The sequence below is a fragment of the Streptomyces sp. NPDC002754 genome, assembly GCF_053592315.1.
This window is the reverse complement of record NZ_JBSFVM010000002.1, coordinates 392,100-449,288: the sequence shown is the minus strand read 5'-3', so window position 1 is coordinate 449,288 and position 57,189 is coordinate 392,100. Positions and strand designations below refer to the sequence as shown.

Below are 57,189 nucleotides of genomic sequence, written 5' to 3'. Positions count from 1 at the left end.
CCGGTCGTCGCCACCCCGCAGGGCCGCGCCCACTTCTTCGTGGCACCGGGAGCCGCGGCCGAACTCCCCACGCTGCTCTACCGGATGGGCTGGGACGACGCGGCCCTCGACCTGCACGCGCTGGGCGCCGGCGCGTACGTCACGGCCCCGCCGTCGGACCGCGGGGGGCTCGGCCCGACGTCCTGGCTGCGGCCGCCGTCCCTGGACACCGCGAGCCAACCCCCGCAGGCGAGGCTCCTGTTGGGAACGCTGGCCTACGTGGCGCACCGCTCGCCCTGCGCATAACAAAGGCGGGGAACCACGACCGGCAACAACCGGACCGCAGTTCCCCGCCAAGCACGAAGAGCGCCTCCGCTAGTCTCCGATAAGCGCATCCACGAACGCCTCCGGCTCGAACGGCGCCAGGTCGTCGGGGCCCTCGCCGAGACCCACGAGCTTGACCGGCACGCCCAGCTCGCGCTGCACGGCCACGACGATGCCGCCCTTGGCCGTACCGTCCAGCTTGGTCAGCACGATGCCCGTGATGTCGACGACCTCGGCGAACACGCGGGCCTGGACCAGACCGTTCTGCCCGGTCGTCGCGTCGAGGACGAGCAGCACCTCGTCGAGCGGAGCGTGCTTCTCCACGACCCGCTTGACCTTGCCGAGCTCGTCCATGAGGCCGGTCTTGGTGTGCAGCCGGCCCGCGGTGTCGATCAGGACGACGTCGGCGCCCTCCTCGATGCCCTCCTTGACGGAGTCGAAGGCGATGGACGCCGGGTCGCCGCCCTCGGGGCCGCGCACGGTGCGCGCACCGACCCGCTCGCCCCACGTCTGCAGCTGGTCGGCGGCGGCCGCACGGAACGTGTCCGCGGCGCCGAGCAGCACGTTCTTGCCGTCGGCGACGAGCACGCGCGCGAGCTTGCCGGTGGTGGTGGTCTTGCCGGTGCCGTTGACACCGACGACCATCACGATGCCGGGAGTGGTCCCCTCGGTGGCGAAACCCTCGGTCTTCACGGTGCGGTCGAACTCGGGGACGAGCAGCTTGAGGAGCTCCTCGCGCAGCAGCGCGCGCAGCTCGTCCGGCGTGCGGGTGCCGAGCACCTTGACGCGCTCACGCAGGTTCTCGACGAGCTCCTGGGTGGGCTGCACGCCGACGTCGGCGGTGAGCAGCGTGTCCTCGATCTCCTCCCACGTGTCCTCGTCGAGGTGCTCGCGGGACAGGAGGGTGAGCAGGCCCTGGCCCAGCGCGTTCTGCGACCGGGAAAGGCGGGCGCGCAGCCGCACGAGACGGCCCGCGGCGGGCTCCGGTACCTCGACCTCGGGAGCGGCGGGCTCCGCGGCGGCCGGGGCCTCGGGTTCCTCCTCTACGGCCGGCTCGGCGGTGGGGAGGTCGACCTCTTCGATCGTGCGCCGCGCTTCGTCGCGCGGCGTCTCGGCCTCTTCGCCGACGTGCGGCTCGGTGGGCGGGGCGGTGGTGATGTCGGGCGCCGACGGCGGGGACGGGGGCAGCTGCTTCTTCTTGCGGCTGCCGATCACGAGCCCGCCGAGCGCACCGATCACGACCACGGCGATGACTACAGCAAGGATGACGGTTTCCATAACTCGTCCAGTATCAGCCATGGGCCCCGCCCAAGCCGTGTTCGTACCTTCACCCAAAGGACAAAGGGCTCCGACGGGTTCGACTCGGACTAAAGTACGATGGCAGTCGCCGCATCAACGCGCGTAGAGTCCAACGCGATCAGGACACCACGCCGGATCGCGACAGCACTCCACAAGGGCCCTGCGGGCCCGTCACCCCCCACCGGCTCGCTGTCCCCCACGGCCGAGCCGAGCGAGAGGCACGGAACCCCACCGCATGAGCAAGACCGCCGAAGCCGAAGGCGCGCTGGAGACACGCGGCATCGAGCCCGTCCCCGACGCCGAGCGCACCGCCAAGACCCGCGAGCTCTTCCCCACCTGGGTCGCCGCCAACATCAGCGTGCTTCTTCTCACGATGGGCGCGAGCCTCGTCGTGAGCTACAAGCTCAACTTCTGGCAGGCCATCGTCGTGGCCATCGCGGCGCCCATCGTGTCGTACGGCCTCGTGGGCCTGATCGGCATCGCGGGCAAGCGTGGTGGGGCTCCCGGTATGGCGCTGTCCCGCGCGGTGTTCGGTCAGCGCGGGAATCTGCTGCCCGGTTCGCTGATCTGGGTCGCGCGCTGGGGCTGGGAGACGATCAACGCGGTGACCGGCGCGTACGCCGTGCTCACCGTCCTGGACATCCTGTTCGGCATCAAGCAGAACAACTTCCTGGTGATCGTCACCCTCCTGGTGTTCGTGTGCGTCACGTTCGCGATCTCGGGCCTCGGCATCAACGTCGTACAGAAGTGCAATAAGTACGCGACGTACTTCTTCGGCGTCTTCTCGGTCCTGGTGCTGATCTACCTGGTCATCAACACCGACTGGTCCGAGGTCTTCGGGCAGCGCGCCGGGCAGACGTCGCTGATGGTCGCGGGCATCGGCATGATCGCCGCCGGTGGCGTCAGCTGGATCCCGTCCTCCCCCGACTTCACCCGTTACCTGCCGCGCACCGCCTCCACCAGGGGGATCATCGGGAACTCGATCGGCGGCGCGGGCATCGTCGTGCTGCCGATGGTTCTGATGGGGGCCGTGATGGCGGTCTCCACCCCGGACCTGGCCTCGGCCCAGGACCCGGTCTCCTTCCTCGGCGAGATCCTGCCGATGTGGATCGCGGTGCCGTACCTGCTGATCGCGCTGGTCGGCATGCTGCTGATCAACGCCATGTCGATGTACTCCGCCGGGTTCACCGCGCAGACCCTCGGCTTCAAGGTGCCGCGGCACTGGGCCGTCTCCATCAACGCGGTGATCTCGCTGGTCTTCGGCGCCATCCTGATGCTGGTCGCGACGAGCTTCATGAGCTCGTTCATCTCCTTCCTCTCGCTGCTCGCCGTGGCCTTCTCCGCCTGGGTCGGCGTCTTCGGCGCGGACATGTTCACGCGCAAGCACTACGACGCGGCGGCCCTGATCGACACCACCCGCACCAGCGCGTACTGGTACAAGGGCGGCTTCTCCCCCGCCGCGTGCGTCGCCTGGGCGGTCGGCCTGGTCGTCGGCCTGCTGTTCACGTCGTCGACCTGGTTCTCGGGGCCGCTCGCCTCGAACAACTTCATCGGTGAGTACGGCCTCGGCTGGATCGTCACGATCGTCGTCTCCGGCCTGCTGTACCTGGCGCTGCCCAAGCCGGCCGACACCACCGGGGCCCCGGCCGAGGCCGACGCGGCCGAAGCCATGGCCTCCTGACGCTCCGTCAGCTAACGTCCCCCTCCACACATCCGGCTGCACGCCTCGCGGAGGGGGACTTTTCCATGCCCGTGTCCGTCGTACGGTTCAACCTCGTCGACCCCGCCGGCACACCCGAAACACTCGCCGCCCGCTACCAGGCGGCCGTCGAGATGGCCCGCTACGCCGACGAGCAGGGCATCGACACGGTGCAGACCGAGGAGCACCACGGCGTCGCCAACAACTGGCTGCCCTCGCCCTTCACCTTCGCGGGCGCGGTCCTCGGCGCCACGAAGCGCATCGCGGTCACCGTCTCCGCGATCATCGGCCCGCTGCACGACCCGCTCCGCCTCGCCGAGGACATCGCCGTGCTCGACCTGGTCAGCGGCGGCCGCCTGGTGACAGTCTCCGGGATCGGCTACCGGCCCGAGGAGTACGCCCAGTTCGACGTGGAGTGGAAGCGCCGCGGAAAGCTCCAGGACGAGCTGCTCGAAACGCTGCTCAAGGCCTGGACCGGCGAGGAGTTCAGTTACCGGGGCCGCCGGGTCCGGGTCACCCCGCGCCCGTTCACCCAGCCGCACCCGCTGCTCCTGGTCGGCGGCTCCTCGCAGGCGGCCGCACGCCGGGCGGCCAGGCTCGGCCTCCCGTTCTTCCCGAGCGCACATCTGCCGGAGATCGAGGCGTACTACAAGGAACGCCTCGAGGAGTACGGGACCGAGGGCTGGACCATGATGCCCGGGAAGGTGACCCCGCTCCTGCACCTCTCCGACGACCCGGACCGCACCTGGGCCGAGCACGGCGAACACTTCCTGCACGAGGCGCAGACGTACGCGTCCTGGCAGTCGGGGGACATCAAGTCCGCGGTGAAATCCGGGGCATCGACGGTCGACGAGCTGCGGGCCGAGGGCGTCTACCGGGTGCTCACGCCCGACGAGTGCGTGGCGCAGGGGCTCGACAACTACATCCTGCATCCGCTCTCCGGCGGCATGCCCCTGGACGAGGGCCGCCGCAGCCTGCAGCTGTACTGCGAAAACGTACTGCCCCGGCTCAAGGACCAGTGATCGGGTCGATGAGCCGGGGCAGTGACGTCAGCGGGGAGATGGCAGCGGGGACTTGACCCATCTCCCCGGGTCCCGGGGAGGGAGGCGTGACGGTCAGACCGTCTCCGCCTCCTCCAGTGTCTTGCCCTTGTACTCCTTCACGAACTTCAGGGTGAAGGGGATGGAGAGGGCCGCGAACACGGTGTAGATGACGTACGTACCGCCCAGGTTCCAGTCGGACAGGGACGGGAACGTCGCGGTGATGAGGTAGTTCGCGATCCAGTTGAACATCGACGCGACGCCGATGGCGGTGGCACGGATCTTCGGCGGGAACATCTCGCCGACCATGACCCAGAGGATGACGCCCCAGCTCATCGCGAAGAAGAAGACGAACCAGTGGGCGGCGATCAGGGCGACCCAGCCCTGCGCGGTCGGCAGCTGGCCGTTGACCAGGTCGGAGGAGAACGCCCAGGCCTCGCAGCCCAGACCGATGACCATGCCGACGGAGCCGATGAGCGCGAGCGGCCTGCGGCCGACCCGGTCGATCAGGAGCATCGCCACGACGGTGCCGATGATGTTGATGATCGACGTCGTGAACGAGTAGAAGAACGAGTCCGTCGGGTCGACGCCGACCGACTGCCACAGAGTCGAGGAGTAGTAGAACGCGACGTTGATGCCGACGAACTGCTGGAAGACCGCGAGGCCGATACCGACCCACACGATCGGCTTGAAGATGAAGCTGCCCTTCAGGTCCCTGAAGGTCGACAGGCGCTCGTTCTTCATGCCGTGCTCGATCTCGGCGATGCGGGCCTCGGCGTCGGCGCCGTCGCCCTCGACCTGCCGGACGACCTTGCGGGCCTCTTCGGACCGTCCCTTGGCCAGCAGGTAGCGCGGCGACTCCGGGATCATGAAGGTGAACACGCCGTAGAGCGCGGCCGGGATCACCATGATCCCGAGCATCACCTGCCAGGCCTCCAGGCCGAGCAGCTCACCACGCTGGTCGCCGCCCGCGGCGTTCAGCAGACCGTAGTTGACCAGCTGCGAGACGGCGATGCCGAGCACGATGGCGGCCTGCTGGAAGGAGCCGAGCCGGCCTCGATAGGCCGGCGGCGCGACCTCGGCGATGTACGTCGGGCCGAGCACCGAGGCCATGCCGATGGCGAAACCGCCGATGATGCGCCACAGCATCAGATCCCACAGCGCGAACGGCATGGACGAGCCGAGGGCGCTGATGATGAAGAGCACGGACGCGATCTGCATGCACCGCACGCGACCGATCCGGTCGGCGATCCGTCCGGCGGTCGCCGCGCCGACGGCCGAGCCGAGCAGCGCGATGGCGATGACCTGGGCGAGGGTCCCGGAGCCGATGTCCCACCGGTCACGGATGGCTTCGACGGCTCCGTTGACGACTGAGCTGTCATAGCCGAAGAGGAAGCCACCCATGGCGGCACCTGCCGCGATCAAGGTGACACGTCGGAGATTGCCGGGCTGTTCCTGCCTGGCTCCCGTTGTCGGTGCCGCACTGCTGGTCACATGTACTCCTCGGGCCACCGGCCTCGCTGCCGGGGGTGGGGGCGAGCCCTTCAGATCCGATTCCAGTGGCGCACACGTTCACGCCACCCACCACCTGAAGGTAAAAGCAACGTTGCAGAGACTATGCCTTCATGTTTTGAAGTCAATACTTCGGGTCCTGTGAATTTCAGGCATGGGAGTGTCGCAACATGTTCAAGACTTGAACACTGCTAGGGGGTCCAGGGCGACGGTCTAGCTCAGCCGCTGGCTGATGACCTTCGACACACCGTCGCCCTGCATGGAGACGCCGTACAGCGCGTCGGCGACCTCCATCGTGCGCTTCTGGTGCGTGATCACGATGAGCTGCGAGGCCTCCTGCAGCTCCCGCATGATGCCGATGAGGCGCTGCAGGTTGGTGTCGTCGAGCGCCGCCTCCACCTCGTCCATCACATAGAACGGGCTCGGCCGCGCCTTGAAGATGGCGACGAGCAGCGCCACCGCGGTCAGGGACCGCTCACCGCCCGAGAGCAGGCTCAGCCGCTTGACCTTCTTGCCCGGCGGGCGGGCCTCGACATCGACACCCGTCGTGAGCATGTTCTCGGGGTCGGTCAGGACGAGCCGCCCCTCACCGCCGGGGAACAGCCGGCTGAAGACGCCCTCGAACTCGCGCGCCGTGTCCCGGTAGGCCTCGGTGAAGACCTGCTCGACACGCTCGTCGACCTCCTTCACCACTTGAAGCAGGTCGGCGCGCGTCTTCCGAAGGTCCTCCAGCTGCTCGCTGAGGAACTTGTGGCGCTCCTCGAGCGCCGCGAACTCCTCGAGCGCAAGCGGGTTGACCTTGCCGAGCTGCTGGTACGCGCGGTCCGCGGACTTGAGCCGCTTCTCCTGCTCCGAACGAACGAACGGGCGGGGGCTGTTACGCGGGTGCTGCGGGTCCTCCGGCAGCTCCTCGCCCTCGGCGGGGAGCGAGGGCGGTACGAGCTGGTCGGGACCGTAGTCCGCGACAAGTCCGGCCGGTTCGACACCGAGTTCCTCCAGCGCCTTGGTCTCCAGCTGCTCGATCCGCAGCCGCTTCTCGGCGCCGAGTACCTCGCCCTTGTGGACCGAATCCGTCAGCTTGTCGAGTTCTTCCTTGAGATCGCGGCCGCGGGCCCGCTCGGTGCCGAGCTCCTGCTCCCGCGCCGCCTTCGCCCGCTCGGCGAGGGTCCGCTCCTCGTCGGCCCGGGTGATGGACACCTCGACGTGCGCGAGCAGCTGCCGGGTGCCGGAGGCGACGGCCTCGGCGACGGCGGCCTCGTACTGGCGGCGGGCGCGCTGTCGCTCGGCACGCGCGCGTGCGTCGCGCTCGGCGCGGGCGGCCCGGTCGAGCGAGTCGGCGCGGCCCGCGAGGCCCTTGACGCGCTCCTCGTGGGTACGTACCTGGAGGCGCGCCTCCATCTCCGTCTGCCGCGCGTTGGCCCCGTCCGCGGAGAGGCGGTCGCGCACGGAGGTGTCGGGTTCCTCGTCGGCGGGCAGTTCCTCGGCCACCGCGAGGCGCTCCGCCAGCTCCTCGGCGTCCGCCGCGGCCTGCTCCAGCGCGTCCTGCGCCTTGGCCGCCGCGGCGGCGCTGCGCTCGGCCTCGCCCGCGGCGCCGCGGGCCTGTCCGGCGAGTGCGCCGAGCTGCTGGGCGCGGCCGGAGCGCTCGCGCTCCATGACCCGCTGCTGCTGCCCCAACTCCTCGACGAGTGCGGCGCACTCGGTGCGGCGTTCGGCCGCGGTGTGCTGTGCCTCGGCCCAGCGTTCGCACTGGGCGGCCAGCTCCTCCAGTTCGGCGGCGGCCTCGTCGACGGATGCCTGCACTTCCAGGAGGCTCGGTGCGCCGGCCGAGCCGCCGTGTGCGAAGTGTGCCCCGAGCAGGTCCCCTTCGGCGGTCACCGCGGTCAGCTCGGGCCTGGCGTACACCAGGTCCTCGGCGTCCTCCAGGGTTCCTACGACCACGGTGTCGCGCAGCAGGCGTCGTACTGCGGACAGCAACTCGGCGGGGCCGCGGACGAGTTCGGCGGCGTCGGGGTGCGGGCCCCGAGGGCCGGTGTGCGCGGCACCGCTGGGGCTCTGCCCCAGACCCCGCGCCTCAATCGCCGGCGGGGCTTGATTTGTGCGGCCCGCAACGGAGCCCTCAAGGGAAGCGCCCAGCACCGAAGAGGCTTGGTTTGTGCGGCCTGTAGCGGAGGGGTCAGGGGGAGCACCCTGAAGGGAAGCGGCTTGGTTGGTGGAGACCGTAGCGGAAGCGTCCAGCGGCGGAGAGGTGGGGGAGGCGGGGCCGGTGGGGTCGGAGCCCGGGTCGGATGTCAGGAGCAGGGACGCCCGGCCGGCGTCCTGTTTTCGGAGGAGGCGGATGGCGTTGGCGGCGGCTGTGGGGGTGGTTACCGCGATCGCGTCGGCGGCCGCGCCGAAGGCCGCCGCCAACGGGACCTCGTAGCCCGGCGCCACCGACAGCAGCTCCGCGGCCGGGCCGAGTAGCCCGGTCAGCCGGTCCTTCGCGTCGAGGAGCGCACCCGTGCCGTCCTTGCGCCGCAGTCCGAGCGCGAGCGCCTCGTGGCGGGCCGCGAGGGCCGCGCGCCCCCGCTCCCCGGACGTGGCGGCCTCCCGCGCGGCAGTGAGCGCGGCCTCCGCCTCCGCGAGTGCGGCCCTGGCCTCCTCGTACCGCGTGGACAGCTCCTCGTCACCGGCGTCGAGCCCGTCGACCTCGGCCTGCAGCTGCTCGTACTCCTCCTGCGCGGTGACCGCCCGCTGCCGCGCCTCGTCCCGGGACGCCGCGAGCCGATCGATCTCGGACTGCGCGGCGGCGGCCCGCGAACGCGCGGCGTTGGCCTGCCCCTGAAGGCGGGCGAGACCCTCCCGCCGGTCGGCGATGGCCCGTGCGACATCCTTGAGCCGGCGCTCCTCGGCCACCAACTCCCGTTCCATATCGGCCCGGTGGGAGACCGTCTCGTCGAGCGCGATCTGCGCCGCTTCGAGGGCGGCCTCCAGCTCGGCCTCCTGCTCGCGCACCCGCGCGGCCTCGCGCTCCAGCTCCTCGGGCTCACGCCCGCGCCGCTCCTCGGTGGGCGCCGACGTGGCGCTCTTGACCCGCGCGTCGGCCAGCGACACCGTCCCGCGCACCCGCTCGGCCAGCTGCGACAGCTCGTACCAGGACTGCTGCGCCCGCTGCAGCCGGGGCGTCAACTGCCGGACCGCGTCCTCCAGGTGCCCCTCCCGCAGCAGCGCCTTCTTCAGCTCCTCCTCGGCCGCGCTCCTGCGCCGCTTCAGTTCCGCCTCGTCGGCGACCTCGGCGCTGAGCGCTCCCCGCAGCCGTACGAGGTCGTCCGCGAGCAACCGCAGCCGCGCGTCGCGCAGGTCGGCCTGGATCACGGCGGCCCGCCGCGCGACGGCGGCCTGTCTGCCCAGCGGCTTCAGCTGCCGCCTCAGCTCCTCGGTCAGGTCCTGTACGCGCGAGAGGTTGGCCTGCATCGCGTCCAGCTTCCGCAGCGCCTTCTCCTTGCGCTTACGGTGCTTGAGGACGCCCGCGGCCTCCTCGATGAACGCCCTGCGGCCCATGGGGTCGGCGTGCAGCACGCCGTCGAGCTGGCCCTGACCGACGATGACGTGCATCTCGCGGCCGATGCCGGAGTCCGACAACAGCTCCTGGATGTCGAGAAGTCGACAGGTGTCGCCGTTGAGCTGGTACTCGCTGCCGCCGTTGCGGAACATGATCCGCGTGATGGTGACCTCGGCGTACTCGATGGGCAGCGCGCCGTCGGAGTTGTCGATGGTGAGCGAGACCTCGGCGCGGCCGAGCGGCGGCCGCCCGGTGGTGCCGGCGAAGATGACGTCCTCCATCTTGCCGCCGCGCAGCGACTTGGCGCCCTGCTCCCCCATGACCCAGCTCAGGGCGTCCACGACATTGGACTTGCCCGAGCCGTTCGGACCCACGACACAGGTGATGCCCGGCTCGAACCGCAACGTGGTGGCCGAGGCGAACGATTTGAACCCGCGCAGGGTCAGGGCCTTGAGGTGCACGCCGTCGGACTCTACCCGGCACCCCTGTCTCACTCCATGAACCCACGGTTTCACCCGGGAACATGCAGGGCACATCAGACGTAGAGAACGTCAGGGGAAACGGTGCGCGGGGGCGCCTGGGAGCAGGGTCGAGAGAGAAAAGGGACGCCGAAGCGTCCCTTGGATGGCTCTGTCGAGCGGCTGTTTACGGGCGGCGCCCGACCACCCAGATCGCTGGGAGTGGTCAGGTGAGCGCAGGCTCCGCCTGGGGTACGTCGATACCCTCGATGAGAGAGTCGTGAGAAGCGGCAGCCGCGAGCGTGTCGTTCTCGGCCTGAATACGGCCGAGCTCGGATTCGAGATCCTGGACGCGCTGCTGGAGCCGTCGCATCTCGGCGAGAAGTCGCGGGTCGCTGCCGCCGACGTAACCGAGAAGCGCCTTTGCCATGATGGATGGTCCTCCACAATGCGTGACCGACCGAAGCGGTGTGGGTCGTGAGGGAATCGCACCCGCGGTGCTTGGCACTTCTTGTATTGCTGCCGTTCTCACATGCCAAACAGCTAAGGTGCGCGGGGACTTCCAGAGTCTCACCAAAAAGTTTGACGGTCAACACGATCACGCCCCGTATTGGCGGGCAAACCGGGGGCTTCGCGCCGCAGAACCTGCGGTACGGCCTCACGTTCGGGGCCCGGGGGCGTAGAGATCATCCGTTCCCGCGGAGCCTGCCACGAGTCCCCGTTCTTGGCAACCACCAGGGCGTTTCTGCCGCACGCAGGTGCCCGCGGCACTTCCCGCACCCCCTCCCCCGGGCCCACCTGCCGTAACGACTCAGCGAATGGCAAACCCGTCGTAGCCGCCACGGGGGGTGTCCCAGATCTCAGTCACACCATCGACCCGGCCGGGTGTGTCGTCGCCATGGAGCCAGTCGAGCAGTTGCTGACATCCGTCGCTCGGCCCCTCGGCGACCACCTGGACACGCCCGTCCTCCAGATTGAGAGCAAAACCACTCAGGCCGCCGATCTCCAGCGCACGTGCACGGGTGAACCACCGAAAACCCACACGTTGGACGCGCCCCCGCACCCAGGCGGTGATCCGTACTTCTTCGTTCATGGGTGCACGCTAACCGGCCAAAAGCACTCGGAGCACTTCGCCCACTGGGGAGTTGGGGTAGCGTCCCCGACCATCGCGCCTCACTCGTACGAGTGAGAAGCACGCACAACAGTGACGACCCCGCGAAGATCCAGAGGACGAGGAAGGCAAGGACATGGGACGCCACCGACGCTCCGCCGCCGGCCGCCCGCACGCGAGCGACTTTGCGCAGGGCTACGCGGAGTACCCGCCGCACCCCACGCCTCCCGCCCAGCCCGGCACCTCCCACCACCGCAAGAGGCGCGACGGCGTCCCACTGCGCACCAGTCTGCTCGGCGCCTCGGCCGCGGTCGCGATGGGCGCGGTCGCGGTGACCACGGGCCTGATACCGGGGGGCGGCGGCTTCAAGTTCGGCGGCGACAGCGGCAGCAGGGTGCAGGCCGCGGACTCCCCCGACGTCACGGCGCAGGGCGGCACGAGCGGTGCGGTCGACGACCGGGCGCCGTCCGCCGCGAGCCGCGACACCGAGCGGGCCACGCCGTCCGCGACGCCGTCCCGCTCCGCCTCCAGCGCCGCGCCGCGGTCCTCCGAACCGTCGAAGCGCACGCAGCCGTCCCGGTCCGCGGACGACAGCGGTACGAGGACGAAGAGCGCGAGCCCATCGACGTCCGCCCCCGCTGCGCCGGCGCGGACGAAGGCGCCCTCCTCAGCGGGTGGCGGCTCGGCGACCTCGTCGGAGAAGGCGGCATCGACCCAGGTCCTCGCCCTCGTCAACCAGGAGCGCTCCAAGGTGGGTTGCTCCCCGGTGACGGCGGACAGCGGACTCGCCTCACTCGCCACCGCGTTCAGCGACGACATGGCCGCGCGGGACTTCTTCGACCACACGGACCCGGACGGGGCGACGCCCTGGGACCGCGCCAAGAAGGCGGGCATCACGGACCTCGGCGGCGAGAACATCGCGCGTGGCCAGGCCAACGCCCAGTCGGTCATGGACTCCTGGATGAACAGCCCCGGCCACAAGGCGAACATCCTGAACTGCGACTTCAAGACCTTGGGCGTCGGCGTGCACTTCGGCTCGGGCGGGCCGTGGTGGACGCAGGACTTCGGCTACTGACGCATCGCGAACCGCTTACGCGATCGTGCGCGGCGGGCGCTGACAGCGCGGGCAGTAGTAACTGGACCGATTCATCCACGCGCGCCGGCGCATGGGCGTCGAACAGCGCCGGCACGGCAGCCCCTCGCGCCCGTACGCGTCGAGCGACCGGTCGAAGTATCCCGACTCCCCGTTCACATTCACGTACAGGGAGTCGAAGCTCGTCCCGCCGACGCTCAGCGCCTCGTTCATCACATCCCTTACGTGGCCCAGGAGTTCGGCCGTGCGGGGGCGGGTGAACGTGCCCGTGGGGCGCTCGTAGTGCAGCTTCGCGCGCCACAGTGCCTCGTCGGCGTAGATGTTGCCGACGCCGCTGATGAGGGACTGGTCGAGCAGGGCCCGCTTGATGGTGCTGCGCTTCGCGCGCAGCGCGGTGTGGAACGCGGCGTCGTCGAAGAGCGCGTCGAGGGGGTCGCGGGCGATGTGCGCGATGACGTCCGGGAGGCCGTTGTCGTCGGTTTCGTGCAGCGAGAGGCCGCCGAAGGTGCGCTGGTCGACGAAGCGCAGCTCAGTGTCGCCCGCCGCGGTAGCGGCCGATGTCTGCGTGTCGGCGAAGCGGATGCGGATGCGCAGGTGCTTCTCGTCCGGGGCGTCGTGCGGCTGCACCAGGAGCTGGCCGCTCATGCCGAGGTGGGCGAGGACGGAGGTGTGCGAGTCCTCCAGGGGCAGCCACAGGTACTTGCCGCGGCGGCTCGGCTCGCCGATCGTCCGCCCCTTGAGCCGGGCCGCGAAGTCCTCGCCGCCCGCGATGTGCCGGCGCACGGAGCGCGGGTGCAGCACCTCGGCCTCCGCGACGGTCCGATGCGCCACCCACCGCTCGAGACCGCGCCGGACGACCTCCACTTCGGGCAACTCTGGCACGGGGGTCCTCCGGACGGGAGCGGGTGGGCTGGGCCCGGGGAGCGTATCGCGCACGCCCCCGGGTCCTGCCGGACGGGCCTGCTCAATCGCCGCAGGGGCTATAAATAGCCCCGCCGGCGATTGAGGCGCGGGGGCCGGGGCGGAGCCCCGGGGGCGGGGGGAAATGCGAAGCCCGCCCCTACCGGGTGGGCCGGTTAAGGGCGGGCTCAGGAAGCGGAGCGGTTACGCTCCGGGGGCCGTATCGACCACCGCAGCCGCAGCCTCGGCCCGCTCGTCCGCCGCAGCGCGAATCGCACGCCACGCGGACTCAGCGGCCTGCTGCTCCGCTTCCTTCTTGCTGCGGCCGGTGCCGGTGCCGTACGAGACGCCTCCGACGCGGGCGGCAGCAGTGAAGGTCTTCTCGTGATCCGGGCCGGTTTCGGAGACCAGGTACTCGGGCACGCCGAGCCCCTCCGTCGCCGTCAGCTCCTGGAGACTGGTCTTCCAGTCCAGGCCGGCACCGAGATTCGAGGACTTCTCGATGAGCGGGTCGAACAACCGGTGGACGAGTTCGCCCGCCGCGTCCAGACCCTGGTCCAGGTACACCGCACCGATCACCGCTTCAAGGGTGTCGGCGAGAATCGACGCCTTGTCCCGGCCACCCGTGCCCTCTTCGCCCCGGCCAAGCCGGATGAAGGAGCCCAGGTCCAGCCCACGGCTGACCCCCGCAAGTGCACGCGAATTGACCACCGCGGCCCGCAACTTGGCCAGTTGGCCTTCAGGCAGGTCGGGGTGGGTTCGGTAGAGAGTGTCGGTGACCACGAGGCCGAGGACCGAGTCGCCCAGAAACTCCAGGCGCTCGTTCGTCGGCAGGCCACCGTTCTCGTACGCGTACGAACGGTGCGTCAGCGCACGCACCAGAAGGGCGGACTCGAGCTTGTACCCGAGCCGCCCTTCCAGAAGCGTGTGGGACGAGGCTGTCGTGTCCACCTTTTTCTTGGCGTCATCCGCCTTCTTGGGGCTCGACACTGTGCCTCTCACCAGCCGCTCAGACCTCGAGGACCTGGCGCTTGTTATAGGTGCCGCAAGCCGGGCACGCGATGTGCTGCAGCTTGGGCTCCTGGCAACGCTCGCACGAAACCAGGGTGGGGACCGCAGCCTTCCACTGCGACCGGCGGTGGCGCGTGTTGCTGCGCGACATCTTCCGCTTCGGAACAGCCACGGCTACTTCTCCTGCTTCTCGTCGACGCCCGCTTGCGCTTCGGCGCCGCTCATCTCGTCCTTCTCGCCGTCCTGGATGGTGCCAGCGAGTCCCTGCAAAGCCGCCCAACGGATGTCGACGGCGTCATGGTGGTGGCCCGGCTCGTCCGAAAGCCGCACTCCGCACTCGGAGCACAGACCTTCACAGTCTTCCTGGCACACCGGCTGCATCGGCAGTGCGAGCACCACCGCATCACGCAGCACCGGCTCGAGGTCGAACAAGCCGTCCTCGAGAAAGAGCGTGTCCTCGTCGTCCTCGGCGTCGTCGGCCGGTTCCGCCTTTGCGCGGCCCCGGTCGTCGGCGTCAGGGTACGAGAACATCTCCTGGAAGTCCGCGTCGACCTCTTGGACGACCGGCTCCAGACACCTTACGCACTCCCCCTTGGCCGATGCACGGGCGGTGCCTGTGACAAGCACACCTTCCATGACCGACTCCAGGCGGAGGTCGAGCTCCACCGGGGCGCCTTCCGGCACCTCGATGACTCCCAGGAGGCCGAACTCCTTGGGAGCGTCGATCGTGCGGGACAGCCGCTGCATGGCACCAGGACGCCGACCCAGCTCGTGCGTATCGAACACGAACGGGTTGCGGTGGTCGAGGTGGGTGTTCAGGGCTGGTCCTGCTTTCGTTCTTCGAAGCTCATGTGGGGTGCCGCCCCGAAATATCCGGGCAGCTCGGAACGCACGTGCTACGCGCGACCGAAGAACCAGAGTACTGGACCTTTGGCTCACGGCCCAATCTGCCCCTTGAACCCGGTACGGGACCGGCTCAGCGCCCCTGCTCGTACTGGCGCATCTGTTCCAGGCTGATCATGCTCGTGTCGAACAGACTCGTCTCGTCGAGCGCGCTGTCCTGGGCCTGCGGCTGGAGCTGCTGGGGATCCTGCTGGTGCTGTTGGTACGCGTACGGGTCCTGCTGCTGGTGCTGTTGCTGCTGATACGCGTACGGGTCCTGCTGGTACGCCGCGTACGGGTCCTGCTGGTAGGTGCCGTAGGCGTCCTGCTGGACGTAGGGCTGCTGCTGGTAGCCGCCGTACGGGTCCTGGCCCTGCTGCGCGTACGCGGGCGCGGGCTCGGGGGCCTGGGACGGGATCTGGGGGGCCTGCGGGGGCTGCGGCTGCTGCGGGGGCTGGGCCGCGGCCGACTGCTGGGCCTGGGCGCCACCGATGTCGGCGAGGCCCGCCAGGTAGTCGGCGTCGCTGGTGTGCGGCTGCCCCTCGCCGTCCAGGGTCAGCGTGCCGAGGTCGTCGCTGGCGATGCGGCCGTGCAGCTTCTGGCGGCCCTTGCCGACGGCGTCGAGCGTCTTGGCGAGCACCGCCTCGAAGGCGCCGAGCTTGGTGTCCACGTACGCGTCGGCGTCCTGGCGCAACGTCTCCGGGTCGTGGCTGCGCTCGGGGGCGTCCTCGTCCTCGTAGCCCGCCTCGTCGACGCCCGGTCCGGTGCCGAGCAGCTTTTCGCGGCCGCGGCCGACCGAGCCGAGCGTCTTGTTGAGGACGACCTCGAAGTTGGCCAGCTTGGAGTCGACGTAGTCGTCGGCCTCCGCGCGGACCTCCTCGGCCTCCTGGCGGGCCTCGGCGAGGATGCGGTCGGCCTCCGCCTGGGCGCGGTGGGCGATCTCCGTGTCGGCGATCAGGGTGCCGCGCTCGGCGTGCGCGCCCTCGATGATCCGCTCGGCCTCGGCATGGGCCTGCTCGACCATCTGCTCGCGGCCGCCGATGAGCTCCTGGGCCTGGGCGAGGGAGCCGGGCAGCGCCTGGCGCACCTCTTCGAGCATCGCCAGCAGGTCGGCGCGGTTGATCACGCACGAGGCCGACATGGGCATCGAGCGCGCGCCGCCGACCGTGCCGACGATGTCGTCGAGCTTCTTCTGCACGTCCACCGTGTGCTCGCCACTCTCTCGTCTAGACGCCGGAATCGGCTGGGGTGTTGGAGACGGACGAGACGACTGTAAGCCCAACGTGCGGGTGCGCGTCACTTCTTGGGAAGGCGCTCCGTCAATGCCTCGTGGACCTGCGCCGGAACCAGGTGCGAGACGTCGCCGCCCCAGGCCGCGACCTCCTTGACCAGGGAGGACGACAGGAAGCTGTACGTCGGGTTGGTGGGGACGAAGAGGGTCTCCACGCCGGACAGGCCGTTGTTCATCTGGGCCATCTGCAGCTCGTAGTCGAAGTCGCTGACGGCGCGCAGGCCCTTGACGATGGCCGGGATGTCGCGCTGCTTGCAGAAGTCGACGAGGAGACCGTGGAAGGCCTCCACCTCGACGTTGCCGAATTCGGCGGTGACCTCGCGGATCAGGTCGATCCGCTCGTCGACCGTGAACAGGCCCTGCTTCGACTGGTTGATCATCACTGCGACGTGCACGACGTCGTAGAGCTTGGAGGCTCTCGCGATGATGTCGACATGGCCGTTGGTGATGGGGTCGAACGACCCCGGACAGACTGCGCGGCGCACGGGAAGTCCCTCGCTCTCCGGTCCGGTCATCGTGCGTCGTCGCACGTGAGGGTGGTGTTCAAGGCGGCGCGACCGTACCAAAACGTGCCCTCGCCGTAGCGACGGGACCTCAGGTCATCGAAGCCGTCGGGCCACCGGAATTCGCCGCCTCTGGTGCTGCGTTCCACGGTGACGAGTGCTTCGTCCGCGAGCCAGCCCCGCGTGCGGAGTGTGAGCAGAATCTCGCGAAGATCGTCGTCGGAGACGGCGTACGGGGGGTCGAGAAAGACCAGGTCGTAGGGGGCGGTTGGGGGCGGGCCCGCGAGGATTTGTGCCGCTTTTCCGGTACGTGCCTCTGCTCCTGGCAGGCCGACGGCGCGGATGTTCTCGCGGATCGTGCGGGCGGCGCGGGCGTCGGCCTCGACGAGGAGTGCGTGGGTGGCGCCGCGGGAGAGTGCCTCCAGGGCGACGGCGCCGGAGCCGGCGTACAGGTCGGCGACGCGGGTGCCGGCGAGGCTGCCGCCGAGGAGGGCCTGCCAGGTGGAGAAGAGGGCCTCGCGTGCCCGGTCAGAGGTGGGGCGGGTGCCGGTGCCTGGCGGCACGGTGAGGCGGCGTCCGCCGGCGGTTCCGGCGATCACGCGGGTCATCGCGCTGGTACGTCCTTGTCCTTGGGCGGATATCGGTGCGGCCCCAGTTTGTCAGCCACGCCCCCGGTACCGCCTGTCGGCACCCGTCCCCCTACGCCACGGGGCTCCGCCCCGGCCCCCGCGCCTCAATCGCCGGCGGGGCTCCAAAAGATCGGGGCTCTGCCCCGCACCCCGCTGCTCAATCGCCGCAGGGGCTTGAGCAGGCCTTTCAAACCGGTGCGGCGGCATGGGCACTTCGAGCCCCTGCGGCGATTGAGCAGCGGGGTCTGGGGCGGGGCCCCGGGAGGGTGGCGTTGGGTCAGCCCTTGTCGAGGTACTGTTCGCGGTCCTCGTCGAGCAGCGCGTCCAGGGCGATGCGCAGGGCCGGGAGGCGGTCGAGGGCCGGGTCGGCTGTGACCACCTTCGTGGCCTCCTCCCGCGCCGCCGCAATGACCTCCTCGTCCTCGATCACGGCCAGCATGCGGAGCGAGGAGCGGACACCGGACTGGGCCTGGCCGAGCACATCGCCCTCACGGCGCTGTTCCAGGTCGATCCGGGAGAGCTCGAAACCGTCGAGCGTGGCGGCGACCGAGCCCAGGCGGGCCCGCGCGGGGGCGGCCTCCGGCATCTCGGTGACCAGGAGGCACAGGCCCGGCGCCGAGCCACGGCCGACACGGCCACGCAGCTGGTGGAGCTGCGAGACGCCGAACCGGTCGGCGTCCATGATCACCATCGCCGTCGCGTTCGGCACGTTCACCCCGACCTCGATGACGGTCGTCGCCACCAGGACATCCGTCTCCCCCGCGGCGAAGCGGCGCATCACGGCGTCCTTGTCGTCGGGCTGCATGCGGCCGTGCAGGACCTCGACCTTGAGGCCCTGGAGCGGTCCGCGCGCCAGCTCCTCCGCGACGTCGAGCACGGCGAGCGGCGGCCGCTTCTCCGCCTCGTCCTCGGCGGACTTCTTGGCCTTGCCCTTCTTCTCGTCCTCGTCGTCGCCGATGCGGGGGCAGACCACGTACGCCTGGTGCCCGTTCTCCACTTCCTCGCGTACGCGCTCCCACGCGCGCGCGAGGAAGTGCGGCTTGTCCGCCGCCGGGACCACGTGACTGGAGATCGGCGAGCGGCCCGCCGGAAGCTGGTCGAGGACGGACGTCTCCAGGTCGCCGAAGACCGTCATGGCGACCGTGCGCGGGATCGGCGTCGCCGTCATGACCAGGAGGTGCGGCGGCTGCTTGCCCTTGGAGCGCAGCGCGTCGCGCTGTTCCACACCGAAGCGGTGCTGCTCGTCCACGACGACCAGGCCCAGATCGTCGAACTGCACCTTGTCCTCGATCAGCGCGTGCGTGCCGATGACGATGCCCGCCTCGGCCGTGACCAGGTCGAGCAGCGCCTGGCGGCGGGCGGCCATGCCCATGGAACCGGTGAGCAGGACGACCTTGGTGGCGTGCTCGGCCCCGCCCAGCATCCCGCCCTGCGCCAGCTCGCCCATCATCTCGGTGATGGACCGGTGGTGCTGCTGGGCGAGGACCTCGGTGGGCGCGAGCATCGCGGCCTGACCGCCCGCGTCGACGACGGCGAGCATGGCGCGCAGCGCGACCATGGTCTTGCCGGAGCCCACCTCGCCCTGGAGCAGCCGGTGCATCGGGTGCTCGGTGGCCAGGTCGTCGAAGATCTCCTTGGAGACCTTCTGCTGGCCGTCGGTGAGCGTGAAGGGGAGCTTCGCGTCGAAGGCCGTGAGCAGGCCGTCCGGCTTCGCCGCACGCGCGGCGGCGGTCAGCTGGGTCTCCGCGAAGCGGCGCCGGGCGAGGGCCACTTGGAGGACGAACGCCTCGTCCCACTTGAGGCGGTCCCGGGCGCCCGCGACGTCGTCCTTCGTCTGCGGCCGGTGGATCTTGAGCAGGGCCTCGGGCAGCGGGACGAGGCCGCGGCCCTCGCGCAGCGACTCGGGCAGCGGGTCCTCGGCCTCGCGCGCGCTGGGCAGCACCAGGTCGACGGCCTTGGCGATCTTCCAGGACTCCAGCTTGGCCGTGGCCGGGTAGATCGGCAGCAACGCCCCCGCCCACGAGCCGACGGCTTCGGCCGCCTCGTCGGAGGACTCGGCGTTGAGCAACTGGTAGGCGGGGTGCGCCAGTTGCATCTTCCGGTTGAAGACCGAGGCCTTGCCGGCGAACATGGCGCGCGTACCGGGCAGCAGGTCCTTGTGCGGCTTGTGGATGCCGCGGCCGAAGAAGACGAGCTGGAGCTGGCCGCTGCCGTCGGTGATGGTGACTTCGAGGCGCTGGCCCCTGCCGCCGTTGAACTTCAGGATGCGGGCGGTCGCGACCTGCGCGACGACCGTCACATGCTCGTCGAGCGGCAGCTCCGCGAGGCGGGTGAGCTCGCCCCGCTCCGCGTATCTGCGCGGGTAGTGGTGGAGCAGGTCCCCGACCGTGTGCAGGCCTAGGTGCTCGGCCATCACCTTCGCGGTGGCGGGGCCGAGCACCTTCTTCAGTGGTTCTTCGAGCGCGGGCACGAGATCCATTGCACACCACGCCACTGACAATGGCCGAACGCATCCGGCGAAACGGGCCTCAGCCCATCTCGGGGACCGGCGTCACCAGCTTCCCGTGCGCCAGGTACGCGGTCAGGTTGTCCAGCGTCAGCCGTTCCATCTCGTCACGGGTCTGGACGGTGCCGCTGGCCAAATGGGGCGTGAGCACCACGTTGTCCAGGGCGAGCAGCGGCTGGGGCACGTGCGGTTCGGCGGCGAAGACGTCGAGGCCCGCGCCCGCGAGGCCGCCGTTGGTCAGGAGGTCGACGAGCGCCGCCTCGTCGACCACGCTGCCGCGCGCGATGTTGACCAGGTAGCCCTCCGGGCCGAGCGCTTCGAGGACCTCGCGGGAGACGAGCCCACTGGTGGCGGGGCCGCCGGAGGTGGCGATCACCAACACGTCTACGGAGGCGGCCAGTTCCGCGGGCGAGGCGGCGTACGCGTAGTCGACGCCGGGCACCTCGCGGCGGCTGTGGTAGCTGATCGGGCAGCCCATGGCCGCGAACCGTGTGGCGATGGCCCGCCCGATCCGGCCGAGCCCGAGCACGCCGATCCGGGCGCCGCTGACCCGCCGCGCCAGCGGGACGGGCCCCTCACCCGGCCAGCGGCCGGCGCGTACGTAGCGGTCGGCGGCGGAGATCCCCCGCAGCACGTCGAGCGTCAGCCCGAGCGCGGTGTCCGCGACGCAGTCGGTGAGCACGTCGGGGGTGTTGCTGACCACGATGCCGCGTTCCACGGCGAGGCCGACGTCGGTGGTGTCGTAGCCGACCCCGAAGTTGACGACGGCGCCGAGGCGCGGCAGGGCGGCCATGAGGCCGGTGCCGACACCCGCACGGCCGGAGGTGACGACGACGCCGACCTCGTCCGCGTACTCGGCCAGGAAGGTGTCGCGTTCGGGTCCTTCCTTCGGAAGGACAAGGGCGTCGTACGTGCTGCGCAGGGTCTGCGCGAGGGAGGGCTTCAGCGAGCCGACCGCGAGGACGCGGCCGGCGGCGGCGGAGGACGTGGTCATGCGGTAACTCCTTCCCGGACCGGCTCGCGGTCCAGGGCCGGTTCAGATCACTTTCTTGACGAGCGCGGCGAGTTCGCTGTGCTCGGCCTCGGTGAGGTCGGTCAGCGGCGGGCGCACCGGGCCCGCGCCGTGCCCGGAGACGGTGAGGGCGGCCTTCACGATCGACACCGCGTAGCCGGGCTGCCGGTCGCGGATGCCGATGTACGGCAGGACGAACTCGCGCAGCCGGTCGTAGACCTGCGCCGTGTCGTGGGCGCGCACGGCCGCGTAGAAGTCGCAGGCCCACTGCGGGGCGAAGTTGAAGATGGCCGACGAATAGGTGGTGGCGCCGAGTTCGAGATAGGGCAGGGCGTAGGTCTCGGCCGTCGGCAGTCCCCCGATGAGGACGAGCCGCCCGTCGTGTTCGGCGTGCAGCCGGGCCATGAGGTCGATGTCGCAGACGCCGTCCTTGAACCCGATGAAGTTGGGGAACCGGGCGACGAGCCGGTCGACGGTCGGCGCCTTGAAGCGGGCGTTGGCCCGGTGGTACACGATCACGCCGAGCGAGGTGGCCGCGCAGACCCTGGCCACGTGTTCGTAGAGCCCCTCCTGTCCGACCTCGGTGAGGTAGGGCGGCAGCAGCAGGATGCCGTCGGCCCCGAGCTCCTCCGCCCGCCGGGCCATCTCCACCGCGGTCGCCGTGCCGTATCCGGCCGCCCCGATGATCGGCAGCCCGTCCCGCGCCTCGGCGACGCTCGCCCGCAGCACCGCGTCGACGTCGGTGTGGCTCAGCGAGAAGAACTCGCCGGTGCCGCCCGGGGCGAAAAGGCCCGCCACGTCGTACCCGGTCAGGCGCTGCAGGTGCGCGCGGTAGGCCGGCGCGTCGAAGGAGTGGTCGGGCGTGGTGTGGGTGACGGGGAAGGACAGCAGACCGGAGCCCAGGACACGGCGCAGATCATCGGGCGAGAAGCGGGCCATGGGGCGGCTCCAGGGTCGTTGGCGGATGAATCCGGCTGGCCGCAAGCTAGCAGACGTCGATCATGGACAGGAATAGCGTCTACATACGAGAACGTCATCCTCCATCCCTTGCGGGCCTCACGACCAACTCCCCTGCCTGCGCAATCTCTTGACGCGTCTCAGAAACCACACTTACCTTGCGTCCACAAATTGAAACGGCGTCTACATCCGTGGACATGCTGGTGCCTGTCGCGGTGGAGGAAGCCCCATGCCCCCTGTTCCCATCCCCGGCCGGGCCCGAGCCGGCGCGCTCCGCCGGCGGGCGGCCCTCGCGTCGGCGCTCGTCGTCTGCACGCTCGCCGCGAGCGGCTGCACCGTGGCCAACAGCGCGTCGGTGACGGCGGGCAAGGACACACTGCGCGTCGTACTGCCGGAGGAGCCGCCCACCCTCGAACCCTGCGAGTCCTCGCTGACCTCCACCGGCGTGGTGGTGCGCTCCAACATCACCGAGCCGCTGACCGAGCGCGATCCGCGTTCGGGCGAGCTCCGGCCGAAGCTCGCGACCTCCTGGAAGCGCACCTCCGCCACCCAGTGGACGTACACCGTCCGCGAGGGAGTCCGGTTCAGTGACGGTTCGCGGTTCGACGCGAAGGACGCCGCGTACTCCATCGACCGCGCGGTCAACTCGAAGCTCGGCTGCAACGTCGAGGGCTACGTCTTCGGGGACATGGACGTGAAACTGTCGACGCCCGACGCCCGCACGCTGAAGGTGACGACCCCCGAGGCGGACCCGATCCTGCCGCTGCGGCTCTCCTTCGTCGAGATGGTGCCGACGTCGACCGACGCGAAGAAGAAGGTGCGCGAGCCGATCGGCACGGGCCCGTACCGGATAGCCGACTGGGAGCCGGGTCTGCGGCTCTCCCTCGCCGCCAACAAGCGGTACTGGGGCAAGACGCCCGACTACCGCAAAGCCCTCTACCAGTGGCGCCCCGAAGGCAGCGTCCGCGCCGCCATGGTCACCAACGGCGAGGCGGACGTGGCCACTTCGCTCGGCCCGCAGGACGGGGCGGGCGACACCGCGGTCACGTATCCGAACAACGAGACCACCGCGCTGCGCATGCAGCTCGGTGAGGCGCCGCTCAACGACAAGCGGGTGCGCCAGGCGATCAACTACGCGATCGACCGCAAGGGCATCGTCGACTCCCTCTACCAGGGCGACGCCAAGGCCGCGTCCCAGCTCGTGCCCTCCGGGATCACCGGGTACGACAAGGGTCTCAAGCCCTGGCCGACCGACCTCTCCAAAGCGCGCAAGCTCCTGTCGGAGGCGAAGGCCGACGGGGTCGATGTCGGGAAGCAGATCCGGCTGATCAGCCGGACCGCGCTCTTCCCGAAGGTCGACGAGACCGTGCAGGTCATCCAGAACGAGCTGGCGGGGATCGGGCTCAACGTCAAGATCCAGATGAAGGACACCGCGGGCAGCACGGAGTTCCAGGAGCGGCCGTTCCCCAAGGACACGGGGCCGTACCTGCTGCTCATCCAGCACGGGAACCAGGCCGGTGACGCTGCCTTCTCCATGGACCAGTACCTGCTGAGCGAGGGGTTCCAGAGCTCCGGCGGGACGGTGGCCTTCGACCGGAAGATCCGTGCGGCGGAGGCGCTCACCGGGGAGCGGAGGCAGCGGGCGCTGGGGGAGGTGTTCGCCCGGGAGCCGGTGGAGGTTGCGCAGTACGCGTATGTGGCGCACATGTATGGGATCACTGCGTTGGGCGATGCGGTTCGGTACCGGCCGAACTCGGCGACGGGGGACGAGATGCGGTTGGCCGAGTTCCGCCACGCCGAGTGATGGCGGTGGGACCTCCTCCGCTCCCGGGGCGCTGCCCCGGACCCCGCTGCTCAATCGCCGCAGGGGCTTGAAATGCGGGCCCCGCCGACTCACCTCCGAAGGCAGGACTTGAAAACAGGCCCCGCCGACTCGCCTCCGAGGGCGGGACTTGAAAACAGGCCCCGCGCGTCAATCGCCGGCGGGGCTTGAAAGACGGGCCGCCTCGCCCTCCATGAGAAGCGGACCGCCCAGCCTCCCGGGCTTGACCAACTCCCTCCGAACCTAGGGACAGCGATGTTCCCCTTCCTCCGCCGTCGGACACTCACCAGCATCCTGCCGCTGCTCGCCGTGCTCCTCGGGGTGTTCGTGCTCGCGCGGCTCACCGGCGATCCGTCGTCCTTGTATCTGCCCGAGTCCGCCACCCCGGCCCAGCGCGCCGCCTTCGCCGCCCGCAATGGTTTCGACGATTCGATCTGGCAGCAGATCGCCGACTACTTCGGTGGCGTCTTCCAGCTGGACTTCGGTGAGTCGCTGCGTACCGGCGAGTCCGCGGCGACGATGGCGTTGCGGGCCTTCCCCGCCACGCTGCAACTCGCCTTCGCGACGATGCTGATCGCCGTGATCGGCGCGGTGGCCATCGGCAGTTGGGCGGCGTTCCGGCCCAACTCCCTTGCGGACCGCGTCTCTTCGTTCCTGTCCATGACCGCCGCGAGCGTCCCCGACTTCTGGTTCGCGATCACCGGCGTATGGATCTTCGCCGTCACGCTCGGTGCGCTGCCCACCTCGGGCGTCACCGACGGGATGCTCTCGTGGGTGCTGCCGGTGACGACGCTGGTGATCCGGCCGCTCGGCGTGCTCACCCAGGTGGTGCGCGGCGCCATGGTCTCCGCGCTCTCCGCACCGTACGTGCGCCTTGCACGCAGCAAGGGGGCCGGGAGCGTCCGCGTGGTCAGCCACCACGCGCTGCGCAACGCCGCCGCGCCCGCGCTCACCGTCGCGGGCGACCTCGCCGTCTCGCTGGTCAACGGGGCCGTGGTGGTGGAGACGATCTTCGGCTGGCCGGGCATCGGAAAGCTGATGATCGACTCCATCCTGGGCCGCGACTTCGCGGTGCTGCAGGCCGCGGTGCTGATCACCGCGATCACCATCTTCGCGCTCAACATCGTCATCGACGTCTGCTACGCGCTGCTCGACGCGCGCGTGCGCGAGACGGCGACGGCCTGAGGAGGACGCCGTGAGTACCTCGACAGACAAGCCCGCCTCCGATGCCCCGACCGCCCTGACGGAGGGCGCTTCCGCGTCCCGCGGCAGTCAAGTCCCCTTGTGGCGCATGCTGTTGCGCGACCGCGTCGCCACCGTGGCGGCCGTGCTGCTGGTCCTGATCGCGCTCACCGCGGTCCTCGGCCCGCCGCTGCTCGGCGACTCCGCCACCGACCAGGACCTGAAGAACGCCAACCAGGCGCCCTTCTCCCTCGACCACGGCTGGCTGGGCGTCCTCGGCACCGATCCGCTCGGTCAGAGCGTGCTGGCCAGGTTGATCGTCGCCGCCCGCACCACGTTCAGCGTGGCCGTGCCCGCGGTGCTGCTCGCGCTGGCCGTCGGCTCGGTCATCGGCATGTGGGCGGGCTACCACCGCGGCCGCAGGGAGACGGTCGCGATGCGCGTGGCCGACGTCATCATGAGCTTCCCCTCGCTGCTCATGGCAGTCGTCGTGCTGTACGTCTTCTCGCCGAGCGTCGCCAACCTCGTGCTCGTCCTGACCGTCACCCGGCTCCCGGTCTATCTGCGCACCGCCCGCTCCGAATCCTCCGAGCTGCAGAGCCGCCTCTTCGTCGACGCGGCGCGGACCTTCGGCACGTCCAGCGGGGCGATCATCCGCCGGCACGTGTTCCCGATCGTGCTGCCGACGCTGCTGACCCTCGCGACGCTCGAATTCTGTTACGTGATGCTCGCCGAGTCCTCGCTGAGCTTCCTCGGCATCGGCATCCAACCGCCCGATGTCAGCTGGGGGTTGATGGTCTCGCAGGGGCGGACGTACTTGCAGAGCGCGTGGTGGCTGACGTTCTTCCCCGGCCTGGCCATCGTCGTCACGACGGTCTCCGCGACCGTGCTCGCCTCCTGGGCGCGGCTCGCCACCGACCCCGCGCAGCGCTGGCGTCTCGCACTGCCCCGCAAGGCGCGACGCCGCGCCGCCCCGGCTCCCAAGGAGGCCACGTCGTGACCGCAACCGCCCTTGAAGTGGACGGCCTCAGCGTCGACATCCGCACCCCGCACGGCACCGTACGCGCCGTGGACAAGGTCGGTTTCCGGGCGCGACGCGGCCGTACGCTGGCCCTGCTCGGCGAGTCCGGCTGCGGCAAGTCGATGACCGCGCAGGCCATCGTCTCGCTGCTCGACCCGGCCGCCGAGGTGAGCGCGGGCCGGGTACTGCTCGACGGCACCGATCTGGTCGCGGCCGACGAACGGACCCGCCGCGCGCTCGCCGGGCCCGAGCTGGCCATCGTCTTCCAGGACGCGCTCACCGCCCTCAACCCGGTCTACACGGTGGGCACCCAGCTCGCCGAGCCGTTCCGCATCCACCGCGGGATGTCCCGCAAGCAGGCCCGCAAGGAAGCGATCGAGCTGATGGCGCGGGTCGGCATCCCGGAGCCGGAGAGCCGGGTGGACGCCTATCCGCACCAGTTCTCCGGCGGCATGCGCCAGCGCCTCCTGATCGCCATCGCGGTCGCCCTCTCGCCGTCCGTGCTCCTCGCCGACGAGCCGACGACCGCGCTCGACGTGACCGTGCAGGCGCAGATCATGCAGCTGCTGCGGGACCTGCGCGCGGAGCGGGACATGAGCGTCGTACTGATCACCCACGACCTGGCCCTCGTCTCCGAGCAGGCCGACGAGGTCGTGGTGATGTACGCGGGCACGGTCGTCGAGTCGGGTCCCGTACGCGAGGTGTTCGGCGCGCCCCGACACCCGTACACGAAGGGCCTGTTGGACTCGGTGCCGGTGCACGCGGCACGCGGCGAGGAGCTGCGGTCCATCGGCGGCTCCCCGCCGGACCTGCACTCGATCCCACCCGGCTGCGTCTACCAGGACCGCTGCCCGCTGGTGCGCGACCTGTGCCGCGCGCGGCGCCCCGAACCGGCCGAGGTCGCGCCGGACCGCACGGCCGCCTGCCACTTCTCCGACGAGGTGACCCGATGACCGACAAGCCGCTGCTCCAAGTACGCGAGCTCACCAAGACGTTCCCGGCCCAGGGCGCAGGCAAGGGGCGCCGGCTGCGCGCCCTGAACGGCATCTCCTTCGATCTGGAGCGCGGCGAGACCCTCGGCCTCGTCGGCGAATCGGGCTGCGGAAAGTCCACGCTCGCCCGCACCCTGCTCATGCTGGAGCGGCCCGACGGCGGCAGCGTCCGCTTCGACGGCGTGGACCCGTTCGCGCTCAAGGGGGCGGAGTTGCTGGCGTGGCGGCGCCAGGTCCAGATGGTGTTCCAGGACCCGTTCGCCTCGCTCAACGCCCGGATGACGGCCGGCGAGATCATCGGCGAACCGTGGCGCACCCACAGGTCCCTGCACCGCACGGCGGCCGAACGCTCCACCCGCGTACGGGAGTTGCTCGATCTCGTCGGGCTGCGCAAGGGTGACGAGCAGCGCTACCCGCAGGAGTTCTCCGGCGGCCAGCGCCAGCGCATCGGCATCGCCCGTGCGCTCGCCCTCTCCCCCGACGTCATCATCTGCGACGAGCCGGTCTCCGCGCTCGACCTGTCCGTGCAGGCGCAGGTGCTCAACCTCCTCAACGACCTGCAACGGCAGCTCGGCGTCAGCTACCTCTTCATCTCCCACGACCTGTCGGTGGTCCGGCACGTCGCGGACCGTGTGATGGTGATGTACCTGGGCGGCGTCGTCGAACAGGGCGACACGGAGTCCGTCTTCGACCGCGCCCTGCACCCGTACAGTTCGGCGCTGATGTCGGCCGCGCCGTCCCTCGACGCCGACGCGCGCCGTGAACACATCGTCCTCCAGGGCGAGTTGCCGTCCCCGCTTTCGCCGCCGTCCGGCTGCCGCTTCCGCACCCGCTGCTGGAAGGCGACCGACGTGTGCGCCTCGGCGGCGCCCGACCCGGCCGTCGATCCACGGGACCCGGGGCACACGGCGGCCTGCTTCCATCCGCTGGAGGAGACCTCGGGACTGGTGACCGCGGGCGGCGACGGCGCGTGACACTCACCGGCTATCTGGCCGTCGCGGTCGCGGTGGTGCTCGCGTCCTGTCTTCAGGCGTCCATCGGTTTCGGCATGGGGATGCTCGCCGCACCGGTGGTCGCCGTCGTGGACCCGTCCCTCGTGCCGGGAACGCTGATCATCCAGGCGGGCGTGCTCACCCTCCTCGTGACGGTGGCCGAGCGGCAGCACATCGATCTGCGGGGCACGGGCTGGGCGCTGGTCGGCCGGGTGCCCGGCACCGTCGCGGGGGCGCTGCTCGTGACCGCGCTGCCGCCCGAGGGCCTCGCCCTGATGCTGTCCGGCGTGGTGCTCCTGGGCGTCGTACTGACCTGCTTCGGCTGGGCGCCGCGACCGCACCGTCCGGTCCTGGTCCTCGCCGGTTCCGCGTCGGGGCTCCTCGGCACCGCGACCTCGATCGGCGGCCCGCCGATGGCCCTGGTGTGGCAGGGCAAGGACGCACCGGTGCTGCGCGGCACCATGAGCGGCTTCTTCCTCATCGGCTCGGTGCTGTCCGTCGCGACGCTGGCGACCACGGGGGCCATCGGTTCACACACGCTCCGGATGTCGGCCGTACTCGCTCCCGCATCCGTCCTCGGCTACGTGCTCTCGCGCTACGTCAACCGCTTCATGGACGCGCGCCGGCTGCGCTGGGCCGCGATCGGAGTGTCGACGCTGGGGGCGGTGCTGCTGATCGGGGAGCAACTCGTGTGACCTGACCTGCGGTACGACCGTCAGCTCCGCACACGGCCGTCAGCTCCGCACCAGATTGCGCAGCGGCCGCCCCTCCGCGAGCGCCTCGACGTTCGACCTGATGTCCTCCGCCCGGCCGCGGAAGGTCTCCTCGGTGTGGCCGGACTGGTGCGGCGTGAGCACCACGTTGGCGAACCCGGTGAAGTCCAGGTGCGAGGGCGGCGGCGCCGCGGGCTCGCGCGGGTTGCGCCACCACACGTCGAGGCCCGCCCCGGCGATCGTGCCGTCGCTCAGCGCCGCGTGCAGCGCCTTCTCGTCGACGACCGGGCCGCGGGCGACGTTGACGAGGACGGCGGAGCGCTTCATCGCGGCGAGCGCGGCGGCGTCCACGAGCCCACGCGTCTCCTCGCTCAGCGGCACCGTCACCACGACCACGTCGCAGGCGCCCAGCAGCTCGTGCAGCCGGTCCTGACCGCCCACCCACTCCAGGTCCGCACCGGCAGGCGGTGGAGCGCCCGGATCACGCCGTACGGCACGCACCCGCATGCCCAACGCGCCCGCCACCCGCGCCACTTCGCCGCCGATCTCGCCCATGCCGAGGACACCGATGGTGCGTCCGGCGAGGACCCCGCCGAAGGGGTAGCCCTCGTCGACGACGGCGTTGCGCCAGACACCGGCCCGCATGTCCCGCTCGCCGCGCGCGACGTCGCGCAGCAGCATCATCGACACCATCACCACGTGTTCGGCGATGGACCGGCCGTGGTGGAAGGTGTTCGCGACCCGCACCCCGGGCCGCAGCGCGTCCAGCGGGATCTTGTCGTAGCCGGCCCCGGTGACGTGCAGCAGCCGCAGCCGCCCCATCCCGGCCAGCAGCTCGCGGTCGGCCGCCGAGCACACGAGGACGTCGGCGGTGGCCGCGGCGGCGGCGCGGGCCTCGGGGTCGTCCCCGTACGCGAAGGTCCAGCGATGCGCGCCGCCTTCGGTGAGTACGTCCCTGAACCGCCCCATGACCGGTTCGGTGACCAGGACCTCCAGCGGCCGCGCCGCTCCCCCGCTCACCACCGCGGCACCGTCGGGTCGAACTCCGGCTGGAAGCGGCGCATGTAGGCGGTGTCGTCGCGCTCGCGGATGCCACTGGTGAGGTACTGCTCGTGCAGCCGGGCGAGCGCGTCCCGGTCCAGCTCGACGCCGAGGCCGGGGGCGGTGGGCACGGCGACGGCGCCGTCCTCGAACGTGAGCGCGCCCGGCACGACGACGTCCTCGGCCGGGTCCTTCCACGGCCAGTGCGTGTCGCAGGCGTAGTCGAGGTTCGGGGTCGCGGAGGCGAGGTGCGTCATGGCGGCGAGGCTGATGCCCAGATGCGAGTTGGAGTGCATGGAGAGCCCCATGCCGAACGTCTCGCAGATCGCGCCGAGCCGCTGGGAGCGCCGGAGCCCGCCCCAGAAGTGGTGGTCGGAGAGCACCACCTGGACGGCCTCCTGGCGCACCGCGGGCGGCAGGTGCTTGAAGGCGACCACGCACATGTTGGTGGCGAGCGGCATCGACACCTCGCGCGCGACGCGGGCCATGTCCTCGATGCCGGGCGTCGGGTCCTCCAGATACTCGACGACCCCGTCGAGCTCCTGCCCCACCTTGACCGAACTGGCCACGCTCCAGGCCCCGTTGGGGTCGAGCCGGAGCGGCAGTCCGGGGAAGGCGGCGCGCAGCGCGCGGACCGCCTCGATCTCCTCCTCGGGCGGGAAGACGCCGCCCTTCAGCTTGATCGCGCCGAACCCGTACGCGTCGATGATGCGCCGCGCCTGCCGGACGAGCCCCTCGGGGTCGAGCGCCTCGCCCCACCCGTCCTCCTCCTGTCCCGGATGGCCGGCCCACTTGTAGAAGAGGTACGCGCTGTAGGCGACGCGGTCGCGCACGGCGCCGCCCAGCAGGTCGCTCACCGGGCGGCCGACGACCTTGCCCTGGAGGTCGAGCGCGGCGACCTCGAAGGGCGAGACGACCCGGTCGGCGAGGGAGCTGTCGGTCACCATCCCGCTCATCCCGTGCCCGCCCACGCCGCTGTCGGCGGCCAGCGACTCGTTGACCGCGCGCCAAACGCCGTTGAGGTCGAAGACGTCGATGCCGACCAAGTGCTGCCCGGCCCGCTCCAGTCGGCGCAGATGCGGCAGGTCCCCGTAGGACTCACCGAGCCCGCACAGGCCGCTGTCGGTCACGACCTCGACGACCGAGCGCAGCGCGAAGGGCTCGTGCACACCTACGGAATTGAGCAGCGGAAGGTCGCGGAACGCCACCGGCGTCACGCGCACCTCGGAGATCCGGTGCTTCTCAGTGTCAGCCATGATCGGATCCTGACACGCGTCTACGTACGTAGACAAGGCTTGCGTATGTGATTTCAGGGGGTCGGGCCAAGGGTTTCCGGCACCCTGTCGCCTACGATGATCCGGACGTTCCAGGGGGTAAGTGGCAGCGAAGAACGCCTCGTTGGGCAAGGCCCTGCTCGCCGAGCGCACCCCGGCCGAGGTCGACGCGATCAGCTGCTCGATGCCGCCGGTACGCGGACGAACCTGCGCCGCAAGGGCATCCGGTAGAGCTCTACTCGACGCCGATCAGCATCAGCGCCGACTGCCGCCCGCCGCGGTACACCACCGTGTCCACGGCCAGGTAGGACTCGCGCACATGCTGTTCGAGCGCGCCCGCGACCTCGTCGGAGACCTCCTCGCCGAGGACGAGCGTGACGAGTTCGCCGCCCGCCGCCAGCATCCGGTCGAGGATCGTGCGGGCCGTCGCGGGGACCTCGCCGCCGATCACCGCCACGTCGCCGTCGATGAGGCCGAGGACGTCGCCCGCCTGACAGATTCCCGCCATGGTCCACGACTGCCGCTCGGCGACGGCCAGTTCGCCGTACCGGGTCGCGCCCGCGGCCGAGGTCATCGCCACGACGTCCTCGTCGAAGCGCCGGTCGGGCTCGTGGACGGCGAGCGCGGCGATGCCCTGGACCGCCGAGCGGGTCGGGATGAGCGCGATCCGCAGCCCCTCGGAGCGGGCCTGCTCGGCCGCCGCCGCGGCGGTGTGCCGCAGCTCGGCGTCGTTCGGCAACAGCACCACCTCGCGCGCGTGGGCCCGCCGTATCGCGTCGACCAGCTCCCCGCTCGCGGGCGGCTCACCGGGCCGGTCGGGCACGGTCGTCGCGCCCGCCTCCCGGTAGAGCCCCGCGAGCCCGTCGCCCGGCACGACCGCCACCACGGCCCGCTGCGCACGCTCCCGCGGCGCCGAGGCATGTGTCGCGTGCACGTCACCGAGCCCGAAGTGGGTGATGCGGATGCGGTACGGGCGCCCGGCCTCGACGCCCGCCTCCACGGCCGCGCCCGCGTCGTCCACGTGTACGTGGACGTTCCACAGGCCGTCCCCGCCGACGACGACCAGCGAGTCCCCGAGGGCGTCGAGCCGGGTCCGCAGCCGGGCCACGGCCTTGTCGTCCGCTTCGAGCAGGTAGATGACCTCAAAGGCGGGACCGGGCGCGCCTTCGCCCTCGCTCCCTTCGCCCTCGCTCCCTTCGCCCTCGGGGCATTCGAGCGGTACGCCATCGGGGACGGCGGCCACGCGCGCGTGGGGGCCCGCTCCACCCCGGCGTACCGGCACCGCCTCCCCCGAGACCGCCTCGCTCAGCGCCCCCAGGACGGCCACGAGCCCACGCCCACCCGCGTCCACGACCCCGGCACTGCCCAGGGCGGCGAGCTGCCCCGGCGTCGCGTCGAGCGCCACGCACGCGCCTTCGTAGGCGGCACGGACGACGTCGCGGCAGCCCCCTTCAGTCCCGGATGCGGCCTCCGCGGCCGCCGTCGCCACGGTCAGGACGGTGCCCTCCACGGGGTGGGCGACCGCCTCGCGCGCGGCCTCGGCGGCCCGGCCCAGCGCGAGCCGCAGGGCGTCCGCGTCGGCTCCCGCGGCGTGATCTCCCTCACTGGCCCCGCCCTCGGCGAGGACCTGGGCCATGCCACGGAACAGCTGCGCGAGGATCGTCCCGGAGTTGCCCCGGGCGCCGATGAGGGCGCCGTGCGCCATGGCTCGCATCACTTCGGGGAGCGCGGGAGCGGTCGGCTCGGGGCCCGCCCCGAGCCCGGCGAAGACCGCCTCGACCGCCTGCTGGGCGGACTCCAGGGTCAGATAGAGATTGGTGCCGGTGTCCCCGTCGGCGACCGGATACACGTTGATCGCGTCTATCTCCGCGCGGTCGCGGCCGAGCGCCTCCAGCGCGAGTGAGCACCAGGCGCGCACCGCGATCACGTCGAGCACCTGCGGCACCTGCGCCTCCTCGAGCGGCTGGACTGGCACCGCACAGTAGACCGCGGAAGGTAAGCGTCCGGAAAGCGGGCCCGGTCCGAAAGGCGACCCGGAAGCCGACCCCGACCAGGTCCGGAGCCCGGGCGGGCGGTCCCACCAGCCATGGTAGTTTCGTTCTACCGACGCAGCCGTTGTATGCTGCTCGGGTTGCCCGATATCCATCGGGCCATCCCCCTGGCACCGCCACTCAGATCCTCCGATCCTGATCCCGGCATGCCGGGATCAACCGTAAGAGCATCTGAAGTCTTTGGAGTGACCCGTGGCTGCCAACTGCGACGTCTGTGGCAAGGGGCCGGGCTTCGGCAACAGCATCTCCCACTCGCACCGCCGTACGCCCCGTCGCTGGAACCCGAACATCCAGCGTGTGCGTGCCGTGATCAGTGGGACGCCGAAGCGCCTCAACGCCTGCACCTCGTGCATCAAGGCCGGCAAGGTCTCGCGCTGACGTAACTTCCCCAAGCTCTCGAACACACTCGAGCAGGGGATACCCCATTGCGCGGCCACCTAGCTGGTTGCTTTAAGAAGCCGGTCCCCTCGGGGACCGGCTTCTTTTTATGCCCAAGTCCGCGCGTTTATGCCCAAGTCCGCGCGGTGCGGGCGCAGGCCCGCACCGCGCCTCACGACTCGATCTCGCCCCCGGCGAACCCGTCGTCACCGTCCCCGAAGTGGTCCCAGCCGCCCTGGTTCGTCCAGGGCGCCCCGTCCACGGTCACCCGGGACAGCGCCGAGGGGCCCAGCACCTCGCCGATCACCTTCCAGCGCGCGGGCAGCTTCACGGACGGCGGGAAGGTGGCCACGATCGCGTGGTCCTCTCCCCCGCTCAGCACCCATTGCAGCGGATCGACGCCGACGGCCTGGCCGATGTCGCTCATCTGCGAGGGCACATCCACCTGCCCCGACTTGATGTCGATACGGACCTTGCTCGACTCGGCGATGTGGCCCAGGTCGGCGATCAGCCCGTCGCTCACGTCGCACATGGCGGTGGCGCCGAGCCCGGCCGCCGCGGGACCCGCGTGGTACGGCGGTTCGGGGCGGCGGTGCGCCTCCACGAAGGCGCGGGGCGAACGGAAACCGCGCGAGAGCACCGCATATCCGGCCGCGGACCAGCCCAGCCAGCCGGTCACGGCCACGACGTCGCCGGGCTGCGCGCCGGCCCGGGTCACCGGTTCGTGGCCCTGCATGTCGCCGAGCGCGGTGATCGCCACGGTGATCGTGTCGCCGCGCACGACATCACCACCGACCACGGCGGCGCCCGCCACCTGGCACTCGTCGCGCAACCCGTCCATCAGCTCCGACGGCCAGGACGCGGGCAGTTCGGCGGGCACCACGAGGCCGAGGAGCAGCGCCGTCGGCACGGCGCCCATGGCCGCGATGTCGGCGAGGTTCTGCGCCGCGGCCTTGCGCCCGACGTCGTACGCGGTGGACCAGTCGCGCCGGAAGTGCCGGTTCTCCAGCAGGACGTCCGTGCTGGCGACGACCCTGCGGTCCGGCGCGGCGATCACGGCGGCGTCGTCGCCGGGACCGATGCGTACGGCCGGGGTGGTGGTGAGCCGGGAGGTCAACTCCCGGATGAGGCCGAACTCCCCCAACTCGCCGACGGTGCCCTTCATGCGCGTACTGCCCTTTCTGCCCTGGTTCGCTGCCGCCCGCCAGGGCCGTATGCCCCGGCCCGCTTGCGGTCGCGGGCCGTCTCTGTCATGGGTACCGTTCTTGTCACGGGCCTGCCTTCCACGTCCGTCGGACACCACAGCCGCCACCGGGTCTCCCCGCGACGAGCGGTGACGCGATAACGTGGCGTCCCTTCTCCCACATGATCCTCGTGATGATCCTCGTGGCCGCCCTGGAGGTTCCGTGGTACAGGCGTACATCCTGATCCAGACCGAAGTAGGCAAGGCGTCGACCGTCGCCGAGCTGATCGGGAAGATTCCAGGAGTGATCCAGGCCGAGGACGTCACCGGCCCCTACGACGTGATCGTGCGCGCGCAGGCGGACACGGTCGACGAACTGGGTCGCATGGTGGTCGCCAAGGTCCAGCAAGTGGACGGCATCACGCGCACTCTGACCTGCCCGGTCGTCCACCTGTAGTCCCCGTCTACGCTGTGCCGGTGAAGTCATATCGTCACCGGATCCGGCACGGCCGGCTGAGCCGCCTGTCCATCGCGGTGCCCTCGCTCTCCTTGCTGATCGCCGCCGCGGGCTGCGCTTCGACGGACGAGGCGCCAAAGGCGGCGGTTCCCACTCCGGACGCGAAGGCCGCCAAGCTGTGCCGGAACCTGGACAAGGTCCTGCCGGAGAAGGTCGACGGACTCGAGCGCAACGATCCCGAACCGGGCTCGGAGCTCACCGCGGCGTGGGGAAGCCCCGCGATCATACTGCGCTGCGGCGTGCCGTGGCCCGACGCGGCGTTGAAGACGAGCAGCAACACGGCGACGATCGACGGCGTCGGCTGGGTCGCCGACGAACTCGACGGCGGCGCGCAGCGCATGACGACGGGCGGACGCCTCGCCTACGTAGAGGTGACGATCCCCAAGGACGAGGTCACCAAGAACGGGGCGGGCTCCCTCGTCGACCTGGCGGGCCCCATCAAGAAGGCGATCCCCAAGGGGATCGCCGACTAGAGGGCTTGTCATGGGAGGGGCGGTCTACCGCAGTCCGGTCGACCGTCGCAGTGCCGCCTGGATGAGCCGGTCCACGAGTTCCGGGTACTCGACCCCGGTCTCCTGCCACATCCGCGGGTACATGGAGATCGGCGTGAAGCCCGGCAGCGTGTTGATCTCGTTGATGACGAACTCGCCTTCCTCGTCGAGGAAGAAGTCCGCCCGCACGAGCCCCTCGCAGGACATCGCCTCGAAGGCGTCGACGGCGAGCCGGCGGACCTCGGCGGTCTGCTCCTCGCTCAGCGGCGCGGGCACGATGCCGGCGGCGGAGTCGATGTACTTCGCCTCGAAGTCGTAGAAGGCGTGGGAGTCGGCCGGCGGGATCTCGGCCGGGACGGAGGCACGCGGCCCGTCCTCGAACTCCAGGACCCCGCACTCGATCTCGCGCCCGACGATGCCGGCCTCGACGATCACCTTCGGGTCGTGCTCACGGGCGGTCTCGATCGCCTCGTCGAGCCCGTCGAAGGAATCGACCTTCGTGATACCGATCGACGAACCCGCGCGCGCGGGCTTGATGAACAGCGGCCAGCCGTGGTCCCCGACGAAGTCGGCGACGCGGCGGCGGGCGCCTTCCTGATCCCGCTCCCACTCGCGGGGGCGGATCACCAAGTAGGGCCCCACCTTCAGTCCGAAGGACGTGAAGATGCGCTTCATGTACTCCTTGTCCTGGCCGACGGCCGAGGAGAGCACACCGCAGCCGACGTACGGGGTTCCGGAGAGGTCCAGGAGGCCCTGGATGGTGCCGTCCTCGCCGTACGGGCCGTGCAGTACGGGGAAGACGACGTCGACCTCGCCGAGGGCCTTGGGGACGGATCCCGGCTCGTTGTAGACGACTTCGCGGGACATCGGGTCGACCGGGAGGACCACGCCGCCCTCGGACGACTCGGCGAGATCGGCGACGTCCGGCACCTGGCGGTCGGTGATGGCCATCCGCTCCGGATCGTCCGTCGTCAGCGCCCAACGCCCCTCACGTGTGATGCCGACCGGCAGCACGTCGTACTTGGAGCGGTCGATGGCGCGCAGCACGGCGCCCGCCGTGACCACGGAGACGCCGTGCTCGGAGCTGCGGCCACCGAAGACGACGGCCACACGCGGCTTGGGCCCACCTGCGGTGGACGCAGGGCTCTGGGGGAGGTTCTCGCTGCTCATATCGCGTTGAGCGTACCTGCTGGTAGTACAAGAGTCAGCGCCCCCAGAGCCTGGGGCCTGTCGTCAAACTCCCGTCGTCGCCCGCCGGGCAGGCGGGAGTTTGACGACAGGCCCCAGCTGTGCCGCCGACTCAAAGAGAGGCTCTCAGCGTCGTTCCGGCTTGGCGGAGCGCGACATGAGCTCCTTCACCGCGACGACCGGGGCCTTGCCCTCGTGGACGATCGCGACGACGGTCTCCGTGATCGGCATGTCGACGTCGTGGCGGCGCGCCAGATCCAGCACCGATTCGCAGGACTTGACGCCCTCGGCGGTCTGCTTGGTGACCGCGATGGTCTCCTGAAGGGTCATGCCCTTGCCGAGGTTCGTGCCGAAGGTGTGGTTGCGCGACAGCGGCGAGGAGCAGGTGGCCACGAGGTCGCCGAGGCCCGCGAGCCCGGAGAACGTCAGCGGGTCGGCGCCCATGGCGAGCCCGAGCCGCGTCGTCTCCGCGAGCCCGCGCGTGATGAGCGAGCCCTTCGTGTTGTCGCCGAGCCCCATGCCGTCCGCGATGCCGACGGCGAGCCCGATGACGTTCTTGACCGCGCCGCCCAACTCGCAGCCGATCACGTCGGTGTTCGTGTACGGCCTGAAGTACGGGGTGTGGCTGGCGACTTGGAGGCGCCGGGCCACGGACTCGTCGCGGCAGGCGACGACCGCGGCGGCGGGCTGCCGGGCGGCGATCTCGCGCGCGAGGTTGGGCCCGGTGACGATCGCAATGCGGTCCTCGCCGACCTTCGTGACGTCCTCGATGACCTCGCTCATGCGCATCGCCGAACCGAGCTCGACACCCTTCATGAGCGAGACGAGAACGGTGTCGGGAGCAAGCAGCGGGGCCCACTCCCCCAGGTTCTGGCGCAGCGTCTGCGAGGGCACGGCGAGCACCGTGAAGTCGGCGTCCGCCGCGGCCTCGGCCGGGTCGGAGGTCGCCCGCACGTTCTCCGGGAGTTCCATACCGGGCAGGTAATCCGGGTTCGTACGCGTGGAGTTGACGGCCTCGGCGAGTTCGGCGCGGCGGGCCCAGAGGGTGACGTCGCAGCCCGCGTCCGCGAGCACCATCGCGAATGCGGTGCCCCAGGAGCCGGTGCCGAAGACGGCGGCCTTCACGGGTCGGGTCACTTGCTGCTCTCCTCGCTCGTGCCGCTCACTACTGAACTGCCGCTCTCCGCCTGCGACTTGCCGTTGGCCGCCTGCGCCTTGCGGCGCTGCTGGATGCGGGCCTCGCGGGGGTCGTAACGCTTCTGCGGGGCCTTCTCGCCGCGCAGCACCTCCACCTCGGCGGTGATCGCGGCCATGATGACATCGGTCACCTCCTTGAGGAGGTCGGGCGTGATCTCTCTGTCGTAGTACGCGGAGAGGTCGACCGGGGCGCCGGCGAGCACGTGGTGCGTCTTGCGCGGGAAGAAGTGCGGCTTCTTGGAGTACGGCGCGAGCGCTTCGGTGGCGCCCCACTGGCCGACCGGAATCACCGGGCACTTGGTCTGCAGAGCCACGCGCGCGACACCCGTCTTACCGGTCATCGGCCACAATTGGGGGTCGCGGGTGAGCGTTCCTTCCGGATAGAAGGCGACGCACTCACCGCGCTCCACCGCGTCGATCGCGGCACGGAAGGCGCTCAGCGCGTTCGTGGACTCGCGATAGACCGGAATCTGTCCCGTACCGCGCATCGCGGCGCCCACGAACCCCTTCCTGAAGAGGCCGTGCTTGGCGAGGAAACGCGGGACCCGTCCCGTGTTGTACTGAAAGTGGGCGTAGAGGAACGGATCCAGATGCGAATTATGGTTGACCGCGGTGATAAAGCCTCCGTCGGCCGGAATGTTCTCCATTCCACGCCAGTCCCGCTTGAACAGAACCACCAGCGGTGGTTTGCAGAGGACCGCGGCGAAGCGGTACCAGAAGCCGATTCTGCGGCGGGACACTCGGACACCTTCCTCTAGGGGGGCCAGGGCCGCACAAGTCTCGCCCCGGCCCACCGGCCTGTCGAGAACACCGTACGCCCGCGCAGACAGCCGCACCTCATGCACAGGTCACAATGGGCGCGTGCAGTGGACCCTGGTGATACCGCTGAAACCGCTGGTGCGGGCCAAGAGCAGACTGGCCCCGACGGCGGGAGACGCCCTGCGCCCAGGCCTCGCCCTGGCGTTCGCCCAGGACACCGTGGCCGCGGCGGGGGCCTGTGCGGCCGTGCGGGATGTGGTGGTCGTCACGGACGATCCCCGCGCGGAGCGCGAACTGACGGCCCTGGGCGCCCACGTGGTCCCCGACCCCCCGCAGGCGGGCCTCAACGCGGCGCTGGCGCACGGAGCGGCGTTCGTGCGCTCCGCACGCCGGACCGCCGCCATAGCCGCTCTGAACGCCGATCTGCCGGCTCTGCGGCCCTCCGAATTGGCCCGCGTTCTCTCGACGGCCGCCGCATTCCCCCGCGCATTTCTGCCCGATGCCGCCGGAATCGGCACAACACTCTTGTCCGCGGGCCCCGGCACGGAATTGCTGCCCGCATTCGGCGGGGCGTCGCGCGCCCGCCACACGGCGTCCGGCGCCGCGGAACTCCCCCTCGAAGGCGTCCACTCCGTACGCCAGGACGTCGACACCGGCGAGGACCTGCGGGCGGCGCTCGCCCTCGGCGTGGGCCCGCACACCGCGAGGGCCGCAGCGGGGCTCCTGATCCCGGACTGAGTACGCTGCCCGTATGCAGGCCACCGCGTACACGTACGACCCCGAAACCCGTGCCGGCAGCGTCCTCCTGGACGACGGCACGCCCGTCCCCTTCGACGCCGCCGCCTTCGACGCGGGCGGCCTGCGGCTGCTGCGCCCCGGGCAGCGGGTGCGTATCGAGGTGCAGGACACCGAAGGCGCGGCCGACGCGCGGCAGATCACTCTGGTGACCCTGCAGACTTTCTGAAAACCCCGTGGGGCCAGGTGAGGCCCCCTGGACACACCGCGGGCCGGTCTCCCCGAAGGGAGCCCGGCCCGACGCGTGAGCAACCTTGTGGCTACGCCCGAGAAGCGACTTACTTCTTGCGAGCGGTGGCCTTCTTGGCGGTGGTCTTGCGCGCCGTCGACTTCTTGGCGGGCGCCTTCTTGGCCGTGGCCTTCGTGGCGGGCGCCGTCTTCTTGGCGGTCGCCTTCTTCGCCGGGGCCGCCTTCTTGGCGGTGGTCTTCTTCGCCGTGGCCTTCTTGGCCGTGGCGGCCTTCTTCGCCGGAGTCGCCTTCTTGGCCGGCGTCGCCTTCTTGGCGGTGGTCTTCTTCGCCGTGGCCTTCTTGGCCGTGGCGGCCTTCTTCGCCGGAGTCGCCTTCTTCGCGGCGGCCTTCTTGGCGGTGGTCGCCTTCTTGGCGGCGGCCTTCTTGACCGTCGCCGAAGCGCCGCCGCTCAGGCTGCCCTTGGGCGCCTTCTTGACCGCGACGTCGTTCTTCGGGAGCTTCTTCGAACCCGCGACGAGGTCCTTGAAGCCCTGGCCCGCACGGAAGCGCGGCACCGACGTCTTCTTGACCCGGACACGCTCCCCAGTCTGCGGGTTGCGGGCGTAGCGGGCCGGGCGGTCGACCTTCTCGAACGAGCCGAAGCCCGTCACCGAGACGCGGTCACCGCTGACCACGGAACGGACGATGGCGTCGAGTACGGCGTCGACCGCGTCAGCGGCCTGCTGACGGCCACCGACCTTGTCGGCAATGGTTTCTACGAGCTGCGCCTTGTTCACGTCTTCCCCTTCGGAGACATTGCCGGAACGAATCTCTTTCGCACCGGCTTTTTCGCACGTTAGGCAGATATATACCGCAAATCAAACGCGAAACGGGCTAATCACCCTTGTGCCGCAACGAACTGGACAGTCTCAGAGTTCCTCTTCAGTGATGGAGCCCTCTTCGAAGTCGTCGAGGTCCGCCATGAATCGCTCCAGACGCCTTGCCGCACCGGCGAGATCGTGTTTGGCCGCGGCCGTGACGGCCAGCAGCTTCCGGGTCAGCGCCATCCGTACGCCCTCCGGGACTTGCAGTGTGCGCACTCTGGCGTGCGCTTCCTTGAGTTGGTCCGCGACCGCCGCGTACAGCTGGAGTTGGCCGTCGTGTTCCATGCACAGATTGTGCCATCTGGGGCGAGTTGTCGCCTCCGCAGGGTGCAACTCCCGCCCCAGAAGGCCCTTCTGGAGCCTCGCACGAGCCGCTCGCCCAGAGTGCCACCGACACACGCGTACCCCTGGAACACCCTTGATATTCAAGGGAGTTGAGGGCCCCCGACACCCCCTCCCGCGGCGCCCGGAAGGGGCTCGGGAGCCGGACACAGAAGTACCCCCAACCGGTGCACGATTGGGGGTACGGGGCCCTGTGGATGTGGCCTGAATAAGCCTTGCTCGGCTACGGATCCGTTCGGGATCCGCGGGAAGCCGGTCGGCTCAGAGCTGGACCGTCTGCGGCTTGAAGGCCGGACGCTTCGCCTCGAAGGTGGCGATGTCCTCCTCGTTCCGCAGCGTGATGCTGATGTCGTCGAGCCCGTTGAGCAGACGCCAGCGGGAGTTCTCGTCCAGTTCGAAGGACGCCGTGACGCCCTCGGCCCGAACTTCGCGCTCCTGAAGGTCGACCGTGATCTCGGCCTGCGGGTCGTTCTCCACGAGCGCCATCAGCGCGTCCACGACCTTCTGGTCCAGGACGACGGTCAGCAGACCGTTCTTGAGGGAGTTGCCGCGGAAGATGTCCGCGAAGCGGGAGGAGATGACGGCCTTGAAGCCGTAGTTCTGCAGGGCCCAGACGGCGTGCTCACGGGACGAGCCGGTGCCGAAGTCGGGACCGGCCACCAGGACGGTGGCGCCCTCGCGCTCCGGCTTGTTGAGCACGAACTCGGAGTCCTTGCGCCAGGCCTCGAAGAGACCGTCCTCGAACCCGTCCCGCGTCACCTTCTTGAGCCAGTGGGCGGGGATGATCTGGTCGGTGTCGACGTTGCTGCGGCGCAGCGGGACGGCCCGGCCGGTGTGCGTGGTGAATGCTTCCATGACTCTCAGACTCCAGCGGCGACAGGGGTGTCGGACAGGTCGGCCGGCGAGGCCAGGTGGCCCAGAACGGCGGTGGCCGCGGCGACCTGGGGCGAGACCAGGTGCGTACGGCCGCCCTTGCCCTGCCGGCCCTCGAAGTTGCGGTTGGACGTGGACGCGGAGCGCTCGCCGGGAGCGAGTTGGTCCGGGTTCATGCCCAGGCACATGGAGCAGCCCGCGTAGCGCCACTCGGCACCCGCCTCCTTGAAGACCTTGTCCAGGCCCTCCTCGACGGCCTGCAGGCCCACACGCGCGGAGCCGGGGACGACCAGCATCCGTACGCCGTCGGCGATTTTGCGGTCCTTGAGGATCTCGGCGACGGCCCGCAGGTCCTCCATGCGGCCGTTGGTGCACGAACCTACGAAGACGGTGTCGACCTTGACGTCGCGCAGCGCCTGCCCGGCCTCCAACCCCATGTACTCCAGGGCCTTTTCGGCGGCGAACCGCTCCGAAGCGTCTTCGTACGAAGCCGGGTCGGGGATGTTCGCCGAAAGGGGCGCTCCCTGACCGGGGTTGGTGCCCCAGGTGACGAACGGGGCCAGTTCCTCGGCCTTGATGAAGACCTCGGCGTCGAAGACGGCGTCGTCGTCCGTCTTCAGCGTCTTCCAGTACTCCACCGCGGCGTCCCAGTCGGCGCCCTGCGGGGCGTGCGGACGGCCCTCCAGGTACGTGAAGGTGGTCTCGTCGGGGGCGACCATGCCCGCGCGGGCACCGGCCTCGATGGACATGTTGCAGATGGTCATCCGCGCTTCCATCGACAGCTTCTCGATGGCCGAGCCGCGGTACTCCAGGATGTAGCCCTGGCCGCCGCCGGTGCCGATCTTCGCGATGATGGCGAGGATCAGGTCCTTGGCGGTGACGCCGTCGGGCAGTTCGCCGTCGACGGTGATCGCCATCGTCTTCGGGCGCCACATCGGCAGCGTCTGCGTGGCCAGCACGTGCTCGACCTGCGAGGTGCCGATGCCGAACGCCAGGCCGCCGAAGGCGCCGTGCGTCGAGGTGTGCGAGTCGCCACAGACGACGGTGGTGCCGGGCTGCGTGAGGCCCAGCTGCGGGCCGACCACGTGCACGACGCCCTGCTCGACGTCGCCCAGGGAGTGCAGGCGGACCCCGAACTCGGCCGCGTTCTTGCGCAGTGTCTCCAGCTGCACGCGCGAGACCGGGTCGGCGATCGGCTTGTCGATGTCGAGGGTCGGGGTGTTGTGGTCCTCGGTGGCGATGGTGAGGTCGGTGCGCCGCACCTGACGACCCGCCTGACGGAGGCCGTCGAAGGCCTGCGGGCTGGTCACCTCGTGCAGCAGGTGCAGATCGATGAAGAGGAGGTCGGGCTCGCCCTCGGCGCGCCGGACGACGTGGTCGTCCCAGACCTTCTCCGCGAGTGTGCTACCCATCGCTTTCCCTCCGGCCGGCTTCAGGTGCGCCGGCCCAACTAGAGATTCGGATCGCCGTCGCTCGTACCCCTCGTACCGGACGTCGGCCACCGGTCCCGTTGGTCCGCGGGCCGGTGTCCGTACAGAGTGGCAAGTTCCACGGGAAATTGAACTTGCGTTTCACAGAGTGAGACGGGAGTATCGACGCATGGACAACAGTAGCGGCGTCGGCGTTCTGGACAAGGCAGCCCTTGTCCTGGGCGCTCTGGAGTCCGGACCCGCGACCCTCGCAGGCCTTGTCGCGGCCACCGGACTGGCAAGACCCACAGCCCACCGCCTTGCGGTGGCCCTGGAGCACCACCGCATGGTGGCGCGTGACATGCAGGGCCGTTTCATTCTCGGCCCGCGCCTGTCGGAACTCTCGGCGGCGGCCGGCGAGGACCGCCTCCTCGCGACGGCCGGCCCGGTGCTCACGCACCTGCGGGACGTCACGGGCGAGAGCGCCCAGCTCTATCGCCGCCAGGGCGACATGCGCATCTGCGTCGCCGCGGCGGAGCGGCTCTCCGGGCTGCGGGACACGGTCCCGGTGGGCTCCACGCTCACGATGAAGGCGGGCTCCTCCGCGCAGATCCTGATGGCCTGGGAGGAGCCGGAGCGTCTGCACCGCGGCCTCCAGGGCGCCCGCTTCACGGCGACGGCCCTTTCGGGCGTCAGGCGCCGAGGCTGGGCCCAGTCGATCGGCGAGCGGGAGCCGGGCGTCGCGTCCGTCTCCGCGCCCGTCCGCGGCCCTTCGAACCGCGTGGTGGCGGCCGTGTCCGTCTCCGGCCCCATCGAGCGTCTGACGCGCCACCCGGGCCGGATGCACGCCCAGGCGATCATCGACGCCGCGGGGCGCCTCTCCGAGGCTCTGCGCCGCACCGGCTGACCCACAACTCCCTTTACGTTCCCGCCAGTTCCCGGCCGGTCGCTCCAACGCCGCAGCGACCGGCCGGACTTGTACGCTCCCGGGTTCAACTGCCGCACCCGCACACGCACCTGTCACCGCGCACGAAAAAGACCCTTCCCGGCTTCGGGAAGGGTCTGATCGTTCGCGAGTACCCCCGACCGGATTCGAACCGGCGCTACCGCCTTGAGAGGGCGGCGTGCTAGGCCGCTACACAACGGGGGCCTTGACCACTTGCGTGATCGAGCTGGTCTACCAGGACTCGAACCTAGAATGACGGTACCAGAAACCGTAGTGTTGCCAATTACACCATAGACCACTGAAGTTCAAGGCTTGTGACCTGCGAACTCAATGCGTACCCCCGACCGGATTCGAACCGGCGCTACCGCCTTGAGAGGGCGGCGTGCTAGGCCGCTACACAACGGGGGCCCCAGCAAGTCCCGGACTGGCCGGAACAGTACCCCCGACCGGATTCGAACCGGCGCTACCGCCTTGAGAGGGCGGCGTGCTAGGCCGCTACACAACGGGGGCTTTGTGGATGCCATATCCACGGTTGCAGATGAGCTCTGCGAGCTGGCCTACCAGGACTCGAACCTAGACTAACGGAACCAGAAACCGTCGTGCTGCCAATTACACCATAGGCCACCGAAACGCAACCCCCGAGGGGATCTTGCTTGGCTTGCGCTTCCGGGGGGTCCAGCCTTTCGGCCCGCTCCCCTTGGCGCAGAAAGAACATTACCCGAAGGTGGACTGCGCTCCAAAACGGGTATCCCCGGCCAACAGCCCAGGCAGTTGCCCGAGCCCCGTGATGCGTACGAGTTCGGGTCTGCCGCCCAGTTCCGTGCGGTCGAGCCAGATTCCGCTCAGGCCCGCGTCGACGGCTCCGCGGGCGTCCGTGTCCGGCTGATCACCGACGTAGGCGATCTCGTGCGGCTCCAGGGAAAGCTCCTCGCAGACGGCGTGGAAGGCAGCCGCTTCGGGCTTGGCGACGCCGAGTTCGGCGGCGCAGAGGACGGCCTCGAAGCGGTCGCGCACGCCGAGGACGCGCAGCTTGCGGTCCTGGTTGTGCAGCGAGGAGTTGGACAGCACGGCGTGCCGGTAGCCGCCGGCGAGGGTGTCGAGGGCCGGGACGGTGTCGGGGAAGAGACTCCACGCGGCCTCGTAGTGACCGAGATAGCGGGCGAACCAGCCGTCGGCCTCGTCGGCCTCCATGGCACGCCCCACGAAGCCGCGCACGCGGTCCCTGCGCTGCCCCTCCCAGTCGGCCTCCCCCGCCTCGAACCGGGCCCAGTGCTCCCGCGTCGCGGCACGCCAGCGCACGAGGGCCTCCTCGACACTCCCGTAGCCGTCGAGCAGCCCCTCCGCGGCGAGGTGGGCGCGCATGCCGACGGTGTCCGCCGTCGCGTAGTCGAAGAGGGTGTCGTCGATGTCCCAGACGATGGCTCGGATAGACATACGACGACCGTAATCGCGAAAGACCCGGAAGCGGTCCGCTTCCGGGTCTTTCAGGGGCCTACGCGCGCGTGCTTACGCGGTGAGCTTCGCCAGGGCCGCGTCAATGCGGGCGAAGGTCGTCTCCTTGCCCAGGATCTCGAGGGACTCGAAGAGAGGCAGGCCGACCGTGCGGCCCGTGACGGCCACCCGGACCGGGGCCTGGGCCTTGCCGAGCTTGAGGCCGTGGGCCTCGCCGGCGGCCAGGACGGCCTCCTTGAGGGACTCGGGCGAGTTCCAGTCGGCCGCGTCCAGCTTCTCGCGGGCCGTGACGAGGAGGGCGTCCGAGCCTTCCTTCATGGCCTTCGTCCAGCTCGCCTCGTCGAAGGCCGGCTCGGCGAGGAAGAGGAAGTCCACGTTGTCCGTGATCTCGGAGAGGACCTTGAGGCGGGTCTGGGCGTGGGGGGCGATCGCCGCCCACTTCGCCTCGTCGAAGTCCTCCGGGGCCCACGGCGCGAAGGGGGCCTTCAGCCACGGGGCGCAGCGCTCCGCGAACTCCTTCGGGTCGAGCAGGCGGATGTGGTCGCCGTTGATCGACTCGCACTTCTTGAGGTCGAAGCGCGCCGGGTTCGGCTGGACGTCCTTGACGTCGAAGGCCGCGACCATCTCCTCGACGGAGAAGATGTCGCGGTCCGCGGAGAGGGACCAGCCGAGCAGCGAGAGGTAGTTGAGCAGGCCCTCCGGGAGGAAGCCGCGCTCGCGGTAGAGGTTGAGCGAGGACTGCGGGTCGCGCTTCGAGAGCTTCTTGTTGCCCTCGCCCATGACGTACGGCAGGTGCCCGAACTCGGGCACCAGCTTGGCGATCCCCAGGTCCTTGAGCGCCCAGTAGAGGGCGACCTGGCGCGGGGTGGAGGAGAGCAGGTCCTCGCCGCGCAGGACGTGGGTGATCTCCATCAGCGCGTCGTCGACCGGGTTGACGAGCGTGTAGAGCGGCGCGCCGTTGGCACGGACGATGCCGTAGTCCGGGACGTTCTCCGGCTCGTAGCTGATCTCGCCGCGGACCAGGTCGTTGAACGTGATCCGTTCGTCGGGCATCCGGAAGCGGATGACGGGCTTGCGGCCCTCCGCCTCGTACGCGGCCTTCTGCTCGGCGGTGAGGTCGCGGCAGTGGCCGTCGTAGCCGGAGGGCTTGCCTGCGGCGCGGGCCGCGTCGCGGCGCTCGTCCAGCTCCTCGGTGGAGCAGTAGCAGGGGTACGCCCGGCCGGCCTCGACGAGCTTGTCGGCGACGTCCTTGTAGATGTCCATCCGCTCGGACTGCCGGTACGGCGCGTGCGGGCCGCCGACCTCGGGGCCCTCGTCCCAGTCGAAGCCGAGCCAGCGCATCGCGTCGAGGAGCTGCTCGTACGACTCCTCGCTGTCGCGGGCCGCGTCGGTGTCCTCGATGCGGAAGACCAGGGTGCCCTGGTTGTGGCGCGCGAAGGCCCAGTTGAACAGGGCGGTGCGGACCAGGCCCACGTGGGGGTTACCGGTGGGCGAGGGGCAGAAACGGACACGTACGGAGGAGGAGGGGACGGGTGCGCTAGCCACGCTTGACAACCTTGTTGGTGAGAGTGCCGATGCCTTCGATGCTGACGGCGACCTCGTCGCCGACGCTGAGCGGGCCGACCCCTTCCGGGGTGCCCGTGAGGATGACGTCGCCGGGGAGCAGCGTCATGGCCTCGGAAATGTTGACGATCAGGTCCTCGATGGACGTGATCATCTGCGACGTACGGCCGAGCTGTCGCTGCTGCCCGTTGACCGTGCACTGGATGGTGAGGTCGGAGGCCTGCTCCAGGGACAGGTCGGTCTCGACCCAGGGGCCCAGCGGGCAGGACGTGTCGAAGCCCTTCGCCCGCGCCCACTGCTTCTCGCGCTTCTGTACGTCGCGGGCCGTCACGTCGTTGGCGGCCGTGTAGCCGAAGACGACGTCCTTCACGCGCTCGCGCGGGACCTCGCGGCACATCCGGCCGATGACGACGGCGAGCTCCGCCTCGTGGTGCAGCTCCTCGGAGAAGCCGGGGTACTGGATCTCGGCGTCCGGGCCGATCACCGACGTCGACGGCTTGAAGAAGGCGAAGGGGGTGTCCGGGACCTCGTTCCCCAGCTCCTTCGCGTGCTCCGCGTAGTTGCGGCCGAAGGCGATCACCTTGTTCGGGAGCACGGGGGGCAGCAGCCGGACCTTGCTGACCGGGACCTTCGTACCGGAGAGCTCGTAGTCCGCGAACGGGATGCCCTTGATGATGTCGAGGACGAGCTCGTCTGGCTTGTCGCCCTCGACCGCGCCGAAGGCGACGTTCCCGTCGATGGAGAATCTGGCGATGCGCACGGTCTGCTGCGCCCCTTTTTCTGGCGTTGATCCGGGTGGGGTGTGACCGACCCAGGCTAACGCGGTGGGGCTGCCGCCGTCGCTGCGGTTGTGAGGGCCTGACCCAAACGACAGGCCCTACGCCACGGGGGCGGTCTCGGGTGCCACCATCAGGATCGTGCGCTTCGGGTTGGCCGTGTTCGTGGGCAGCGATGCCGCGTGTTCCGGTACGGCCGGTGCGGCCTGGATCTCGTCGGCGTCCGCGAGGTGCGCCAGCGTCGTGCGCCGCGGGTTGGCAATGTTCTGGAACATCATCGTCTTCGTCATGAGTGTGCTCGGGAACCTTCTCCGTAGTCTGGTGTGCCATCCCTTTTAAACGTCAGGCTAAACATCTGATTCCCGCCGAAAGCCGGGAAGTTACGACCCCCGGCATGTGAGTTTGCTCACGGGGTACATCGCAAATAGGGCACTTCGGTCCGCCAACTCCCGCCCACGAAACGGACATTACCCGACTGAAGCCACTATTCCGCTCCCGATCGCGGCGACCGGGACACCCCCCAGGCGTACGCGGAAAGTCCGGTAATGACCGGGTTGGTGCAGGTCGAGTTCTACGTCCCGTGACCCTCCTCTTACGTCGCGTCACGCAGGGTGTGACAGCCACCTCGGGCCTTGTTGGAGATCCTGCACTGTGCTGGAATCGCGTGGACCGCCGCAGGTAGACAACCGGCGCGCACGGGCGCAGCGCAGCGCCGAGCAGCGGCGGAGAGGGGATCCAGCGCCGGTCACTCACGACCACAGGGGGACGTTTCAGGTCGTCCCCCGAACGACGCCGACACCGTCTTGTCCGTGCATACGGGCGGGGCGCCTGGTCCAGAGGTTGCGACGCTAGTGCAGGGACGTAAGAACAGGGATGGCAGCGCTGCGGCGGAGCCGGAGCCGCGCGGCGGGACCGGCCCGACAGCCGGCGGCACCCGGCCCCCGCACGCCCAAAACCCGGGACGCACCGCGTCCGTCGACACCTCCGATGGCGACGGCAAGGGCGCCTCGGCACCTCCGTCCTCGGCGAGGCCCAAGGTCCCCACGGGACCCGGTTCGCGGATGGCGCTGCGCAACTGGCGCATCTCGACGCGTCTCGTCTCGCTGCTCGCGCTTCCCGTGGTCGCGGCCACCTCGCTGGGCGCGCTGCGTATCTCCGAGTCGCTGAACGACATCCAGCAGCTCGAGAACATGAAGCTGCTGACCGAGATGACCAAGCACGCCACCGAGCTGGCCACGGCGCTCCAGGAGGAGCGCGACCAGGCGGCGGGCCCGCTGTCGAGCGGCTCCTCGACGAGCGACTTCAACGTCAAGTCGACGCGTGAGAAGACCGACCGCGCCCAGGACACGTTCCTGCAGAGCACCACCGAGATCAAGGCCGAAGGCGAGACCGGCAGCCTCAACGGTGTGCGAGAGCACGCGGTACAGATCGCCCACGAGCTGATCAACCTCAACAAGATCCGGCAGGGCGCGTACGAGGACAAGTCGAACTCCTCGCAGACCGTCGACTCCTACGCCCGCATCGTCGACGAGCTGCTCTCCCTGTCCACGGACATGGCGCAGGCGACCAGCAGCCCCGAGATGATCCAGCGCACGCGCGCCCTCTCGGCCTTCTCCTCCGCCAAGGAGTACGCCTCCGAGCAGCGCGCCATCATCGCGGCCGGTCTGCCGCCCAACAGCGCCCGGTTCGGCAAGCTCTCGGAGACCGACCGGCAGTACGGTCTCGCGGCCGCCGAGAACCAGGAGTCGCAGCTCCAGTCCTTCAAGGCCGTCTACGGCGCCGTGGCCGCGCAGGAGCTGCTGAAGCCGATCGAGGAGAACAACTCCACGATCAAGGCCGCCGACACCTACGCGAACCGTGTGCTGCAGAAGTCCGACGGCATCAAGTCGCAGGACAAGCGCTCGTACAAGGACTGGGTCGACGCGGACACCACGCGCATCCAGGAAATGTCCAAGATCGAGCTGACGCTGCTCAACCAGATGGAGCAGCAGGCCCGCGAGCTGCGCAACGCGTCCGAGCGCTCGGCCATCATCAACGGTGCGCTGATCCTGCTCGTGCTCGGCGTCTCGCTCGTCGGCGCCTTCGTCGTGGCCCGGTCCATGATCCGCTCGCTGCGCCGGCTCCAGGACACCGCGACCCAGGTCGCCCAGGACCGCCTGCCCGAGCTGGTCAGGGAGCTGTCCGAGTCCGACCCGCAGGACATCGACACGTCCGTGGAGTCGGTCGGCGTGCACTCGCGCGACGAGATCGGCAAGGTGGCCGCGGCCTTCGACGACGTGCACCGCGAGGCCGTGCGTCTCGCCGCCGAGCAGGCCCTCCTGCGAGGCAACGTCAACGCGATGTTCACCAACCTGTCGCGCCGGTCCCAGGGTCTTATCCAGCGCCAGCTCTCGCTCATCTCCGAGCTGGAGTCCCGCGAGGCCGACCCGGACCAGCTGTCGTCGCTGTTCAAGCTCGACCACCTCGCGACCCGTATGCGCCGTAACGGCGAGAACCTGCTCGTTCTCGCCGGTGAGGAGCCCGGTCGCCGCTGGACGCGGCCCGTGCCGCTCGTCGACGTGCTGCGTGCCGCCGCGTCCGAGGTGGAGCAGTACGAGCGCATCGAGCTGGCCGCCGTGCCCGCGACCGAGGTCGCCGGACGCGTCGTCAACGACCTCGTGCACCTGCTCGCCGAGCTGCTCGAGAACGCGACCTCGTTCTCCTCGCCGCAGACCAAGGTCAAGGTCACCGGTCACGCGCTGCCCGACGGCCGGGTGCTGGTCGAGATCCACGACACCGGCATCGGCCTCTCCCCCGAGGACCTCGCCGCGATCAACGAGCGGCTCGCCGCGCCGCCCACCGTGGACGTCTCCGTCTCCCGCCGCATGGGTCTGTTCGTGGTCGGCCGCCTGTCGCAGCGCCACGGCATCCGTATCCAGCTCCGCCCCTCCGACTCCGGTGGTACGACCGCGCTGGTCATGCTCCCCGTGGATGTCGCGCAGGGCGGCAAGAAGCCTTCCGGCAAGGGCGGCCCCGGTGGTTCCGGTGGTCCGGCCGCCGCGCAGGCCGCGGCCGGTGTCGCCGCGGCGCGGCGCGGCCAGGCGCCCGGCAACGCCGGTGGCCCGCCCGGCCTCCTCGGTGGCGGCTCCGGTGCGCCCGGCGGGCGGCCGCAGGTCGGCGCCGGTACGGGTGGGCCGCGTGCGGCGCTGCCCGGGCGCGGTGGCCCGCAGGCGCCGGCCGGTGCCGGTGCGGCGGGCGGTCCTTCGGGTCCCGCCGGTCTTGCCGGCCCCGCTGCCTCCTCCGGCCCCTCCGGTCCCTCCGCTCCCGACGCCTTCGGCAAGGGGCAGGCCCCCGGCGGTCCCGTGCCGCCGCAGCAGCGCACCCACAGCGACCCGAACGAGCCGCGGGGCCGGCGCCCGGTGCTGCCGCCGCGCGGTGGCCCGCGCGCCGAGCTGCCGGGCGGCAACCCGCAGCCCCGTACGCCGAGTTGGAGCGACGAGAACGCGCAGCCGAACCTGGACGCTCCGCGCGGTCACGACGAGCCGGACTCCACGGCCCGCTTCCCGCGCGTCCGCGACGACCGCCAGGGTCCGCCCCGGCAGGGCGGCCACGGCCCGGCGCAGGACTCCGGCCAGTTCGTCCGCTCGGACGTGTTCGGCCCGCGTGACGGCAACGCCGGCGGCCCCGACGCGGCGAACGGCTTCCGGGACGGCGGCCTCACGGACCGCCAGGACCCGTCCATCACCGGCCAGTTCGGCCGGCAGGGCGACCCGTCGGCCGCCGGCAGGCCCCAGCACGCGCAGGACTCGGGCACCGCCCAGTTCCCGCGCGTCCAGGACCCGGCGAACGCCGGACTGTTCAACCCGGCACAGGGCGACCCGTCGGCCACTGGTCAGTACAACCAGCAGCAGGGCGACCCCTCCGCAGCCGGCCGGTACGCGCAGCAGCAGAACCCGTCGGACAGCGGCGGCTTCCCCCGCCCGCAGAACCCCTCGTCCGGCACGGGCCAGTACAACCGCCCCCCGAGCGACCCGGCGAACACCGGCCAGTTCAGCCCGCCGCAGGGCGGCCCGTCGGCCACCGGCCAGTTCCAGAACCCGCAGGAGCCGTCGGGCACCGACCGGTTCCCGCGCGTCCAGGACCCGGCGAACGCCGGTCTGTTCAACCCGGCACAGGGCGCCCCGGCCAACACCGGCCAGTACAACCGCCCGCCGAACGACCTGGCGAACACCGGCCAGTACGCGCAGCCCCAGGGCCGCTCGGACACCGGCCAGTTCGAGTTCACGCCCCCGAAGCCGCCTCAGCGCAACGGCGCTCAGGACCAGGGCATCCCGGCGCAGCCCTCGCAGGAGGACTTCCTGCCGCCGGGCGACGCGTCGGGCGGGGACGGCCGTACGCCGCTGTACGACACGCTGGAGACGAACTGGTTCCACGGCCAGAACAGCCAGGGCCAGCCCCAGGCTCAGTCTCAGCCCCAGGGCCAGGGCCAGAACGGTCGGAACCAGAACGGCCAGGGCCGCGGCCAGGGCATGCAGTCGCCGGGCGGACGCCCCGAGCAGGGTCTCCCGCAGCGGCCGCAGGCACAGGCACAGGCCCCCTCCGCCGCACCCGCAGCACGCCCCGCCGCGTCGCCCGACCCGGCCGAGGCCAACTGGCGGCAGTCCCCCAACGACGACCTGATGCGTCAGGCCGAGCGGGTGCGCAAGCCCGCCGCGGGTGGCGTCACCCACTCCGGTCTGCCTCGCCGTGTGCCGAGGGCGAACCTTGTGGCGGGAACCGCCCAGGAGCAGCAGACTCAGACCGGTCCTCAGGTCTCGCGCGCACCCGATGAGGTGCGCGGTCGGCTGACCAATCTCCGTCGGGGCATCCAGCAGGGGCGGCAGGCCGGCAACACCGGCAGCTACCCCCGCCCCACTCACCAGCAGGAGCGTTAGTTGAGCCAGATGAGCCAGGCGGCACAGAACCTGAACTGGTTGATCACGAACTTCGTGGACAACACACCGGGTGTCTCGCACACGGTCGTGGTGTCCGCGGACGGGCTGCTGCTCGCGATGTCCGAGGGGTTCCCGCGCGACCGCGCGGACCAGTTGGCGGCCGTGGCGTCGGGGCTCACCTCGCTCACGGCCGGCGCGTCCCGGATCTTCGAGGGCGGCCCGGTGAATCAGACGGTCGTGGAGATGGAGCGCGGCTTTCTCTTCCTCATGTCCATCTCGGACGGCTCGTCGCTCGCCGTACTGGCGCACCCCGACTGCGACATCGGCCTCGTCGGCTACGAGATGGCGCTGATGGTCGACCGGGCGGGCTCCGTGCTCACCCCCGACCTGCGGGCCGAGCTCCAGGGCAGCCTGCTGCACTGAGGCCCGTAACGGCCGGTAACCCCGGCCGCTTCGCAGTCTGCTTCATCGGCATCCCAGGAATCCAGTCAGCGCACGCAATCCGCACACCCGTTGTTCCGCCGTCACAATCCCCCCACCGGCCCACCCTCAGACGGCAGGCCCCCGCACTTGTCGTCCCGCCCGGAGGATCCATGACCCCGCCCACCGACTCACACGACCCGTACGGTGCCACCGCCCACGCCGGGTACGGCTTCGAGGGCGACCAGCCCCTGGTCCGCCCCTACGCGATGACCGGTGGCCGGACCCGTCCGCGTTACCAGCTCGCCATCGAGGCGCTGGTGAGCACGACGGCCGACCCCGCGGCCCTGATGACGCTGCTGCCGGAGCACCAGCGCATCTGCCACCTGTGCCGCGAGGTGAAGTCGGTGGCCGAGGTCTCGGCGCTCCTTTCGATGCCGCTCGGCGTGGCCCGGATCCTCGTCGCGGACCTGGCCGAGGCCGGGCTCGTCGCCATTCACCAGCCGGGCGGCGACGAGGCCAACGGCGGTGCGCCGGACGTGACTCTGCTCGAAAGGGTGCTCAGTGGACTTCGCAAGCTCTGACGGTTCCGTGGGGACCGCCCGCGCGACCACCTCGGCGAAGATCGTGGTGGCGGGCGGCTTCGGCGTCGGCAAGACCACGTTCGTCGGGGCGGTCTCCGAGATCAACCCGCTGCGCACCGAGGCCGTGATGACCTCGGCGAGCGCCGGGATCGACGACCTGACGCACACCGGAGGCAAGACGACCACGACGGTCGCCATGGACTTCGGCCGCATCACGCTCGACCAGGACCTGATCCTGTACCTCTTCGGTACGCCGGGCCAGGACCGCTTCTGGTTCATGTGGGACGACCTGGTGCGCGGCGCGATCGGCGCCGTCGTCCTCGTCGACACCCGCCGCCTCGCCGACTGCTTCCCGGCCGTGGACTACTTCGAGAACTCCGGCCTGCCCTTCGTCATCGCCCTCAACGGCTTCGACGGGCACCAGCCGTACACCCCCGACGAGGTCCGCGAGGCCCTGCAGATCGGCCCCGACACCCCGATCATCACCACCGACGCCCGGCACCGCGCCGACGCGAAGAGCGGCCTGATCACGCTGGTGGAGCACGCGCTCATGGCCCGCCTGAAGTAGCCCCGGCCGACCGCCGACAGCAGCCGACAGCAGCCGCCTGTCAGAAACGGTCGGATACCGGTCAGTAAGTGGCTGGATCCGTACGACAGTTGCCGTAGCCCCTTCGGCGACCTCTGTGGCCTTTGACACGCCGGGCCGTGGTGTTCATAACGTTTCGAAAGAGAATTCCCAGGGCGCCGACACACGTCGCGCACAGCCGGTTCCCCTGCGCTCACAAGAGCCCCGCCTTTTGGCGGGGCTCGCTCTTTATGACCGTTTTATCTGGGGTACGTGTCACCCGGAGCTTCCGCTTCCGACTGTTTGGAAGTGCGCCTCCTGACGTGCTGGAATGCGCTGAACTGCCCAGTAGGAATGGGCCTGGAGACATACAGCGGCACAACGTAGGTGCCGACGCCGAGAGGTTGTTGGTCGAGTGAGGCGAAGCAAGAACAGTCCCGAGCCGGTCTCGGCGCGGGGCAACTTCACCCCGCCCCCGCGCGAAGCGGCGCGGACCGCACCGGCGGCCGAAGCACCGGCGCCGGCACCGTCGGGCGGTCGCCTGTCGCCCCGTAACTGGCGTGTACCCACCAAGCTGAACGCCATCCTCCTCATACCCGTGGTCGTGGGCCTCGTCATGGGTGGCTTCCAGGTGTCGAACTCGATCGACACCTGGCAGGAGGCCGAGGACGCCGAGAGCACCGCACGCCTCGTGCAGGCCTCGCTGACGTACGGCAACCGCCTCATCGAGGAGCGCGACACCACCGCCGCACCCCTCCTCCAGGGCAAGAAGAGCGACCCCAAGGTCGCCGAGACCCGCCAGGCCACGGACGCCGCCGCCGAGAAGTTCCACGCCGCGGCCGCGAACATGCCGCAGAAGGAAGGCCTCCAGCGCCGCCTCGCGCAGTTCACCAAGGTCGAGCCCGGCCTGAAGAAGCTGCGGGCAGCCGCGTACACCTCCAAGCTCTCCGGCGTGCAGACCGAAGAGGGCTACGTCGCCATCCAGCACCCGCTGATGGAGTTCGCCAACGAGCTCGGCCTCGGCACCGGCAACATCACCAGCTACGGCCGCACCGTCTACGCGATCTCGCTGACCAAGGCGGCGCTCTCGCTGGAGCGGTCCATCGGCATGCACCTCCTGGTGAAGCCGGGCCCCGGCGCCACGAACCTGAGCCGCCAGCGCACCGCGCTCGGCAGCTACGCCTACCTCGAGAACATCGCCATCGAGGAGTACAAGGGCGGTGGTACGGCCGAGGACCTCCAGAAGCTGGAGGCCACGATCAAGAAGCTGAAGTCCGACGGCGCCAAGCAGGCCGCCGCGACCAAGGCCAAGGATCCCTCATACGTCCCGCCGCCCGAGAACACCAAGATGGTCGCCGCCGTGGTGGCCATGCCGAGCACCCAGCCCAGCGCCCGGCTCGCGCTCGCCCAGAAGGGCGTCACGCCCGAGAACTGGTGGGCGGTCAACACCGCGAAGTTCGACGCCTATCGCACGATCGAGTCGAATTTGGCGGACAAGGCCGTGACCGAGGCCTCCGGCATCGCCGCCGACGCCAGGCGCGAAGCGATCATCATCGGCGCCGCCGTCGTGATCGCCCTGCTCGTCGCCGTCCTGATCGCGGGGCAGATGGCCCGGCAGATGTCCCGCTCGATGCGCCGGCTGCGCTCCGCCGCCTTCGACGTGGCCGAGCAGCGCCTGCCGATGCTCGTCGACCAGCTCTCGCGCACCGAGCCGGGCCGGGTCGACACCCGCGTACAGCCGATCCCGATCGTCACGACCGACGAGATCGGTGAGGTCGCCCGCGCCTTCGACCAGGTGCACCGCGAGGCCGTCCGGCTCGCCGCCGAGCAGGCACTGCTCCGTGGCAACATCAACGCGATCTTCACCAACTTGTCGCGCCGCAACCAGTCGCTGATCGAGGGCCAGCTGACCCTCATCACCGACCTGGAGAACAACGAGGCCGACCCGGACCAGTTGGAGCAGCTGTTCCGCCTGGACCACCTCGCGACCCGTATGCGCCGCAACGGCGAGAACCTCCTGGTGCTCGCCGGCGAGGAGCCGGGCCGCCGCTGGGACCAGCCGGTGCCGCTGGTGGACGTGCTGCGCGCCGCCTCCTCCGAGGTGGAGCAGTACGAGCGCATCGAGCTGGCCGGCGTCCCCGAGGCCGAGATCCACGGCCGCGCGGTCACCGACCTCGTGCACCTGCTCGCCGAGCTCCTGGAGAACGCGACGACGTTCTCCTCCCCGCAGACCAAGGTCCGCGTCACCGCGACCCGTCTCCCGGACGGCCGCGTCATGATCGAGATCCACGACAAGGGCATCGGCCTCACCGCCGAGGACTTCGCGGACATCAATCACAAGCTGGCCAACCCGCCGACGGTGGACGCCGCGATCTCCCAGCGCATGGGCCTGTTCGTGGTCGGCCGGCTCTCCGACCGGCACGGCATCCGCGTGCAGCTGCGCCCCTCGGGCGAGCAGGCGGGCACGACGTCGCTCGTCATGCTGCCCGAGGTGATCACGCACGGTGGTGGCGGCGGGGTCCTGGAGGACACCGAGTTCACCGTCTCGACGATGATCCCCGAGCAGGCCGCCTTCGAGCACACCCCGCTGCGCACGGCCGCCGAGCTCGGCTTCGACGACAGCCGTTACGACGTCCCGGACGACGCCCGCGAGTTGGACCCTGTCGGCCGCTCCCTCATGCGTGAGGAGCGCCGTGCCGCCCTGGAGGCGCAGCAGCAGGACCCCGACGAGGCCGGGCAGGAACGCCCGCTGTTCCGCGACGAGTTCCAGCCACAGCAGCCGCAGCAGGACCGTCCGCCCTTCGCGGAGCAGAACGCGTACGACACCCGGCAGGCCCCGTACGACAACCGTCGGCAATTCGCCTACGACGATCCGCAGCCGGGCGTCTACGACGAACCGCAGGGTGGCTACGACGAGCGGCAGTTCGGCTACGACGGCCGGCAGCAGGGCGGTT

Annotated in this window: 51 protein-coding genes and 5 tRNA genes (2 of these 56 running past the window's edge); 21 read left to right on the top strand and 35 right to left on the bottom strand. The window is 70.3% G+C overall.

Going from position 1 to position 57,189, the window contains the following annotated elements; translation table 11 throughout:
• On the top strand, nt 1-285 hold the 3' end of the coding sequence (locus ACWD2L_RS09460) for a bifunctional DNA primase/polymerase (protein WP_351336279.1). 384 nt of this gene lie to the left of the window's left edge; 285 of the gene's 669 nt are visible here — the last part of the coding sequence; the start codon falls outside the window, past its left edge; it ends in the stop codon at nt 283-285.
• 69 nt (nt 286-354) lie between these two features.
• On the opposite strand, the gene ftsY is transcribed toward ACWD2L_RS09460, so the two are convergent.
• A complete protein-coding gene (gene ftsY / locus ACWD2L_RS09455; RefSeq protein WP_351336276.1) occupies nt 355-1,581 on the bottom strand; it encodes a signal recognition particle-docking protein FtsY in 1,227 nt (408 codons plus the stop codon).
• 256 nt (nt 1,582-1,837) lie between these two features.
• Here ftsY and ACWD2L_RS09450 point away from each other — a divergent pair, with 256 nt between their 5' ends.
• Together ACWD2L_RS09450 and ACWD2L_RS09445 are read left to right on the top strand one after the other, a co-directional pair.
• Nucleotides 1,838-3,283, top strand: coding sequence for a cytosine permease (locus ACWD2L_RS09450; protein ID WP_351336273.1), 1,446 nt, complete (start codon nt 1,838-1,840; stop codon nt 3,281-3,283).
• 65 nt (nt 3,284-3,348) lie between these two features.
• Nucleotides 3,349-4,323: an LLM class flavin-dependent oxidoreductase gene (locus ACWD2L_RS09445; RefSeq protein WP_351336271.1), complete on the top strand. Its 975-nt coding sequence runs from the start codon at nt 3,349-3,351 to the stop codon at nt 4,321-4,323.
• Between the two features lie 93 nt (nt 4,324-4,416).
• Here the strand turns inward: ACWD2L_RS09445 and ACWD2L_RS09440 are convergent, their stop codons facing one another.
• The 4 genes from ACWD2L_RS09440 to ACWD2L_RS09425 form a co-directional block, all read right to left on the bottom strand.
• On the bottom strand, nt 4,417-5,835 hold the full coding sequence (locus ACWD2L_RS09440; protein ID WP_351336269.1) for a sugar porter family MFS transporter: 1,419 nt from the start codon (nt 5,833-5,835) through the stop codon (nt 4,417-4,419).
• A gap of 231 nt (nt 5,836-6,066) precedes the next feature.
• The gene (locus ACWD2L_RS09435) at nt 6,067-9,852 is read right to left on the bottom strand and encodes an AAA family ATPase (RefSeq protein ID WP_351336266.1); all 3,786 of its coding nucleotides are present in this window, start codon (nt 9,850-9,852) and stop codon (nt 6,067-6,069) included.
• A 223-nt stretch (nt 9,853-10,075) separates the two neighbouring features.
• Nucleotides 10,076-10,279, bottom strand: a complete 204-nt coding sequence (locus tag ACWD2L_RS09430; protein ID WP_351336264.1) for a hypothetical protein — start codon at nt 10,277-10,279, stop codon at nt 10,076-10,078.
• Between the two features lie 381 nt (nt 10,280-10,660).
• Nucleotides 10,661-10,942 carry an acylphosphatase gene (locus ACWD2L_RS09425; RefSeq protein WP_351336261.1) on the bottom strand — a complete coding sequence of 94 codons (282 nt, stop codon included), beginning with the start codon at nt 10,940-10,942 and terminating at the stop codon, nt 10,661-10,663.
• Nucleotides 10,943-11,096: 154 nt separating this feature from the next.
• On the opposite strand from ACWD2L_RS09425, the gene ACWD2L_RS09420 reads away from it, so the two are divergent.
• Nucleotides 11,097-12,035 carry a CAP domain-containing protein gene (locus ACWD2L_RS09420; RefSeq protein WP_351336258.1) on the top strand — a complete coding sequence of 313 codons (939 nt, stop codon included), beginning with the start codon at nt 11,097-11,099 and terminating at the stop codon, nt 12,033-12,035.
• Nucleotides 12,036-12,050: 15 nt separating this feature from the next.
• Here the strand turns inward: ACWD2L_RS09420 and mutM are convergent, their stop codons facing one another.
• The 10 genes from mutM to ACWD2L_RS09370 form a co-directional block, all read right to left on the bottom strand.
• Nucleotides 12,051-12,935, bottom strand: coding sequence for a bifunctional DNA-formamidopyrimidine glycosylase/DNA-(apurinic or apyrimidinic site) lyase (gene mutM, locus ACWD2L_RS09415; protein WP_351336256.1), 885 nt, complete (start codon nt 12,933-12,935; stop codon nt 12,051-12,053).
• 222 nt (nt 12,936-13,157) lie between these two features.
• Nucleotides 13,158-13,955, bottom strand: a complete 798-nt coding sequence (rnc, locus tag ACWD2L_RS09410) for a ribonuclease III (protein WP_351336254.1) — start codon at nt 13,953-13,955, stop codon at nt 13,158-13,160.
• A gap of 7 nt (nt 13,956-13,962) precedes the next feature.
• On the bottom strand, nt 13,963-14,136 hold the full coding sequence (gene rpmF, locus ACWD2L_RS09405; RefSeq protein WP_030361955.1) for a 50S ribosomal protein L32: 174 nt from the start codon (nt 14,134-14,136) through the stop codon (nt 13,963-13,965).
• 2 nt (nt 14,137-14,138) lie between these two features.
• A complete protein-coding gene (locus tag ACWD2L_RS09400; RefSeq protein ID WP_451188188.1) occupies nt 14,139-14,837 on the bottom strand; it encodes a YceD family protein in 699 nt (232 codons plus the stop codon).
• 103 nt (nt 14,838-14,940) lie between these two features.
• Nucleotides 14,941-16,050: an ATP synthase F0 subunit B gene (locus ACWD2L_RS09395; protein ID WP_351336251.1), complete on the bottom strand. Its 1,110-nt coding sequence runs from the start codon at nt 16,048-16,050 to the stop codon at nt 14,941-14,943.
• A gap of 92 nt (nt 16,051-16,142) precedes the next feature.
• Nucleotides 16,143-16,622 carry a pantetheine-phosphate adenylyltransferase gene (gene coaD / locus ACWD2L_RS09390; protein ID WP_351336249.1) on the bottom strand — a complete coding sequence of 160 codons (480 nt, stop codon included), beginning with the start codon at nt 16,620-16,622 and terminating at the stop codon, nt 16,143-16,145.
• 26 nt (nt 16,623-16,648) lie between these two features.
• Nucleotides 16,649-17,248, bottom strand: coding sequence for a 16S rRNA (guanine(966)-N(2))-methyltransferase RsmD (rsmD, locus tag ACWD2L_RS09385; RefSeq protein WP_351336246.1), 600 nt, complete (start codon nt 17,246-17,248; stop codon nt 16,649-16,651).
• Between the two features lie 298 nt (nt 17,249-17,546).
• Complete coding sequence (recG, locus tag ACWD2L_RS09380) at nt 17,547-19,748, bottom strand: ATP-dependent DNA helicase RecG (RefSeq protein ID WP_351336243.1); 2,202 nt, start codon at nt 19,746-19,748, stop codon at nt 17,547-17,549.
• Nucleotides 19,749-19,797: 49 nt separating this feature from the next.
• Nucleotides 19,798-20,769, bottom strand: coding sequence for a 2-hydroxyacid dehydrogenase (locus ACWD2L_RS09375; RefSeq protein ID WP_351336240.1), 972 nt, complete (start codon nt 20,767-20,769; stop codon nt 19,798-19,800).
• A gap of 42 nt (nt 20,770-20,811) precedes the next feature.
• Nucleotides 20,812-21,726: a 5-dehydro-4-deoxyglucarate dehydratase gene (locus ACWD2L_RS09370; protein WP_351336238.1), complete on the bottom strand. Its 915-nt coding sequence runs from the start codon at nt 21,724-21,726 to the stop codon at nt 20,812-20,814.
• Nucleotides 21,727-21,973: 247 nt separating this feature from the next.
• Here ACWD2L_RS09370 and ACWD2L_RS09365 point away from each other — a divergent pair, with 247 nt between their 5' ends.
• From ACWD2L_RS09365 to ACWD2L_RS09340, 6 genes are all read left to right on the top strand, one after another.
• On the top strand, nt 21,974-23,548 hold the full coding sequence (locus ACWD2L_RS09365) for an ABC transporter substrate-binding protein (RefSeq protein ID WP_351336234.1): 1,575 nt from the start codon (nt 21,974-21,976) through the stop codon (nt 23,546-23,548).
• Nucleotides 23,549-23,821: 273 nt separating this feature from the next.
• Nucleotides 23,822-24,751: an ABC transporter permease gene (locus ACWD2L_RS09360; RefSeq protein WP_351336231.1), complete on the top strand. Its 930-nt coding sequence runs from the start codon at nt 23,822-23,824 to the stop codon at nt 24,749-24,751.
• A 10-nt stretch (nt 24,752-24,761) separates the two neighbouring features.
• Nucleotides 24,762-25,748: an ABC transporter permease gene (locus ACWD2L_RS09355; protein WP_351336228.1), complete on the top strand. Its 987-nt coding sequence runs from the start codon at nt 24,762-24,764 to the stop codon at nt 25,746-25,748.
• The gene (locus ACWD2L_RS09350) at nt 25,745-26,722 is read left to right on the top strand and encodes an ABC transporter ATP-binding protein (protein ID WP_351336225.1); all 978 of its coding nucleotides are present in this window, start codon (nt 25,745-25,747) and stop codon (nt 26,720-26,722) included. Before ACWD2L_RS09355 ends, ACWD2L_RS09350 begins: the two co-directional genes overlap by 4 nt.
• Entirely contained in the window at nt 26,719-27,735 is a 1,017-nt protein-coding gene (locus ACWD2L_RS09345; protein WP_351336222.1) for an ABC transporter ATP-binding protein, read from the top strand. The genes ACWD2L_RS09350 and ACWD2L_RS09345 overlap by 4 nt, the downstream gene beginning before the upstream one ends.
• Entirely contained in the window at nt 27,732-28,448 is a 717-nt protein-coding gene (locus ACWD2L_RS09340) for a sulfite exporter TauE/SafE family protein (RefSeq protein WP_351336220.1), read from the top strand. Before ACWD2L_RS09345 ends, ACWD2L_RS09340 begins: the two co-directional genes overlap by 4 nt.
• A gap of 39 nt (nt 28,449-28,487) precedes the next feature.
• Here ACWD2L_RS09340 and ACWD2L_RS09335 read toward each other — a convergent pair whose 3' ends face one another.
• The 3 genes from ACWD2L_RS09335 to ACWD2L_RS09325 all read right to left on the bottom strand — a co-directional run bounded on the left by ACWD2L_RS09335 (nt 28,488) and on the right by ACWD2L_RS09325 (nt 32,756).
• Nucleotides 28,488-29,489, bottom strand: a complete 1,002-nt coding sequence (locus ACWD2L_RS09335) for a 2-hydroxyacid dehydrogenase (RefSeq protein ID WP_351336219.1) — start codon at nt 29,487-29,489, stop codon at nt 28,488-28,490.
• Nucleotides 29,483-30,763, bottom strand: coding sequence for a glucarate dehydratase family protein (locus ACWD2L_RS09330; RefSeq protein WP_351336217.1), 1,281 nt, complete (start codon nt 30,761-30,763; stop codon nt 29,483-29,485). Before ACWD2L_RS09330 ends, ACWD2L_RS09335 begins: the two co-directional genes overlap by 7 nt.
• Nucleotides 30,764-31,016: 253 nt before the next feature.
• A complete protein-coding gene (locus ACWD2L_RS09325; protein ID WP_351336215.1) occupies nt 31,017-32,756 on the bottom strand; it encodes a DAK2 domain-containing protein in 1,740 nt (579 codons plus the stop codon).
• Nucleotides 32,757-33,024: 268 nt separating this feature from the next.
• Here ACWD2L_RS09325 and rpmB point away from each other — a divergent pair, with 268 nt between their 5' ends.
• On the top strand, nt 33,025-33,210 hold the full coding sequence (gene rpmB, locus ACWD2L_RS09320) for a 50S ribosomal protein L28 (protein WP_266714523.1): 186 nt from the start codon (nt 33,025-33,027) through the stop codon (nt 33,208-33,210).
• Between the two features lie 172 nt (nt 33,211-33,382).
• Here rpmB and ACWD2L_RS09315 read toward each other — a convergent pair whose 3' ends face one another.
• A complete protein-coding gene (locus ACWD2L_RS09315; RefSeq protein WP_351341384.1) occupies nt 33,383-34,375 on the bottom strand; it encodes a thiamine-phosphate kinase in 993 nt (330 codons plus the stop codon).
• A gap of 241 nt (nt 34,376-34,616) precedes the next feature.
• On the opposite strand from ACWD2L_RS09315, the gene ACWD2L_RS09310 reads away from it, so the two are divergent.
• Both ACWD2L_RS09310 and ACWD2L_RS09305 read left to right on the top strand, forming a co-directional pair.
• Nucleotides 34,617-34,850 carry an Lrp/AsnC family transcriptional regulator gene (locus ACWD2L_RS09310; protein ID WP_016642988.1) on the top strand — a complete coding sequence of 78 codons (234 nt, stop codon included), beginning with the start codon at nt 34,617-34,619 and terminating at the stop codon, nt 34,848-34,850.
• Nucleotides 34,851-34,870: 20 nt separating this feature from the next.
• Entirely contained in the window at nt 34,871-35,383 is a 513-nt protein-coding gene (locus ACWD2L_RS09305; protein ID WP_351341381.1) for a DUF3515 domain-containing protein, read from the top strand.
• A 24-nt stretch (nt 35,384-35,407) separates the two neighbouring features.
• Here ACWD2L_RS09305 and ACWD2L_RS09300 read toward each other — a convergent pair whose 3' ends face one another.
• The 3 genes from ACWD2L_RS09300 to ACWD2L_RS09290 form a co-directional block, all read right to left on the bottom strand.
• Complete coding sequence (locus tag ACWD2L_RS09300; RefSeq protein WP_351341378.1) at nt 35,408-36,571, bottom strand: D-alanine--D-alanine ligase family protein; 1,164 nt, start codon at nt 36,569-36,571, stop codon at nt 35,408-35,410.
• A gap of 144 nt (nt 36,572-36,715) precedes the next feature.
• The gene (locus ACWD2L_RS09295) at nt 36,716-37,726 is read right to left on the bottom strand and encodes an NAD(P)H-dependent glycerol-3-phosphate dehydrogenase (RefSeq protein WP_351341375.1); all 1,011 of its coding nucleotides are present in this window, start codon (nt 37,724-37,726) and stop codon (nt 36,716-36,718) included.
• A complete protein-coding gene (locus ACWD2L_RS09290; RefSeq protein ID WP_351341372.1) occupies nt 37,723-38,526 on the bottom strand; it encodes a lysophospholipid acyltransferase family protein in 804 nt (267 codons plus the stop codon). The genes ACWD2L_RS09295 and ACWD2L_RS09290 overlap by 4 nt, the downstream gene beginning before the upstream one ends.
• Before the next feature lie 121 nt (nt 38,527-38,647).
• Between ACWD2L_RS09290 and cofC the strand changes: the two genes are divergently transcribed.
• A complete protein-coding gene (cofC, locus tag ACWD2L_RS09285; RefSeq protein ID WP_351341369.1) occupies nt 38,648-39,283 on the top strand; it encodes a 2-phospho-L-lactate guanylyltransferase in 636 nt (211 codons plus the stop codon).
• Between the two features lie 13 nt (nt 39,284-39,296).
• Nucleotides 39,297-39,509, top strand: coding sequence for a hypothetical protein (locus tag ACWD2L_RS09280; protein ID WP_351341366.1), 213 nt, complete (start codon nt 39,297-39,299; stop codon nt 39,507-39,509).
• 109 nt (nt 39,510-39,618) lie between these two features.
• Here the strand turns inward: ACWD2L_RS09280 and ACWD2L_RS09275 are convergent, their stop codons facing one another.
• The 4 genes from ACWD2L_RS09275 to leuC form a co-directional block, all read right to left on the bottom strand.
• Nucleotides 39,619-40,305 carry an HU family DNA-binding protein gene (locus ACWD2L_RS09275; protein WP_351341363.1) on the bottom strand — a complete coding sequence of 229 codons (687 nt, stop codon included), beginning with the start codon at nt 40,303-40,305 and terminating at the stop codon, nt 39,619-39,621.
• Between the two features lie 132 nt (nt 40,306-40,437).
• Nucleotides 40,438-40,677 (bottom strand): SCO5555 family protein, encoded by a 240-nt coding sequence (locus ACWD2L_RS09270; protein WP_266714505.1) that lies wholly within the window; start codon nt 40,675-40,677, stop codon nt 40,438-40,440.
• 318 nt (nt 40,678-40,995) lie between these two features.
• Nucleotides 40,996-41,589 (bottom strand): 3-isopropylmalate dehydratase small subunit, encoded by a 594-nt coding sequence (gene leuD, locus ACWD2L_RS09265; protein ID WP_351341359.1) that lies wholly within the window; start codon nt 41,587-41,589, stop codon nt 40,996-40,998.
• Between the two features lie 5 nt (nt 41,590-41,594).
• Nucleotides 41,595-43,019 carry a 3-isopropylmalate dehydratase large subunit gene (gene leuC / locus ACWD2L_RS09260; protein WP_351341356.1) on the bottom strand — a complete coding sequence of 475 codons (1,425 nt, stop codon included), beginning with the start codon at nt 43,017-43,019 and terminating at the stop codon, nt 41,595-41,597.
• 187 nt (nt 43,020-43,206) lie between these two features.
• Here leuC and ndgR point away from each other — a divergent pair, with 187 nt between their 5' ends.
• A complete protein-coding gene (ndgR, locus tag ACWD2L_RS09255; protein WP_351341353.1) occupies nt 43,207-43,923 on the top strand; it encodes an IclR family transcriptional regulator NdgR in 717 nt (238 codons plus the stop codon).
• Nucleotides 43,924-44,093: 170 nt separating this feature from the next.
• On the opposite strand, the gene ACWD2L_RS09250 is transcribed toward ndgR, so the two are convergent.
• From ACWD2L_RS09250 to ACWD2L_RS09210, 9 genes are all read right to left on the bottom strand, one after another.
• Nucleotides 44,094-44,166 (bottom strand) — tRNA-Glu (locus ACWD2L_RS09250).
• 22 nt (nt 44,167-44,188) lie between these two features.
• Nucleotides 44,189-44,260, bottom strand: a tRNA-Gln gene (locus ACWD2L_RS09245).
• A 37-nt stretch (nt 44,261-44,297) separates the two neighbouring features.
• A tRNA-Glu gene (locus ACWD2L_RS09240) sits at nt 44,298-44,370 on the bottom strand.
• Between the two features lie 29 nt (nt 44,371-44,399).
• Nucleotides 44,400-44,472: transfer RNA gene (locus ACWD2L_RS09235), tRNA-Glu, on the bottom strand.
• Nucleotides 44,473-44,514: 42 nt separating this feature from the next.
• Nucleotides 44,515-44,586 (bottom strand) — tRNA-Gln (locus ACWD2L_RS09230).
• A gap of 90 nt (nt 44,587-44,676) precedes the next feature.
• Entirely contained in the window at nt 44,677-45,396 is a 720-nt protein-coding gene (locus ACWD2L_RS09225) for an HAD family hydrolase (protein WP_351341350.1), read from the bottom strand.
• Nucleotides 45,397-45,468: 72 nt separating this feature from the next.
• The gene (gene gltX, locus ACWD2L_RS09220; protein ID WP_351341347.1) at nt 45,469-46,968 is read right to left on the bottom strand and encodes a glutamate--tRNA ligase; all 1,500 of its coding nucleotides are present in this window, start codon (nt 46,966-46,968) and stop codon (nt 45,469-45,471) included.
• Nucleotides 46,952-47,737, bottom strand: coding sequence for a fumarylacetoacetate hydrolase family protein (locus tag ACWD2L_RS09215; protein ID WP_351341344.1), 786 nt, complete (start codon nt 47,735-47,737; stop codon nt 46,952-46,954). Before ACWD2L_RS09215 ends, gltX begins: the two co-directional genes overlap by 17 nt.
• 117 nt (nt 47,738-47,854) lie before the next feature.
• Nucleotides 47,855-48,043 carry a hypothetical protein gene (locus tag ACWD2L_RS09210; protein ID WP_351341341.1) on the bottom strand — a complete coding sequence of 63 codons (189 nt, stop codon included), beginning with the start codon at nt 48,041-48,043 and terminating at the stop codon, nt 47,855-47,857.
• 561 nt (nt 48,044-48,604) lie between these two features.
• On the opposite strand from ACWD2L_RS09210, the gene ACWD2L_RS09205 reads away from it, so the two are divergent.
• The 5 genes from ACWD2L_RS09205 to ACWD2L_RS09185 all read left to right on the top strand — a co-directional run.
• Entirely contained in the window at nt 48,605-52,666 is a 4,062-nt protein-coding gene (locus ACWD2L_RS09205; RefSeq protein ID WP_351341338.1) for a sensor histidine kinase, read from the top strand.
• 9 nt (nt 52,667-52,675) lie between these two features.
• Nucleotides 52,676-53,089 carry a roadblock/LC7 domain-containing protein gene (locus tag ACWD2L_RS09200; RefSeq protein WP_266718905.1) on the top strand — a complete coding sequence of 138 codons (414 nt, stop codon included), beginning with the start codon at nt 52,676-52,678 and terminating at the stop codon, nt 53,087-53,089.
• Between the two features lie 170 nt (nt 53,090-53,259).
• Nucleotides 53,260-53,670: a DUF742 domain-containing protein gene (locus tag ACWD2L_RS09195; protein WP_328632288.1), complete on the top strand. Its 411-nt coding sequence runs from the start codon at nt 53,260-53,262 to the stop codon at nt 53,668-53,670.
• Nucleotides 53,651-54,238, top strand: coding sequence for a GTP-binding protein (locus ACWD2L_RS09190; protein WP_351341334.1), 588 nt, complete (start codon nt 53,651-53,653; stop codon nt 54,236-54,238). Before ACWD2L_RS09195 ends, ACWD2L_RS09190 begins: the two co-directional genes overlap by 20 nt.
• A 412-nt stretch (nt 54,239-54,650) precedes the next feature.
• Nucleotides 54,651-57,189, top strand: the 5' portion of a protein-coding gene (locus tag ACWD2L_RS09185; RefSeq protein WP_351341331.1) for a sensor histidine kinase. 734 nt of this gene lie beyond the right edge of the window; 2,539 of the gene's 3,273 nt are visible here — the first part of the coding sequence; its start codon is at nt 54,651-54,653; its stop codon lies beyond the right edge, outside the window.

Coding starts and splice junctions, on each gene's coding strand:
- leuD (WP_351341359.1), bottom strand. CDS start 41,589: ATGGAAGCATTCACCACGCACACCGGCCGGGCCGTCCCGCTGCGCCGC.
- ACWD2L_RS09280 (WP_351341366.1), top strand. CDS start 39,297: ATGCAGGCCACCGCGTACACGTACGACCCCGAAACCCGTGCCGGCAGC.
- ACWD2L_RS09370 (WP_351336238.1), bottom strand. CDS start 21,726: ATGGCCCGCTTCTCGCCCGATGATCTGCGCCGTGTCCTGGGCTCCGGT.
- ACWD2L_RS09225 (WP_351341350.1), bottom strand. CDS start 45,396: ATGTCTATCCGAGCCATCGTCTGGGACATCGACGACACCCTCTTCGAC.
- ACWD2L_RS09360 (WP_351336231.1), top strand. CDS start 23,822: ATGTTCCCCTTCCTCCGCCGTCGGACACTCACCAGCATCCTGCCGCTG.
- ftsY (WP_351336276.1), bottom strand. CDS start 1,581: ATGGAAACCGTCATCCTTGCTGTAGTCATCGCCGTGGTCGTGATCGGT.
- ACWD2L_RS09330 (WP_351336217.1), bottom strand. CDS start 30,763: ATGGCTGACACTGAGAAGCACCGGATCTCCGAGGTGCGCGTGACGCCG.
- ACWD2L_RS09315 (WP_351341384.1), bottom strand. CDS start 34,375: ATGAAGGGCACCGTCGGCGAGTTGGGGGAGTTCGGCCTCATCCGGGAG.
- ACWD2L_RS09195 (WP_328632288.1), top strand. CDS start 53,260: ATGACCCCGCCCACCGACTCACACGACCCGTACGGTGCCACCGCCCAC.
- ACWD2L_RS09450 (WP_351336273.1), top strand. CDS start 1,838: ATGAGCAAGACCGCCGAAGCCGAAGGCGCGCTGGAGACACGCGGCATC.
- rsmD (WP_351336246.1), bottom strand. CDS start 17,248: ATGACCCGCGTGATCGCCGGAACCGCCGGCGGACGCCGCCTCACCGTG.
- ACWD2L_RS09345 (WP_351336222.1), top strand. CDS start 26,719: ATGACCGACAAGCCGCTGCTCCAAGTACGCGAGCTCACCAAGACGTTC.
- ACWD2L_RS09200 (WP_266718905.1), top strand. CDS start 52,676: ATGAGCCAGGCGGCACAGAACCTGAACTGGTTGATCACGAACTTCGTG.
- ACWD2L_RS09445 (WP_351336271.1), top strand. CDS start 3,349: ATGCCCGTGTCCGTCGTACGGTTCAACCTCGTCGACCCCGCCGGCACA.
- ACWD2L_RS09300 (WP_351341378.1), bottom strand. CDS start 36,571: ATGAGCAGCGAGAACCTCCCCCAGAGCCCTGCGTCCACCGCAGGTGGG.
- recG (WP_351336243.1), bottom strand. CDS start 19,748: ATGGATCTCGTGCCCGCGCTCGAAGAACCACTGAAGAAGGTGCTCGGC.
- ACWD2L_RS09365 (WP_351336234.1), top strand. CDS start 21,974: ATGCCCCCTGTTCCCATCCCCGGCCGGGCCCGAGCCGGCGCGCTCCGC.
- ACWD2L_RS09430 (WP_351336264.1), bottom strand. CDS start 10,279: ATGGCAAAGGCGCTTCTCGGTTACGTCGGCGGCAGCGACCCGCGACTT.
- ACWD2L_RS09210 (WP_351341341.1), bottom strand. CDS start 48,043: ATGACGAAGACGATGATGTTCCAGAACATTGCCAACCCGCGGCGCACG.
- ACWD2L_RS09420 (WP_351336258.1), top strand. CDS start 11,097: ATGGGACGCCACCGACGCTCCGCCGCCGGCCGCCCGCACGCGAGCGAC.
- ACWD2L_RS09375 (WP_351336240.1), bottom strand. CDS start 20,769: ATGACCACGTCCTCCGCCGCCGCCGGCCGCGTCCTCGCGGTCGGCTCG.
- ndgR (WP_351341353.1), top strand. CDS start 43,207: ATGGACAACAGTAGCGGCGTCGGCGTTCTGGACAAGGCAGCCCTTGTC.
- ACWD2L_RS09270 (WP_266714505.1), bottom strand. CDS start 40,677: ATGGAACACGACGGCCAACTCCAGCTGTACGCGGCGGTCGCGGACCAA.
- leuC (WP_351341356.1), bottom strand. CDS start 43,019: ATGGGTAGCACACTCGCGGAGAAGGTCTGGGACGACCACGTCGTCCGG.
- ACWD2L_RS09425 (WP_351336261.1), bottom strand. CDS start 10,942: ATGAACGAAGAAGTACGGATCACCGCCTGGGTGCGGGGGCGCGTCCAA.